The sequence below is a fragment of the Porcipelethomonas ammoniilytica genome, from assembly GCF_025567485.1.
Classification (GTDB): Bacteria; Bacillota; Clostridia; order Oscillospirales; family Ruminococcaceae; genus Porcipelethomonas; species Porcipelethomonas ammoniilytica.
Genome location: NZ_JAOQKH010000010.1, coordinates 1 through 57,671, shown reverse-complemented (window position 1 = coordinate 57,671; position 57,671 = coordinate 1). Strand labels below are relative to the sequence as shown.

The 57,671-nt window shown below is 37.1% G+C and carries 56 protein-coding genes (1 of these 56 running past the window's edge); 39 read left to right on the top strand and 17 right to left on the bottom strand.

Going from position 1 to position 57,671, the window contains the following annotated elements; translation table 11 throughout:
* From OCV67_RS09005 to metF, 4 genes are all read left to right on the top strand, one after another.
* Positions 1-147: the final stretch of an acetylglutamate kinase gene (locus OCV67_RS09005; protein WP_262644466.1), read on the top strand. Its footprint begins 402 nt before the window's first position; only the last 147 of its 549 coding nucleotides appear in the window; its start codon lies off the left edge, out of view; the stop codon is at positions 145-147.
* A 107-nt stretch (positions 148-254) separates the two neighbouring features.
* Positions 255-1,166: a LysR family transcriptional regulator gene (locus tag OCV67_RS09000; protein ID WP_147643657.1), complete on the top strand. Its 912-nt coding sequence runs from the start codon at positions 255-257 to the stop codon at positions 1,164-1,166.
* Positions 1,167-1,300: 134 nt separating this feature from the next.
* The gene (gene metE / locus OCV67_RS08995) at positions 1,301-3,571 is read left to right on the top strand and encodes a 5-methyltetrahydropteroyltriglutamate--homocysteine S-methyltransferase (RefSeq protein WP_147643656.1); all 2,271 of its coding nucleotides are present in this window, start codon (positions 1,301-1,303) and stop codon (positions 3,569-3,571) included.
* A complete protein-coding gene (gene metF / locus OCV67_RS08990; RefSeq protein WP_147643655.1) occupies positions 3,558-4,433 on the top strand; it encodes a methylenetetrahydrofolate reductase [NAD(P)H] in 876 nt (291 codons plus the stop codon). Before metE ends, metF begins: the two co-directional genes overlap by 14 nt.
* A 330-nt stretch (positions 4,434-4,763) precedes the next feature.
* On the opposite strand, the gene abc-f is transcribed toward metF, so the two are convergent.
* Positions 4,764-6,251, bottom strand: coding sequence for a ribosomal protection-like ABC-F family protein (gene abc-f, locus OCV67_RS08985; RefSeq protein WP_147643654.1), 1,488 nt, complete (start codon positions 6,249-6,251; stop codon positions 4,764-4,766).
* Positions 6,252-6,534: 283 nt separating this feature from the next.
* Positions 6,535-7,629: a DUF3048 domain-containing protein gene (locus OCV67_RS08980; RefSeq protein ID WP_147643653.1), complete on the bottom strand. Its 1,095-nt coding sequence runs from the start codon at positions 7,627-7,629 to the stop codon at positions 6,535-6,537.
* 314 nt (positions 7,630-7,943) lie between these two features.
* Here OCV67_RS08980 and OCV67_RS08975 point away from each other — a divergent pair, with 314 nt between their 5' ends.
* The 34 genes from OCV67_RS08975 (at position 7,944) to OCV67_RS08810 (ending at position 43,917) form a co-directional block, all read left to right on the top strand.
* Complete coding sequence (locus OCV67_RS08975; RefSeq protein ID WP_147643652.1) at positions 7,944-8,831, top strand: leucine-rich repeat domain-containing protein; 888 nt, start codon at positions 7,944-7,946, stop codon at positions 8,829-8,831.
* Between the two features lie 61 nt (positions 8,832-8,892).
* Complete coding sequence (gene spoIIR, locus OCV67_RS08970; RefSeq protein WP_178085069.1) at positions 8,893-9,507, top strand: stage II sporulation protein R; 615 nt, start codon at positions 8,893-8,895, stop codon at positions 9,505-9,507.
* Between the two features lie 226 nt (positions 9,508-9,733).
* A complete protein-coding gene (gene infC, locus OCV67_RS08965) occupies positions 9,734-10,261 on the top strand; it encodes a translation initiation factor IF-3 (RefSeq protein WP_147643693.1) in 528 nt (175 codons plus the stop codon).
* A 14-nt stretch (positions 10,262-10,275) separates the two neighbouring features.
* Complete coding sequence (gene rpmI, locus OCV67_RS08960; RefSeq protein WP_147643649.1) at positions 10,276-10,479, top strand: 50S ribosomal protein L35; 204 nt, start codon at positions 10,276-10,278, stop codon at positions 10,477-10,479.
* A gap of 31 nt (positions 10,480-10,510) precedes the next feature.
* Positions 10,511-10,864 (top strand): 50S ribosomal protein L20, encoded by a 354-nt coding sequence (gene rplT, locus OCV67_RS08955; RefSeq protein WP_147643647.1) that lies wholly within the window; start codon positions 10,511-10,513, stop codon positions 10,862-10,864.
* A gap of 91 nt (positions 10,865-10,955) precedes the next feature.
* Positions 10,956-11,768 carry a TrmH family RNA methyltransferase gene (locus tag OCV67_RS08950; protein WP_178085068.1) on the top strand — a complete coding sequence of 271 codons (813 nt, stop codon included), beginning with the start codon at positions 10,956-10,958 and terminating at the stop codon, positions 11,766-11,768.
* Positions 11,761-12,984, top strand: a complete 1,224-nt coding sequence (gene dprA / locus OCV67_RS08945; protein WP_147643644.1) for a DNA-processing protein DprA — start codon at positions 11,761-11,763, stop codon at positions 12,982-12,984. Before OCV67_RS08950 ends, dprA begins: the two co-directional genes overlap by 8 nt.
* A gap of 68 nt (positions 12,985-13,052) precedes the next feature.
* The gene (gene topA, locus OCV67_RS08940; RefSeq protein ID WP_147643643.1) at positions 13,053-15,128 is read left to right on the top strand and encodes a type I DNA topoisomerase; all 2,076 of its coding nucleotides are present in this window, start codon (positions 13,053-13,055) and stop codon (positions 15,126-15,128) included.
* Complete coding sequence (gene trmFO, locus OCV67_RS08935; RefSeq protein ID WP_147643642.1) at positions 15,128-16,432, top strand: methylenetetrahydrofolate--tRNA-(uracil(54)-C(5))-methyltransferase (FADH(2)-oxidizing) TrmFO; 1,305 nt, start codon at positions 15,128-15,130, stop codon at positions 16,430-16,432. Before topA ends, trmFO begins: the two co-directional genes overlap by 1 nt.
* 5 nt (positions 16,433-16,437) lie before the next feature.
* Positions 16,438-17,424, top strand: coding sequence for a phosphate acyltransferase PlsX (gene plsX, locus OCV67_RS08930; protein ID WP_147643641.1), 987 nt, complete (start codon positions 16,438-16,440; stop codon positions 17,422-17,424).
* A gap of 16 nt (positions 17,425-17,440) precedes the next feature.
* A complete protein-coding gene (gene rnc / locus OCV67_RS08925) occupies positions 17,441-18,145 on the top strand; it encodes a ribonuclease III (protein WP_147643640.1) in 705 nt (234 codons plus the stop codon).
* Complete coding sequence (locus OCV67_RS08920; RefSeq protein WP_147643638.1) at positions 18,132-19,160, top strand: elongator complex protein 3; 1,029 nt, start codon at positions 18,132-18,134, stop codon at positions 19,158-19,160. The genes rnc and OCV67_RS08920 overlap by 14 nt, the downstream gene beginning before the upstream one ends.
* Positions 19,161-19,163: 3 nt before the next feature.
* On the top strand, positions 19,164-22,727 hold the full coding sequence (gene smc, locus OCV67_RS08915; RefSeq protein ID WP_147643637.1) for a chromosome segregation protein SMC: 3,564 nt from the start codon (positions 19,164-19,166) through the stop codon (positions 22,725-22,727).
* A 17-nt stretch (positions 22,728-22,744) separates the two neighbouring features.
* The gene (gene ftsY, locus OCV67_RS08910; RefSeq protein ID WP_147643635.1) at positions 22,745-23,698 is read left to right on the top strand and encodes a signal recognition particle-docking protein FtsY; all 954 of its coding nucleotides are present in this window, start codon (positions 22,745-22,747) and stop codon (positions 23,696-23,698) included.
* Positions 23,682-24,272: an XTP/dITP diphosphatase gene (locus OCV67_RS08905; RefSeq protein WP_394802691.1), complete on the top strand. Its 591-nt coding sequence runs from the start codon at positions 23,682-23,684 to the stop codon at positions 24,270-24,272. Before ftsY ends, OCV67_RS08905 begins: the two co-directional genes overlap by 17 nt.
* A 15-nt stretch (positions 24,273-24,287) precedes the next feature.
* A complete protein-coding gene (locus OCV67_RS08900) occupies positions 24,288-24,581 on the top strand; it encodes a YhbY family RNA-binding protein (protein WP_147643633.1) in 294 nt (97 codons plus the stop codon).
* A gap of 1 nt (position 24,582) precedes the next feature.
* Positions 24,583-25,179 (top strand): nicotinate (nicotinamide) nucleotide adenylyltransferase, encoded by a 597-nt coding sequence (nadD, locus tag OCV67_RS08895; RefSeq protein WP_262644464.1) that lies wholly within the window; start codon positions 24,583-24,585, stop codon positions 25,177-25,179.
* 58 nt (positions 25,180-25,237) lie between these two features.
* On the top strand, positions 25,238-25,846 hold the full coding sequence (yqeK, locus tag OCV67_RS08890) for a bis(5'-nucleosyl)-tetraphosphatase (symmetrical) YqeK (protein WP_262644463.1): 609 nt from the start codon (positions 25,238-25,240) through the stop codon (positions 25,844-25,846).
* Positions 25,833-27,155 carry an LCP family protein gene (locus OCV67_RS08885; protein ID WP_178085067.1) on the top strand — a complete coding sequence of 441 codons (1,323 nt, stop codon included), beginning with the start codon at positions 25,833-25,835 and terminating at the stop codon, positions 27,153-27,155. The genes yqeK and OCV67_RS08885 overlap by 14 nt, the downstream gene beginning before the upstream one ends.
* Positions 27,156-27,177: 22 nt before the next feature.
* The gene (gene rsfS, locus OCV67_RS08880) at positions 27,178-27,537 is read left to right on the top strand and encodes a ribosome silencing factor (protein ID WP_147643630.1); all 360 of its coding nucleotides are present in this window, start codon (positions 27,178-27,180) and stop codon (positions 27,535-27,537) included.
* A 5-nt stretch (positions 27,538-27,542) separates the two neighbouring features.
* Entirely contained in the window at positions 27,543-27,896 is a 354-nt protein-coding gene (locus OCV67_RS08875) for a hypothetical protein (protein WP_147643629.1), read from the top strand.
* A 47-nt stretch (positions 27,897-27,943) separates the two neighbouring features.
* Positions 27,944-30,352, top strand: coding sequence for a leucine--tRNA ligase (gene leuS, locus OCV67_RS08870; protein WP_147643628.1), 2,409 nt, complete (start codon positions 27,944-27,946; stop codon positions 30,350-30,352).
* A gap of 199 nt (positions 30,353-30,551) precedes the next feature.
* Positions 30,552-30,725 (top strand): 30S ribosomal protein S21, encoded by a 174-nt coding sequence (rpsU, locus tag OCV67_RS08865; RefSeq protein ID WP_009984057.1) that lies wholly within the window; start codon positions 30,552-30,554, stop codon positions 30,723-30,725.
* 172 nt (positions 30,726-30,897) lie between these two features.
* Positions 30,898-31,380: a YqeG family HAD IIIA-type phosphatase gene (locus OCV67_RS08860; RefSeq protein ID WP_147643627.1), complete on the top strand. Its 483-nt coding sequence runs from the start codon at positions 30,898-30,900 to the stop codon at positions 31,378-31,380.
* A gap of 47 nt (positions 31,381-31,427) precedes the next feature.
* Positions 31,428-32,279, top strand: a complete 852-nt coding sequence (locus tag OCV67_RS08855) for a TIM barrel protein (RefSeq protein WP_147643625.1) — start codon at positions 31,428-31,430, stop codon at positions 32,277-32,279.
* 14 nt (positions 32,280-32,293) lie between these two features.
* Positions 32,294-32,728 carry a type II 3-dehydroquinate dehydratase gene (gene aroQ / locus OCV67_RS08850; RefSeq protein WP_147643624.1) on the top strand — a complete coding sequence of 145 codons (435 nt, stop codon included), beginning with the start codon at positions 32,294-32,296 and terminating at the stop codon, positions 32,726-32,728.
* Positions 32,721-33,782, top strand: a complete 1,062-nt coding sequence (locus OCV67_RS08845; RefSeq protein ID WP_147643623.1) for a M24 family metallopeptidase — start codon at positions 32,721-32,723, stop codon at positions 33,780-33,782. Before aroQ ends, OCV67_RS08845 begins: the two co-directional genes overlap by 8 nt.
* A gap of 89 nt (positions 33,783-33,871) precedes the next feature.
* Entirely contained in the window at positions 33,872-34,429 is a 558-nt protein-coding gene (gene efp, locus OCV67_RS08840) for an elongation factor P (RefSeq protein WP_147643622.1), read from the top strand.
* Positions 34,430-34,462: 33 nt separating this feature from the next.
* The gene (locus OCV67_RS08835; RefSeq protein WP_147643621.1) at positions 34,463-34,909 is read left to right on the top strand and encodes a CD1247 N-terminal domain-containing protein; all 447 of its coding nucleotides are present in this window, start codon (positions 34,463-34,465) and stop codon (positions 34,907-34,909) included.
* A gap of 503 nt (positions 34,910-35,412) precedes the next feature.
* Positions 35,413-36,540: a zinc ribbon domain-containing protein gene (locus OCV67_RS08830; RefSeq protein ID WP_178085066.1), complete on the top strand. Its 1,128-nt coding sequence runs from the start codon at positions 35,413-35,415 to the stop codon at positions 36,538-36,540.
* 126 nt (positions 36,541-36,666) lie between these two features.
* The gene (locus OCV67_RS08825; RefSeq protein WP_394802690.1) at positions 36,667-37,506 is read left to right on the top strand and encodes an AraC family transcriptional regulator; all 840 of its coding nucleotides are present in this window, start codon (positions 36,667-36,669) and stop codon (positions 37,504-37,506) included.
* A gap of 160 nt (positions 37,507-37,666) precedes the next feature.
* A complete protein-coding gene (locus OCV67_RS08820) occupies positions 37,667-39,649 on the top strand; it encodes a DNA gyrase/topoisomerase IV subunit B (protein WP_147643618.1) in 1,983 nt (660 codons plus the stop codon).
* Between the two features lie 51 nt (positions 39,650-39,700).
* Positions 39,701-41,938, top strand: coding sequence for a DNA gyrase/topoisomerase IV subunit A (locus OCV67_RS08815; RefSeq protein ID WP_147643617.1), 2,238 nt, complete (start codon positions 39,701-39,703; stop codon positions 41,936-41,938).
* A 179-nt stretch (positions 41,939-42,117) separates the two neighbouring features.
* Positions 42,118-43,917, top strand: a complete 1,800-nt coding sequence (locus tag OCV67_RS08810; RefSeq protein ID WP_147643616.1) for a Na/Pi cotransporter family protein — start codon at positions 42,118-42,120, stop codon at positions 43,915-43,917.
* A 110-nt stretch (positions 43,918-44,027) separates the two neighbouring features.
* Here OCV67_RS08810 and OCV67_RS08805 read toward each other — a convergent pair whose 3' ends face one another.
* From OCV67_RS08805 to OCV67_RS08790, 4 genes are all read right to left on the bottom strand, one after another.
* Entirely contained in the window at positions 44,028-44,273 is a 246-nt protein-coding gene (locus OCV67_RS08805) for a TIGR03905 family TSCPD domain-containing protein (protein ID WP_147643615.1), read from the bottom strand.
* Positions 44,273-45,460 carry an NAD(P)-dependent malic enzyme gene (locus OCV67_RS08800; protein ID WP_147643614.1) on the bottom strand — a complete coding sequence of 396 codons (1,188 nt, stop codon included), beginning with the start codon at positions 45,458-45,460 and terminating at the stop codon, positions 44,273-44,275. Before OCV67_RS08800 ends, OCV67_RS08805 begins: the two co-directional genes overlap by 1 nt.
* 18 nt (positions 45,461-45,478) lie before the next feature.
* Positions 45,479-46,312, bottom strand: a complete 834-nt coding sequence (locus OCV67_RS08795) for a PHP domain-containing protein (RefSeq protein WP_147643613.1) — start codon at positions 46,310-46,312, stop codon at positions 45,479-45,481.
* Between the two features lie 162 nt (positions 46,313-46,474).
* A complete protein-coding gene (locus tag OCV67_RS08790; RefSeq protein WP_147643612.1) occupies positions 46,475-47,434 on the bottom strand; it encodes an AEC family transporter in 960 nt (319 codons plus the stop codon).
* A gap of 148 nt (positions 47,435-47,582) precedes the next feature.
* Here OCV67_RS08790 and OCV67_RS08785 point away from each other — a divergent pair, with 148 nt between their 5' ends.
* On the top strand, positions 47,583-47,759 hold the full coding sequence (locus OCV67_RS08785; protein WP_178085065.1) for a hypothetical protein: 177 nt from the start codon (positions 47,583-47,585) through the stop codon (positions 47,757-47,759).
* A gap of 24 nt (positions 47,760-47,783) precedes the next feature.
* On the opposite strand, the gene OCV67_RS08780 is transcribed toward OCV67_RS08785, so the two are convergent.
* The 11 genes from OCV67_RS08780 to OCV67_RS08730 form a co-directional block, all read right to left on the bottom strand.
* On the bottom strand, positions 47,784-48,200 hold the full coding sequence (locus OCV67_RS08780; protein WP_147643611.1) for a Fur family transcriptional regulator: 417 nt from the start codon (positions 48,198-48,200) through the stop codon (positions 47,784-47,786).
* Between the two features lie 253 nt (positions 48,201-48,453).
* Entirely contained in the window at positions 48,454-49,518 is a 1,065-nt protein-coding gene (locus tag OCV67_RS08775; protein WP_147643610.1) for an FkbM family methyltransferase, read from the bottom strand.
* Between the two features lie 25 nt (positions 49,519-49,543).
* The gene (locus OCV67_RS08770) at positions 49,544-49,954 is read right to left on the bottom strand and encodes a PH domain-containing protein (RefSeq protein WP_147643609.1); all 411 of its coding nucleotides are present in this window, start codon (positions 49,952-49,954) and stop codon (positions 49,544-49,546) included.
* Between the two features lie 220 nt (positions 49,955-50,174).
* The gene (locus OCV67_RS08765) at positions 50,175-51,830 is read right to left on the bottom strand and encodes an ATP-binding protein (RefSeq protein ID WP_147643608.1); all 1,656 of its coding nucleotides are present in this window, start codon (positions 51,828-51,830) and stop codon (positions 50,175-50,177) included.
* Positions 51,827-52,501: a response regulator transcription factor gene (locus OCV67_RS08760; RefSeq protein WP_147643607.1), complete on the bottom strand. Its 675-nt coding sequence runs from the start codon at positions 52,499-52,501 to the stop codon at positions 51,827-51,829. Before OCV67_RS08760 ends, OCV67_RS08765 begins: the two co-directional genes overlap by 4 nt.
* Positions 52,498-53,148 (bottom strand): phosphate signaling complex protein PhoU, encoded by a 651-nt coding sequence (gene phoU / locus OCV67_RS08755; RefSeq protein WP_147643606.1) that lies wholly within the window; start codon positions 53,146-53,148, stop codon positions 52,498-52,500. The genes OCV67_RS08760 and phoU overlap by 4 nt, the downstream gene beginning before the upstream one ends.
* Positions 53,149-53,898 carry a phosphate ABC transporter ATP-binding protein PstB gene (gene pstB / locus OCV67_RS08750; protein WP_147643605.1) on the bottom strand — a complete coding sequence of 250 codons (750 nt, stop codon included), beginning with the start codon at positions 53,896-53,898 and terminating at the stop codon, positions 53,149-53,151. It lies immediately after the preceding gene.
* Positions 53,899-53,901: 3 nt separating this feature from the next.
* A complete protein-coding gene (gene pstA / locus OCV67_RS08745) occupies positions 53,902-54,768 on the bottom strand; it encodes a phosphate ABC transporter permease PstA (RefSeq protein WP_337402977.1) in 867 nt (288 codons plus the stop codon).
* A complete protein-coding gene (gene pstC, locus OCV67_RS08740) occupies positions 54,765-55,595 on the bottom strand; it encodes a phosphate ABC transporter permease subunit PstC (protein ID WP_147643604.1) in 831 nt (276 codons plus the stop codon). Before pstC ends, pstA begins: the two co-directional genes overlap by 4 nt.
* A 17-nt stretch (positions 55,596-55,612) precedes the next feature.
* Complete coding sequence (locus OCV67_RS08735; protein WP_147643603.1) at positions 55,613-56,482, bottom strand: substrate-binding domain-containing protein; 870 nt, start codon at positions 56,480-56,482, stop codon at positions 55,613-55,615.
* Positions 56,483-56,648: 166 nt separating this feature from the next.
* On the bottom strand, positions 56,649-57,437 hold the full coding sequence (locus tag OCV67_RS08730) for a putative ABC transporter permease (protein WP_147643602.1): 789 nt from the start codon (positions 57,435-57,437) through the stop codon (positions 56,649-56,651).
* Positions 57,438-57,671: the final 234 nt, after the last annotated feature.

Here is a 57,671-nt window from a genome sequence, read left to right as displayed (position 1 = left end):
TTAAGTATGACAGAAAAAGAAGCAGGGTTAAGACTGAAAAAAGAATATCCGAAGGACATAGAAATTTTTGAATCTATAGAAAAGGAAGCACTTAAAATGGGTGATTATATGGCTTGCGGTATAGTGAAGCAATTTTGTCATAATTAATAATTCGTTGAGCCGCAGTGCGGCTCTTTAATTGTGGGTGTTACTTGATTATAAAGGCTTTCTGTGGTATACTTAACTTAATAAATGGATATGGGAATGAAAATGGTATGACATTACAGCAATTAAAATATATTATAACGATAGCAGAGTGCGGTTCGATTACTTCTGCGGCAGGAAAGCTTCTTGTGGCACAGCCCAGTCTATCCAAATCAGTGTCAGAACTTGAAAAGGAAATGGGCATTACGATATTTTATCGTAATAATAGAGGAGTGTATTTATCCGAGGACGGCTCAAAATTTCTGTCATATGCAAGACAGGTTATGGAACAGGCGGAGCTTTTAGAACAGCAGTATAAGCAGAAAGATACTGTCCGCCGTGTTTTTGCAGTATCATCTCAGCATTATGCATTTGTAGTAAATGCCTTTGTAGCACTGGTAAAGGAATATGGCAAAAACAAATATGAATTTACATTGCGTGAGTCAAGAACGCATGATATTATTGAAGATGTAAGAACATCACGAAGTGAACTCGGCATATTGTTTTTAAGCAACTTTAACCGAGAAGTGATTTTACGGATTTTGCAGAATGCCGATTTAAAATATACATCATTGTTTATGGCAAGGCCTCATGTTTTTGTAAGCAGTGAAAATCCTCTGGCAGAAAAAAATACTGTTACCCTTGATGATCTGAAGGCATTTCCGAGACTGACTTATGAACAGGGTATAAATAATTCTTTTTACTATTCCGAAGAACTTCACAGTACTGAAGAAAGTCCTCAAAGTATTATTGTTACTGACCGTGCAACTCTTTTCAATCTTTTGATTGGATTAAACGGCTATACGATATCTTCAGGGATTCTGAGCAGTGATTTGAATGGTACAAATATTGTATCTATTCCGCTTGAGAGTAATGAAACTATGGAAGTAGGATATATTTCTCCTATGGACAGACCGTTGAATGCTGTCAGTAAGCGATATCTGGAACATCTGAAAAACTATATTTCAGAATATCAGTCATAGATTTATTCTATGACTGACTATTGAAAAGAAGTATTAACGCATAACAGCCTTTCTATGCTATACTGTAATCAGTAAGTAACGGAAAGGCTTTTTGCTGTTCCTGGAAAATAAATTGAATGTCAGGAGATAAAAATATGCGTACTTCAATAATAGGTTATCCGAGAGTAGGTTCTTTAAGAGAACTGAAATTTGCCACTGAAAAATATTTCAGAAAAGAGATTTCTGCTGAAGAACTTAAAAATACGGCAAAGGAAATCAGAAAATTACAGTGGTTGCTTCAAAAGAATTCAGGACTGGATTTTATTCCGTCAAATGATTTTTCATTCTACGACAATATGCTGGATACGGCGGTTTTATTTAATATAGTACCCAGCCGCTACTCCTCTTTGGGATTGTCAGCTCTTGATACATATTTTGCTATGGCAAGAGGATATCAGGGAGAGGCAGGAGATGTAAAAGCACTGGCAATGAAAAAATGGTTTAATACTAATTATCATTATATGGTTCCTGAAATTGATGACAGTATCGAAATCAAACTTGCCGGTACAAAGCCGTTTGACGAATTTGAAGAAGCGAAAGCGCTGGGTGTGCAGACAAAACCGGTTATAATCGGTGCGTTCACCTTTTTAAAGCTTCTTAGATATACAGGAAACAAAACGGCTGAGGATTATTCGGATTCTGTTATCAAAGTATATTCTGAACTGCTTGCAGAATTCAATAAGCTTGACGCTGAATGGATACAGTTTGACGAACCGTATTTGGTACATGATCTAACGGAATCAGACATTGTATTGTTTGAAAAGCTTTATAAAGAGATTCTAACTGCAAAGCAAGGTGTTAAGATACTTGTGCAGACTTATTTCGGAGATGTTCGTGACTGTTATAATAATATTCTTGCACTTGATTTTGACGGAATAGGACTTGATTTTACCGAGGGAAAGAAAACTGTTGAAATTATAGAGAAAAACGGTTTTGCAAATGATAAGATTCTTTTTGCGGGAGTTGTAAACGGTAAGAACATTTGGAAGAATAATTATAAAAAGACGCTTGCAGTGCTTGACAGTCTCAAAGAAAAAGGCATTGAAACAGTAATCGGAACTTCATGCTCATTGCTTCATGTACCGTATACACTGAAAAATGAATCTAAACTGCCGAAGAAGTATGCTGAGCATATTGCTTTTGCAGAAGAAAAGCTTATTGAGCTTGCCGAGCTTAAAGCTTTGTCAGAATGTGACTATAATAACGAAGCTGTTTTTCAGTCAAATGCTGCACTTTTTGAAAACAGACCTGATTGCTGCGATCCCGCTGTACAGGAACGAGTTTCAAAAATCGGAGAAAAAGATTTTACAAGGTTTCCTGAATTTACTGTCAGAGAAGAAATACAGAAAAAAGAATTTAATCTCCCTGCCTTCCCGACAACAACAATCGGTTCATTTCCGCAGACTGCCGATGTAAAGGCAAATCGTGCTTCTCTTAGAAAAGGCGAGATCAGTGAGGAAGAATACATTGAATTTAACCGTAATAAGATTGCTGAGTGTGTTAAGGAACAGGAAGAAACAGGACTTGATGTACTTGTTCATGGTGAATTTGAAAGAAACGATATGGTGGAGTATTTCGGAGAGCAGTTAAAGGGATATTTATTTACCGAAAAAGCCTGGGTGCAATCATACGGAACACGATGCGTTAAACCGCCGATAATCTGGGGAGATGTTTCCAGAAGTAAGCCAATGACTGTTGATTGGTCTGTTTATGCTCAAAGTCTTACTGAAAAGCCGATGAAGGGAATGCTGACAGGTCCTGTAACGATACTGAACTGGTCTTTTCCTCGTGAAGATATTTCTTTAAAAGAAAGTACATATCAGATAGCACTTGCAATCCGTGACGAGGTTTTGGACTTAGAAAAGAACGGTATCCGTATTATTCAGGTGGACGAAGCGGCTCTGCGTGAAAAATTGCCGCTTAGAAAAAGCGATTGGTACTGTGAATATCTTGATTGGGCTATTCCCGCATTCCGTCTGGTACACAGCGGAGTAAAGCCGGAAACACAAATACACACACATATGTGCTACAGTGAGTTTACAGATATTATAAAGGCGATCGATGATATGGACGCAGATGTTATTACATTTGAAGCCTCCCGTTCCGATTTGCTGATACTTGATTCCCTGAAAGAAAATAATTTTAAGACAGAAGTTGGTCCCGGCGTATATGATATTCATTCTCCGAGGGTACCGTCTGTCAGCGAAATAAAATCTGCATTATATAAAATGCTTGAAAAGATCAGTCCTGATAAGCTTTGGGTAAACCCTGACTGCGGACTGAAAACGAGAGGAGTATCCGAAACTGCCGCAAGTCTTAAAAATCTTGTGCAGGCAGCGAGAGAAATGAGAAATGAAAATATCTGAGTTATTTAAGAAAAAGATCGTTTTGTCATATGAGGTGTTTCCGCCTAAGCCGACAGCTCCTGTTAAAACGATTTATGATACGCTTAACGAATTAAAAAAGCTGTCGCCGGATTTTATCAGTGTAACATACGGTGCAGGCGGCGGAAAAAACAATAACGAAACCTTTAAGATTGCATCAGCAGTCAAAAGCCTAGGCATTGAGAGTGTTGCTCATCTTCCTTGTATCGGACTGACAAAAGAAGATGTTTCCGATAAGCTTCAAGAATTGAAGGAACGAGGTATAGAAAACATATTGGCTTTGCGAGGCGATATCCCCAATGATAATTATGTACAGGGAGATTTTAAATACGCATCCGACCTTATTTCCTACATTAGATCACAGGGAGATTTTAATATAATTGCCGCCTGTTATCCTGAAGGACATATTGAAGCAAAAGATATAATTGAGGACATTCAGAATCTTAAGATCAAAGTTGAGTCAGGAGCAGACCACTTGATATCACAACTGTTTTTCAATAACGATTATTTTTATTCATTCAGAGAGCGTTGTCAGTTAGCAGGTATTAATGTACCCATAGAAGCAGGCATAATGCCGGTAGTCAATAAAAGGCAAATTGAAAGAATGACTTCTCTTTGCGGTGCTTCAGTTCCGAAAAAATTTGCGGCAATGATGGAACGCTATGAAAATAATCCAATTGCTATGAGGGACGCAGGTATCGCCTATGCGATAGATCAAATAGTTGATTTGATAACACAGGGCGTTGATGGAATACATCTTTATACGATGAATAATCCATATATTGCCCGTAAAATTTATGAGGCAATACATAGTTTAAGGATTAAGACAATAAGTGAAAACTGATTGTTTGAAAATGGTCGGCGGGATAACAATAAAAAACATAGCCTTAATAAAATTAGCGAGTTTTCTTGTTTTTGATAGTGCTTGATCCATTTTGCTACTCTATCTTTCTATACTCAGGTCGTGATGAATTGGAGTCTGAAGAAAGAATCTCAGGGGAAGTCATTTTTTGCTATGGATACATATATGACAATTACTGTCTATGGTGAGACGATTAGTACGAAATGGAAATTTGCAGATAAAAGTGATATAAAAGTTGCAATAATAGGGTTAAATATTCATATAAAAGGGACAAAAGGCAGGCAGTTGTATTTTAATACAACTGCCCTTTTGTTATATTTGAATTATTTTAGTGGCGATATTGTCTTGGAACTGCTTATCATGTTCCACAAAAAGCAATGTTGGTTTAAATGTCAGTAAAAGCTGTTCAATCTGCATTCTTGAGAAAATATCAATATAATTCAAAGGTTCATCCCAGATGTATAAATGCGCCTGTTGACAAAGACTTCCTGAAATAAGTACCTTTTTTCTTTGACCTGCACTTAGATTTTCTATATTTTTTTCAAGTTGTGTTCTTGAAAAGTCAAGCTTGCGTAGAATAGTCTTGAAAAGACTTTCATCTATTTGATGATTTTCAGCGTATTCAGTCAGACTGCCGTACAAAAACGATGTATCCTGCGGAATATAAGAAATTTTCAGTTGATTATTTTTAATGATTTCACCGCTGTATTCGATATTATCGCCCCATAAAAGCTTTAAAATGCTTGACTTTCCGCAGCCGTTCTGACCATTGAGAACGATTCTGTCTCCTTGATTTATTTGAAAATTGACGTTTTCGCAAATAATTTTGTCATCATATTTTATTGATATATTTTTGATGGAAATAAGGCAGTCAGAATGAAATTTCAGCGGAAAAATCTTCAAAGAGTCTATGGTTTCAGTATTTTTAAGAAGCTTTGATTTTTCTTCAATGGCGTTTTGACGTCGTGATTGTATCTGCTTAGAGCGTGACATCATTTTTTTTGCTTTTGCTGCCTGCATGGGACGACGGTTAATGTTTTTTTCAACTTTTTTCGGATCAAATCCTATTTTTCTGCTTTCAGCTTTGTCCGACCAATCTGAAGTTCTTTTAGCAGCATTTGAAAGCCGTTTAATATCCTTTTTTAGCTTTTCATTTTCATTACGTTCAAAATTATCCTGAGCTTCCTTATTTGCAAGCCATGACGAAAAATTACCCTTTTGAATTTCAATATTATTTCTGTTTATTGACAGAATATGGTCGACGCAGCTATCAAGAAAATTTCTGTCATGGGAAACGAGAATAAATCCTTTTTTAGAATTAAGATAGTCCCCGACAATTTTTCTGGCATTAACATCAAGATGATTGGTAGGCTCGTCAATAAGAAGAAAGTTGTTTTCTTTTAAAAACAGTGCGGCAAGAAGAACTTTCGTCTGCTCACCATTGGAAAGTGTGTTAAACGGTCTGTAAAGCACGTCTTCTGACACTTGCAGTAAATTTAGCTCACGCATAAGCTGCCATTGCTGAAAGTCATAGCAAACAGAGGAAATTACATCTGTTGTAAGCTGTTCCTTGTCTGTGACTTCATATGGAAAATATTCAAAAGGGACACTTGATGAAATAGTTCCGCTGTATTCATATTTTTTCAGCAGCAGATTCAGAAATGTTGTTTTTCCTCTGCCGTTTCTGCCGGTGAAGCCAAGTTTCCAGTCAGTATCTATCTGAAAGCTGACATTTTCAAAAATGTTATCATAGCTGCCGTCATAGGCAAAAGTGAGATTTGTAACGTTTATCATCGACATATAAAGTACCTCCTGAAATAAAAATAGCTACAGGAAAGTAATATCCTATAGCTCACAATTACGCCTGCATCAAGACAGATTCAGGTATGGTTTTATATGTGAAGATAAAGATATGCAGCTTTCCTGTAATGGCACAACAAAACTATACTGTTTTTGCAGTATATAAAAAATATTTTGTTATGCAAATCCATTAACAAGAAATTCTGCGCATCTTTTCACCTCAAATCTCTTATACTTCATGTGCATTATATCATATGAAATTTTATTTGTCAATAGTCAGAAATTATTCTATTGAAATATTATTTTCGCTGATAAATCCTATATAGCTTTTTCCGGCATTGATAGAAATTTCATTTCCGGATTCGTCATAAAGCTTTATAGGACTGTCGTCAGAGTCTTTTGACCAGGTTATAGGCTGTGCTTTTCCCATAGAAACATAATAGCCGTTTCCGCTTTCAAGACCGATATCCATAAGCTTTCCGTCGCTTCGAGTTGAGATTGATGTTGCAAGGATTATGACATTTTTGAATTCAAGCTGATTTCCCGTTACACCATCATTATGAGGAGAACCGGAATGATACTTAAAATATGTTTCATTGCTGCTGTCATATTCAAATGTACTGTAGTAGTCACCGGAATAATTAAGCTGTGCTGTCATGCAGACTGCACCGTCAGGTTCTTTCGGAGAGTCAGGACTGTTGAATATAAATGTGCCTGATTCATTGGTTTCATTGATATCCGTTCTGTATCCCATATCTTCAATGGCGTCGGCAAGTCTTGACCCCCTCAGACATCCGGTATGTTCGGTATCGTAGTAGGCAGCTCTTTCTTCATCACGTTCAAAAACTGTACCGTAACCAAGCGAATTGTCATTTCCGTCAAATCTGTCTATATCAAGGTAATTCAAGGTATCAAGGGCGATTGTTTTGTCCGAACCCCAGTGACAGTAAATTGCATCCATACCATAAGCAATAAGAGGGTAGTAGTATCGGCAGCTTCTTACGGAACAAACGTCCGGAACGTTTGTATAGTCCGCATAGATTGCCATAAGCCTTGTTATTCCGCCTTCAACAGGAAGCTCATAAACTATGTCCGCTTCGTCAATGCCATACTGCGGAAGCGCAGCCTTTATATTGCTTACCATAACGGCAACAGGTCTTTTTCCGACGGCGTTTTCATTGAAACCGTATTCGCCTGTAAGGGGATTTTTTTCATCGCTGAGTATATTCGGATTTTTGTCAGACTGTGATGAAGATTCCATTTCTGATACGGACGATGATTGTTCTGATGTTGACTGACTTATATTTTCGTTTTCAGCACAACCGGTCGTTAAAAGACAAATTGCTGTAATTCCAGCAAATAATTTAAATTTATTCATATTTACTCCAATTTTCTTTATTTAAAGATATATACACAAAAACTTTACAATAATATTATTAATTTTTTGTTAATAAATTATGTATAAATTGTAAATAAGTATTTTTTGCAAAAAACATTAAAAAGTAACTGCAAAATGGAAATTAGTATGGATATTTGATCGGTTATAAATATTTCTATAAAGTATCAGTCGAGAAATTACGATGAAAAACTGATTTACAATTAATATTTCCGGATTTAAAATTATGGTAAGGCGACCGTTAAACAACGATGTCTTAAAAAAGTGTTGATCATTTAACTGTAAAGGAGCAGCTTATGAAAAAGAACAGAATGTTTGCCGCTGTCATATCGGCGGTATTATCGGCGGCGTTATGCAATGGTCCGGCAAGTGCGGATACATACTGTGAAACTTTAAATTATATTATATGCAATGATAAGGCGGTTATAACAGGATTTGAAGGAGAACCGGAAATTATTTGCATTCCTGAATTTATTGACGGTAAACCTGTATCGGAAATTCGTGAAAATGCATTTTACAGATGTAAATCGCTTGAAAAGGTTATTATACCTGAAAGCGTGGAAAAAGTGGGACATCATGCTTTTTATGAATGCAGTTCATTAGAAACGGCAATCATTGAAGGCAGTATAAATACTGTTGAGGAGGGCAGTTTTTTCAATTGCAGTTCTATGAAAACCGTAGAGCTTCCGGATACTCTTAAAAGTATAGAAAAATATGCATTTTATAATTGCAGCAGTATCAGAAGCATAGATATTCCGGACAGTACTGCAAGAATCGGAGAGTATGCCTTTGCAGACTGTAAAATGCTGGAGGATATAAAGCTTTCAGAAAATCTTTATGAAATAAATGATTTTGCATTTTTGCGGTGCAGCAGCTTGAGAAGTATAAATATTCCCGACAGTACAATAAGCGTTGGAAACTTTGCTGTAGGTTATGAAGGAGACGGTTCGCTTGTACCGATGGGAAGCTTTGTGATTAATGGCAGCGAAAATTCGCTGGGAAAGGCTTATGCTGATGAAAATGGAATGACGTTTTCCGGTTCCAAAAAAAATCAGGAAAAAACAGAAAGAACATTTTCAGTTGTACCGATGGTGATGGTTATAATTTCAGGCATGGGACTAATGTTTTTTAAATGGACGCATAAAATAATTTCTTTGGAAAGTTCATATGAATATGAGCAATAATTTTACAGTGAGTGAATAAAATTTGTTTTTCATGTCAAACCTCTTCAATGAGGTGACTGACATGAAAAAAACAGACATAATTTTACTTACAGGGCTTATAGGCAGTATTATTTTTTCAAATTTTGCAGGATTTGAAAAAAAGCTTGACAAAATTGAGCATGAGGTTCTCAGAATGCATATACTTGCAAATTCCGATACTGAATATGATCAGAATCTTAAGCTGAAAGTAAGGGACAAGCTTTTAGAAAATTCAGATGAGATTTTCGGCGGATGCGAAAATCTCGAGGAAATGAAAATAAGAGCAAACGAAAAACTTGATGAAATAAATGATATCGTACTTGACGTTATACACGCAAACGGTTATAATTATACTGTCCAGACTCAGCTGGTAAATATGGAATTTGACGCCCGTGAATACGGAGATATAACAATGCCTGCCGGAAAATATGACGCATTGAGGGTTACAATAGGAGAAGCGGAAGGACATAATTGGTGGTGTGTAATGTATCCGCCTCTGTGCATTCCGGCAGCGGAAAAGGTTGAAAGTGATGAACAAGCGGCTGAAGATTATTTTGAAGCCGAAGAACTGGATATAATGAAAAATCCGGATAAATACGAAGTGAGATTTAAGTGTGTTGAATTGTTCAGAGGACTTAAAGAAAAGTTGTCTAAATAAAAAAATATAAAAAAACACTTGACAAATTTATGAAACAGGTATATAATTGATTAGTAAAATAAAGCAGAATATCAGTTCTCACCATGAGATGAAACACTCGGAATGGTTAATAGTGAAATTATACGGGTTAATACCGCTTGATTTTTCATGAGTGCTGATTTTATCTGCACTCATTTTTGTTTTGGCGATTAAATTTTATTTGCGCCATGATTAATGCTTGGAGGTGCTGACTATTAGCAAACAGGAACTGCAGATCAACGAAGAAATCAGAGACAAGGAAGTTCTTCTGATTGACGTTGACGGAACAAAAATCGGCGTTATTTCTGCCAGAGAAGCTCAGAAAATGGCTTATGAAAAGGATCTTGACCTGGTAAAGATTGCTCCGCAGGCTAAGCCGCCTGTATGCCGTATACTTGACTATGGCAAGTATTGCTTTGAACAGGCAAAGAAAGAAAAGGAAGCAAGAAAGAATCAGAAGGTTGTTGAAATTAAAGAAATCAGAATGTTTTCTGCGATTGATACTCACGACTTTAACACAAAGGTCAATCAGGCTCAGAAATTCCTGAAAAACGGAGATAAAATAAAGGTTTCCGTCAGATTTCGTAAGCGTGCTATTGCGCATCCGCAGCTGGGCGAGGAACTGCTTGAAAAATTCAAGGGAGCCTGTGCAGAGGTCGGTGTTGTTGATAAGCCTGCCAAAATGGAAGGTCGCAGTATTGTTATGTTCATGTCGCCGAAAGCATCCAGTAAATAAAGGAGGAACAGGTTATGGCAAAGGTTAAGGTTAAAACACATTCAGGTGCTAAAAAACGTTTTAAGCTGACTAAAAATGGTAAGGTTAAATATCAGCACACAAACAAAAGACATAGACTTACACAGAAGGATACAAAGAGAAAGAGAATTGCTCGCTGCGCAGGTGTTGCAAGCGAAACAAATGCTCCAACAGTAAAGAAGTTAATTCCTTATATGTAATATTGGCAGAAGTTAAACGGAGGTATAAACTATGGCACGTGTTAAGGGTGCGATGATGACTCGCAAGAGAAGAAATAAAACTCTAAAGCTTGCAAAGGGCTACTGGGGCGCTAAGAGCAAGCATTTCAAGATGGCTAAACAGGCTGTTATGAAGTCCGGCAACTATGCATATGCAGGACGCAAGAAGAAGAAAAGAGATTTCAGACAGCTTTGGATAACAAGAATCAGCGCCGCATGCAAAATGAATGGAATCAACTATTCACAGTTCATGAACGGCGTAAAGAAAGCTGGAATCACACTCAACAGAAAGATGCTTTCTGAAATCGCAATCAGCGATCCGGCAGGCTTTACAGCTATTGTTGAAAAGGCTAAAGCCGCTCTTTAATTTATTAAAAAAACACGCTCTTTTTATATCGGAGCGTGTTTTCGTTTAAATTTTGTGACTTTTTAATCGATCTGCCAGAATGGAGATTTTTATGAATATTTCCGGATTTTTATCAGATACCGTTACGTCTAAAGATAATCCGTCTGTTAAACGTTTCAGAAAGCTTATGATCTCAAAAAAGGAACGTTTTCATAACAGGCTTTTTGCTCTTGAGGGAAGCCGTCTTGTTTTTGACGCACTTAAAAATAATGCTCCTGTTAAAAAAATATTTGTCACTGAATCGGCTTTAAAAAAATATGCCGATAAGCTGGAAAGTATTAAGCTTCGGGATATTGATTTAATAGCAATATCCGATGAACTGGGAGTAAAAATTGCAGATACAGGAAAAACTCAGGGTATTTTTGCAGAATGCGCTTTTATTGATAAAACCGATAAGCTCAGCAACCTGAAGAAGCGCGGACGTTATGCGGTGCTTTATCAGCTTCAGGATCCGGGAAATGCGGGTATGATAATAAGAACTGCTGACGCTTTGGGACTGAACGGCGTGATCTTTACAGAAAGCTGTGACATATATAATCCTAAGGTTGTACGTTCAACAATGGGTTCTATTTTCAGAATTCCTGTGTACAGGGATATACCTGCCGACGATGTTTTTGCTGCTATGGACAGTGCTGAAATTAATACATATGCCGCTGTTGTGGACAGAGATGCCGTTGACATTAAAACAGTTGACTTCAGAAACGGAGGAGGTATTGTCATAGGCAATGAGGGGAACGGACTGCCTGAAGAAATAATTTTGAAATGTACGCAGAGAATAACAATAAAAATGAACGGAAATATTGATTCACTTAATGCGGCAATGGCTACGGGAATAATAATGTGGGAGCTGATGAAATTTGGGTAATGCAAGATACTGGCTTTGGTTTGTTATGGCGTTCAGACCCGGAAATGAGCGTATATGGGAAATGGTTATTCCCTTTCAGGACGTTAAAAAAGCGTATGACGCTGTTCACGAAGGAAATCATGCGTCTATGAATGCCAAGGAAAAGAAATCTGCCGTTACTACTCATATAGAACAGTGCGACAGTATAATTAAATACTGTGAGGATAAAGGATACAGAATAATAACCTTTGAAGATGAAAATTATCCTCCTCTGCTCAGGAATATTTATAATCCTCCTGCCGTACTGTTTTGTATGGGTAATATGGAAAATTTTATAAGCCGTCCGGCCGTAGCGTGCGTAGGAACAAGAAAGCCTTCAGTTTACAGCGCAGAAATAACAGAAAAAATCTGCGGTGAACTGGCTAAAAGAGAAATAGCAGTCGTAAGCGGTTTTGCTTTGGGACTTGATTCTGCGGCTCATAAGGGTGTTCTTAAACAAAATGGCTGCACTGCCGCTGTACTTGCATGCGGTCTTGATGTGAATTATCCTAAGGAAAATGAAAAGGCAAAGAAAATGATAGCTGTAAACGGTGTTGTTATAACGGAATATCTTCCGGGTACACGTCCTGACAGATGGTGTTTTCATGTAAGAAACAGAATTATTTCCGGCATGTGTTTCGGAACTCTAGTTACAGAGGCAGATGAAAAAAGCGGTTCTTTGATAACTGCAGCCCATGCGGCGGAGCAGGGAAGAACTGTTTTCTGTATTCCTCCCGGAGATATATTTGACAAAAGGTACTCAGGAGTGATAAAATATCTTCGTGACGGTGCTGTGCCGGTTTTCAGTCATCTTGATATACTTTATGAGTACTATACGTCAGATTACTTCAGAAATAATGATATTTCTATGAAATGGCCGGAGCTTTACGGAGAAAATGATATACCGTATCGGGACAGCAGAACTGTTAAAAGAAAAAATCAAAGCAGTAGGATAAAACCTCAGGAAGAACAGGAAATTACGAAGCAGGGAACGCAAATGGCATATGAACATCTGCTGGATGATATGACAGATGAACAGCGTCTTGTGGCGGCATGTCTTAAAGATGGTGATCTGCATTCTGATGAGATCGCACTGGCAACAGATATTGATTCGTTTCAGGTTCTTGCGATACTTACCGAGCTTGAAATTATGGGAGCCGCAGAGCTCAGACCTGACAATAAGTACAGGCTTTGCTGAAAGCTTTCAGTGAGAATTTTTAAGAAAGGAGATTTTTTTCGTAATTTACGGAAAAATATTATATAGATATGTCAGATTTAGTAATAGTTGAGTCTCCTGCCAAGGCAAAGACAATAAAAAAATATCTTGGCGGAAATTATGAAGTTGTTGCTTCAATGGGACATGTACGGGATTTGCCTAAATCCAAAATGGGTATAGACTTTGAAAATAATTTTGAACCCCAGTATGTGGACATGAAGGGCAAAGAGGACGTTATTAAGGAATTGAAGAAGTACGCTAAAAAAAGCGAACATGTTTACCTTGCAACTGACCCGGACCGAGAAGGAGAGGCTATTTCATGGCATATATCAAATATGCTGGGTCTGGATATTAACGATAATAACAGAGTGGAATTTAATGAGATTACAAAATCCGGTGTAAAGGCAGGAATGAGCAATCCTCATAAAATAGACCTTGACCTTGTTAACGCACAGCAGGCAAGACGTATTCTTGACAGAATAGTGGGATATAAGCTTAGTCCGTTTCTGTGGAAAAAGGTTAAGAGAGGACTTTCTGCCGGACGTGTTCAGTCGGTAGCGGTACGTCTTATAGTAGACAGGGAAAAGGAAGTAAAGGAATTTGTTCCTCAGGAATACTGGAGTATTGACGCTAAATTTACAGCGCCGTCCAGCCGTAAGGTTTTTGCCGCAAAGCTTTCTGCAATTGACGGTAAAAAAGCAGAACTTGCAAATAAAGAGCAAACTGACGAGGTTTTAAAAAGACTGGAAAACGCAGTATATACTGTTACTGATGTTAAAAAGAGAGTTACAAGAAAACAGCCTGCGCCGCCGTTTATTACTTCTACTTTACAGCAGGAAGCGTCTAAGCGAATGGGATTTCAGGCTAAGAGAACTATGAAAGCCGCTCAGGAGCTGTATGAAGGCGTTGAAATTGAGGGAATGGGCGCTGTGGGTCTCATAACCTATATGAGAACAGACAGTCTTAGAATTTCTGATGAAGCAAGAGATGCAGCCGCTAAATGCATAGAAGAAATTTACGGCAAGGAATATCTACCGCCGTCTCCAAGGGTATTTAAATCAAAGAAAAATGCTCAGGACGCACATGAAGCTATACGTCCGTCTCTGCCGGAGCTTACGCCGGACAGAGTCAAGGCAAGTCTTACTACCGACCAATTTAAGATATATAAGCTTATCTGGGAAAGATTTATTGCAAGCCAAATGGCAAATGCTCTTCTTGATACAGTGTCGGTAACGATTGAAGCAGAAGGCTGTACCTTTAAAGCGTCCGGTTATTCCGTTAAATTTGACGGTTTTACAAAGCTGTATGAAGAAAAGAAGGACAGTGAAGAAGAAAACAATAAAATGCTGCCCCCGATAAATAAGGAAGATATCTTGAAATTGAAAGAAATTCTGGGAAATCAACATTTTACACAGCCTCCTTCAAGATTTACAGAAGCTTCTCTAATTAAAACTATGGAAGAAAACGGTATAGGCAGACCTAGTACCTATGCTCCTACTATATCAACAATTATTTCACGTATGTATGTTGAACGTGACGGTAAGCAGCTTAGACCTACGGCATTAGGTGAAGTTACGACTGATCTTATGAAGGATCACTTCAAGCATATTGTGGACGCTAAATTTACTGCTAAAATGGAAAGCGATCTTGACGGGGTTGAAAGAGGAGAAACCAACTGGGTGGATACTCTGGACGTATTTTATAAGGACTTTGACAAGGTGCTTACAAAGGCTGAAAAAGCTATGGAGGGCAAAAGAGTTAAGGTACCTGACGAGGAAACAGACGTTGAATGCGACCTCTGCGGAAGAAAAATGGTAATTAAAATCGGACGTTTCGGTAAGTTTCTTGCATGTCCTGGATTTCCTGAATGTAAAAATACTAAAAAAATCGTTCAGGCAACAAAGGGTACATGTCCTCTATGCGGCAGTAAGATTGTTCTTAAAAAGTCTAAAAAAGGAAGAAATTTTTATGGCTGCGACGGATATCCGGACTGTAATTTTATGACATGGAACGCTCCGGTTGAAGATAAGTGTCCGAAGTGCGGAAGCACACTTTTCAAAAAAGGCGGAAAATCCGGAAAGCTTTTATGTGAAAAGCCTGACTGCGGTTACGAAAGGAATCTTTGATGACAGTTAAAATTATCGGCGGAGGACTTGCCGGTTGTGAAGCGGCATGGCAGCTGGCCAGTGCAGGAATAAAGTCCTATATATATGAAATGAAACCTCATAAATATACGCCTGCGCACCATTATTCCGGTTTGGCAGAGCTTGTATGCTCCAATTCCCTGAAAGCGTCCAGACACGATTCGGCTGCCGGACTTCTCAAAGAAGAAATGGAAATTCTGGGTTCATTGATCGTACCATGCGCAAAGGAAAATGCCGTTGAGGCAGGAGGGGCGCTGGCAGTTGACAGAGAGAAATTCTCCGATGCAGTTACTGAAAAGATAAAACAGAATCCGCTTATAGAAATAATTGATGAGGAAGTAACCGAAATTCCGGACGGACCAGTTATTATAGCTACCGGTCCGCTTACTTTCGGAGAGCTTGCAGAAAGCATACGTGAAAAATGCGGCAATTATCTCAGCTTCTTTGATGCAGCCGCTCCTATCGTGACGTTTGAAAGTCTTGATATGGAAAAGGTATTCTTTGCATCACGCTATGACAGAGGGGACGCAGACTATATAAATTGTCCCATGAACAAGGAAGAATATCTTGCTTTTTATAATGCGTTGATTTCTGCTGAATCCGCACCTTTAAAAGAATTTGACAAAAGAGATTTCAAGGTGTATGAGGGCTGTATGCCTGTGGAGGTACTTGCCAAAAGAGGCGAGGATACCATGCGTTTCGGTCCGTTAAAGCCAGTGGGACTGATCGACAAGCGTACAGGAAAGCGCCCTTATGCCGTGGTTCAGCTGAGAAAAGAAAATGCAGAAGGGACTATGTATAATCTTGTAGGATTTCAGACAAACCTGAAATTCGGTGAGCAGAAGAGAGTGTTTTCAATGATCACAGGTCTGGATAATGCTGAGTTTGTAAGATATGGGGTTATGCATCGTAATTCGTTTATTGACAGTCCAAGACTGTTGAAACCATCATACAGCCTGAAAAGTGACCCGGATATATTTTTTGCCGGACAAATTACCGGTGTTGAAGGATATATTGAATCTGCGGCAAGCGGAATAATGGCGGGGATCAATATGGCAAGGTATTTAAACAGCGAACAGTCGCTGATACTTCCTCCTGAAACTATGATCGGCGCATTGACTGCATATATCAGCGGAGGGTGCAGCGGTGACTTTCAGCCGATGGGTTGTAATATGGGTATTTTGCCTGATCTTCCGGAAAGAATAAAGGATAAAAAATTAAAATATAAAGCTTATGCGGACCGTGCGATAGACGCTCTGGAACGTACAGTAAATAAAAAAGGTTGACGTATATGAATATAATTGTAGACGCTTTCGGGGGAGATAATGCTCCTCTGGAAGTAATTAAAGGCTGCCGTATGGCACAGGAAAAACTTGGAATTGATATAACACTTACAGGAAACAAAAATATAATTGCCAAGACTGCTGCGGATAATGGAATTGATATAAGCGGCATGATAATAGAGCATTCGGATTCAGTAATTGATATTCATGAGGAACCGTCTGAGATTTTAAAAAGCCGTAATGGTTGCTCAATGGCTGTAGGGCTGAAATTGTTAAGCGAGGACAAGGGAGATGCATTTGTGTGTGCAGGAAGTACCGGAGCGCTGGTAGTCGGTTCTACATTTATAGCCAAAAGAATCAAAGGTATAAAAAGAGCTGTGCTTGCGCCTATTCTGCCTACGGCAAGGGGACATGTTATGCTGGTGGACGGAGGAGCGAATATTGACTGCCGACCCGAAATGCTGGTGCAATTTGCTTTAATGGCGTCTGCATATATGGAAAAGGTAAAAGGTATAAAAAAACCCAAGGTAGGTCTTATAAATGTGGGTGCAGAAGATACTAAGGGACGTGAACTGGAGATTGAAGCATACAAGCTTCTTGAAAATGCTCCTGTTAATTTCTGCGGAAACCTTGAAGCCAGAGATCTGCCAAAGGGTGATTTTGACGTTGCAGTATCCGACGGTTTTACTGGTAATGTAGCGCTGAAGTTATATGAGGGAATGGGTTCGTTTTTTTCCGGAGAGCTGAAAAGTATTTTTTCCGGAGGAATTTTGTCAAAGCTTTCTGCTCTTATGGTTATGGGTAAAATAAAAAAATTCAAAAAACGTATGGATTACACCGAAGAGGGCGGAGCAGTTTTAATGGGAATATCAAAACCTGTTATAAAGGCTCACGGAAGCTCTGACGCCAAGGCTTTTTATAATGCTGTCAGACAGGCTAAAAATTGTGTTGACGGCGGTGTTACGGAAACCATCGTTAAATCCATAAAAAAGTAAACAGAGGAAAAGTGATATGGAAAATTTAGACAAAAATTTGGAAGAATTTCAAGGAAAAATCAGATATTATTTTAATGATAAGGAATTGCTTATAGAAGCTTTATCTCATTCTTCTTATGCAAATGAAAAAAGAAAAGGAAGAAATAGCAATGAACGTCTTGAATTTTTGGGGGACAGCGTTTTATCAATTGTTGTTTCACAGTATTTGTTTGAACATTTTACGCATCTTCCGGAAGGAGAGCTTACAAAAATAAGAGCGTCGCTGGTATGTGAAAAATCACTTTATGAATTTGCTAAGCAGATAGATCTAGGAGAGCATATTCTTCTGGGAAAAGGCGAGGAAAATACCGGCGGACGTGAAAGAGTTTCTATTCTTGCGGACGCTTTTGAAGCGGTAATAGCGGCGGTTTTTCTTGACGGGGGTCTTGAAGCGGCAAGAAGACATATTTTAAAGTTTATTCCTAAGGATATTGATGACCGTAAACCAGTATCTTTCAGTGATCATAAAACTATTTTACAGGAAATTATACAGAAAAATCCTGAGGAAAAGGTTGAATATAAGCTTGTAGGACAGTCCGGACCGGATCATAATAAGGCGTTTAAAGTTCAGGTACGCCTTAATTCAAACGTTATAGGAACGGGCATTGGAAGAAGCAAAAAGGAAGCTGAGCAGATGGCTGCAAAGGAAGCTCTGGAGCTTATGGGTTATGAGTCATTGTAATATTTCTATTTTTGTACCCCATGCAGGCTGTCCTCATCAGTGCAGCTTCTGTAATCAAAAAACAATAAGCGGTCAGTCATATGCTCCGAAAGCAAATGATGTACATCGGATATGCCGTCAGGCTGTAACAGAGGTAAAGGATAAGGAAAACAGTGAGATTGCTTTTTTCGGCGGCAGCTTTACTGCAATTGACAGAGATTATATGGTTTCTCTACTTGACGCTGCAAAATGCTATTTGGGTGAATACGGTTTTAAGGGAATAAGAATCTCCACACGTCCTGATTTTATAGATAGGGAAATTCTTGATATTTTAAAATCATACGGTGTGACATCAATAGAACTTGGTGCTCAGAGTATGGCAAATCATGTTCTTAAGGCAAATGAAAGAGGTCACACGGCTGAGGACGTTTATAGAGCGTCGGTTCTTATTCGTGAATACGGCTTTGAGCTGGGACTTCAGATGATGGTTGGTCTTTATAAAAGCAGTGTTAATGACGAACTTAAAACTATGGAAAGTATTATTGAAATCTGTCCCGATACAGTCAGAATTTATCCGGTCGTTGTACTGAAGGGAACTAAGCTTGCAGAACTTTATGAAAGCGGAAAGTATAAATTAATGTCTTTTGATACGGTTGTTGAGCTTTGCAGTAATATGCTTGAGGAATTTCATATGCAGGGCATTGATGTTATAAAGTGCGGACTTCATGCGTCTGACGGGGTAGAGGGTGATATGATTTCAGGATTTTATCATCCGGCGTTTAAAGAACTTAGTGAGAGCAGGATTTATCGGAGAAAAATGGAAAAAATCATTGCTGAAGGTTATAATAACAGTATAGTAAAAGTAATGAAATGCCGATTCAGTCAAGTGACCTTTGCAGTGAATCCGTCATGTATAAGCAAAGCGCTGGGGCATAAAAAGTCAAATATAGAATATTTCAGAAAACAAAATAATGTAGATATAAAAGTAGTGGGAGATGAAGATATCCCGAAATATCAGTGTGAAATCAGAGGTTGACATATGTATTTAAAATCATTGGAATTACAGGGCTTTAAGTCCTTTCCGGATAAAATAAAGCTTACCTTTGACAAGGGTCTTACAGCAGTTGTAGGACCCAACGGCAGCGGAAAAAGTAATATCGGCGATTCTGTAAGATGGGTTCTGGGGGAGCAATCCACTAAAACACTTCGGGGAAACAAAATGGAAGATGTTATTTTTTCCGGTACTGTTGCCAGAAAACCTGTAGGTTTTGCTATGGTAACGCTGAATATAGATAATTCCGACAGGGAGCTTAACAGTGATGATGACGAAGTAAGCGTTACAAGAAAGCTTTACAGAAGCGGTGAAAGCGAATATAAAATAAACGGCAAAAACGTACGTCTTAAGGATATAAACGAGTTGTTTATGGATACTGGTCTGGGGCGTGACGGTTACTCGATTATAGGACAGGGAAGAATTGCTGAAATTGTCAGTGCAAAGAGTAATGAACGGCGTGATATATTTGAAGAAGCGGCAGGTATTTCCAAGTTCAGATATAAGAAAGTCGAGGCGGAAAGAAAGCTTGCTGCCGCACAGGATAATCTGTTAAGGCTTAACGATATAGTAGCAGAACTTGAAGGACGTGTAGTGCCTCTTAAAATTCAGTCTGAAAAGGCAAAAAAGTTTGTTGTGCTTGCCCAGCAGAAAAAGACGCTGGAAATTTCTGTTTGGGTCAATCGTCTGGAGGAACTTATATCAAAGCTTGACGAGCTTGAAAACGCACTGCTTATCAATAAAACAGAATATGAAAATATACAGAATGATATTGAGCGTGAAGAACTCAAAATTCAGGACGGTTACAGAAAAATTCAGGAGAGTACCGTAAACATTGAAGATTTGAGAGAAAAAATCCTTCAGACCGAACAATTTTCATCGGAGTATAAATCTGATATAGCGGTATGTGAAAATGATATTGCCCATAGTGAAGGCTCTTTGGCTTCTGTGAGGGAACAGCAGAAGAATCAGTCGGCTTATAAGGAAAAGATTAGTAAACAAATTGAAGAAAAAATAACACAGATTGAAGAAATAAAAAAACAGTCTGAGAGTATTGAAACGCAGCTTGAACAAGTTAAGAAAAGTTTTGAAGAAGCTCAGCGTGAAGCGGACAGTATCGGTAAAAGCTCTGATATGACTGGTAATGAAATAAATAATCTGTATATAAAGCTCAGTGAATTTCGTTCGGAAATTGGCAATTCTGATTCATCGGCACAGGACGCTGACGAACAGCTGGAAATGCTGCAAAATCAAAGGAAACAGCTGAGTGAACTTGCAGAGCAGTACGGTAAAGAGAAAGATGAGATTTCCGACGGTATAAGAGTATTGAAAGAAAAGTCCGAGGAATTGAGAAACAAATTTGTCGGACTGACAAAGCTTTATAATGACAAGCAGAAAAAGCTTTCCGATTACAAAAAAGAAAGTGAAAACATACTTTTTGATATAAGATCAAAAGAACAGAGAAAAAAACTTCTGATCGACCTTGAAAATAATATGGAGGGGTTTGCCAAAAGCGTCAGGGAGATAATAAAAGCATCCTCCGGAGGAAGAATAAGCGGAATCAGAGGAACGGTAGCTCAGCTTATTAATGTAAAGCAGGAATATGCGACCGCTATTGAAACTGCTTTGGGCGGAGCTATGCAGAACATAATTGTTGAGGATGATACTGCTGCAAAACGCTGTATAAGAATGCTTAAGGAACAGAGAATGGGACGTGCCACATTTTTGCCTATGACTTCGGTTAGAGGAAATGTGCTTAATGAACAGCGTCTTTATTCGGAAAACGGTTTTGTTTCAATGGCAAACGAACTGGTTGAATTTGACGAGCAGTACAGAGGAATTGTCAATTCTCTGCTGGGACGTACTGCAGTAGCGGACGATATTGACAGTGCGGCAATGATCGCTAAAAAATTCGGCTATAAATTCAGAATAGTAACTCTGGACGGTCAGGTCGTCAATGCCGGAGGTTCGTTTACAGGCGGTTCTGCCGTGCATTCAGCCGGTGTGTTTTCACGTAAAAATGAGCTTGAAAGTATTGAAAAGGATATAGAAAGTTTGAATGTAAAGCGTTCGGAAGCAGAATTGAAAACTCAGAGGCTTGCCGATGAAACAGCAAAGCTGGCAAGGCAGTCTGAGGAAATAAAGGAAGAGTTGGCTGTACTGACTCAGGATAAAATCAGATTTGATTCTGAGCTTGCCCGTGTATGCGCACTGGAAAAACAAACTGTTTCTCAGGCTGAGGATTTTGAAAACAGATTTAATAGTCTTCAGGAGAAAAAGAAAAATGCTTTGGAAAACGCTAAGAATGCACAGGAGAAATTTGAAGAAATAAGAAACCGTATTCGTATTGCAGAGGAAAATCTTGTTAAGGAACAGGGCAGAAAGGAATCTGTGAGAAACCGCAGAGAGTCTCTTTCTGCTGAAATGTCAGAACTGAAAATAAAATCTGCTGAGCTTGCTAAGGATTATGAATCTTCGCAGAGAGAGCTTGAGACCTTGAAATCCGGTATGACTGATACGGCTGAAAATCTGGGTAGACTGTCTGAAGAAGAAAAAAGCCTGGAACAGACTATTAAAGAAAAGAAAGAACTTATAGAAGAACGCAAACAGCAACTGGAAAATGTTAAAACTACTATTGAAACCTGCAATACCGATATAAAAAAATGGCAGAATATTCATCGTGAACAGGATATGTATGTTACAAATTTAAGAAACGGAATGAAGGCGCTTAATGACGCTAAAGAAAAGTATTCCGGTGAGATTTCTAAAATTGATGAACGTAAAATATCTGCGCAGCGTGATTATGACAGTATAATCAATCAGCTTTACGAGGTGTATGAGATGACTCGTTCTGAAGCGGAAAATGCGGCTGAAAAAATTAATGACCGTATGGCGGCTCAGAAAGAGCTTAATGAAATCAAAATGAAAATACGTGCTCTTGGAAATGTAAACGTAGGCGCTATTGAAGAATACAAGGAAGTTTCTGAAAGATTTAAGTTTTTGTCCGAACAGCTTACAGATGTCAGAACCTCCAAGCGTGACCTTGAAAAGCTTATTGAAGATTTGACTGGAGATATGTGCCGTATATTTGCGGAAAGCTTTGTGATTATAAATAATAACTTCAAGTCTATTTTTACGGAGTTGTTCGGAGGCGGAAAGGCAGAGCTTGTACTTACCGATCCTGAAAATGTTCTGGAATCGGGGATCGAAATCAGAGTAGCGCCGCCGGGAAAGGTGATAAAAAATCTTATTTCACTGTCCGGGGGAGAGCAGTCGTTTGTTGCGATATGTATTTATTTTGCTATACTTAAACTTAAGCCTGCGCCTTTTTGTATTCTTGATGAAATTGACGCCGCACTTGACGAAGTCAATGTTAAGAAATACGCACAGTATCTGAAAAAGTTTACAGATAAAACTCAATTTGTACTGGTAACTCACAGGCGAAGCGCCATGGAGGAAGCTAATGTTCTTTACGGCGTTACAATGCAGGAAGACGGTATTTCAAAGCTTCTGAAAATGGAACAGGTTGATATTGAAAATACAGCTCAATAGTCGGGAGGATTTAGATTATGGGATTTTTCAGTAAGATTAAAGACGGTCTTAAAAAAACCAAGGAATCAATGGTAAAGAAGATGCAGAAGGTTGTAAATTCCTTTACCAAAATTGATGAGGAATTATTTGAACAGCTGGAAGAAACAATGATAATGAGTGATATGGGTGTCGAAACTTCTGTTCAGATATGTGAAGAGCTCAGAAAAAGAATCAAGGAAAGAGGAATTACAGATCCGTCAGTTATAATGGAACTTATTCAGGAAATTGTTGCTGAAATGATGGGAGACGATATTGAACTTGATTTGTCATCAAAACCATCTGTTATAATGGTTATAGGCGTTAACGGTGCAGGAAAGACTACTACGATCGGTAAGATGTGTCATCAGTTTATAAATGACGGTAAAAAGGTCGTTGTTGCCGCTGCCGATACCTTCCGTGCCGCAGCTATTGATCAGCTTCAGGTATGGACTGACCGTGCCGGTGCAGATATTGTAAAGCATGCGGAGGGTTCTGATCCGGCGTCTGTTGTCTTTGACGCTATTGCTGCCGCTAAGGCAAGAAACTGTGATGTACTCATATGTGATACCGCAGGCAGACTTCACAATAAGAAAAATCTCATGGACGAACTTGCCAAAATGAACAGAATTATTGAAAGGGAAGCCCCGGACAGTTCAAAGGAAGTTCTTCTGGTGCTGGACGCTACGACCGGTCAGAACGCTGTTAATCAGGCAAGACTGTTTAAAGAGGTTGCACCTATTTCAGGTATCGTACTTACCAAGCTTGACGGTACAGCAAAGGGCGGTATTGTAATTTCTATTAAAAATGAATTGGGGATACCTGTTAAACTGATCGGTGTCGGAGAAAAGATTGATGATCTTCAGCCTTTTAACAGCAGAGATTTTGTAAGGGCATTATTTGAAAGTACTTCACAGACGGTACAGACAGAAGAGGAAAATGAAAATGAGCAATAAAAAAATAATTCTTGCAAGCAACAATAAGGGAAAAATCAGGGAAATTCAAGAAATACTGAGCCTCTTGGGATATGAAATTATTTCCATGAGGGATTCAGGAATTGATATTAATATTGAAGAAAACGGAAAGACTTTTAAGGAAAATGCAGGAATAAAAGCAAAAGCAATTTATGAGATCAGTCATACTGCCGTTATTGCCGACGATAGCGGTCTGGAAGTGGATTATTTAAACGGCGCTCCGGGAGTGTATTCTCACAGATATGCCGGAGAAAACGCTACAGATGAAGACAGAAACAACAAGTTACTATCAGAGCTTTCTGGTATTCCTGAGGAAAAAAGAGGAGCGGCATTTGTCTGCGAGATCTGCTATATTGACGAGGTTGGCACAGAGCAGTATGTAAGAGGAGAATGCAGAGGTAAGATAGGGTATGAACCTATAGGCGAAAACGGTTTTGGATACGATCCGCTTTTTATGTACGGTGAAAAATCATTTGCGGAAATTTCAGCAGAAGAAAAAAATAAAATCAGTCATAGGGCAGACGCTTTAAGAAAGCTTTGCAGTATTTTGAAATGATGAAAGGAAAAATAAATGCTAAACAGTAAACAGAGAGCAGCGCTGCGTGGAATCGCGAGCAATTACGAAACAATATTTCAAATCGGTAAGGGCGGTATTTCCGAAACCTTGATTTCACAGGTGAACGACGCACTGAGAAAAAGAGAACTTATAAAGCTTCGTGTACTGGACAACAGTATGTATACAGCCAGAGAAGCAGCAGAAGAAATCGCATCAAAAACAGGCTCGGAAGTAGTGCAGGTGATCGGCAGCAGATTTGTTCTTTTTAAGAGAAATCCTAAAGAGCCGGTTATAGAAATTAAACTGTAATATGGCGAAAATCGGACTTTTCGGAGGAAGCTTTAATCCGATTCATAACGGACATATAAATCTTGCAGTAAGCGTCAGAAATGAATTGAAGCTTGATAAGGTAATATTTATTCCGTCGGGAACTGCACCGCATAAATCCAGCAATGAATATGTATTGGCTGAGGATAGATTAGAAATGTGCCGTCTGGCACTTGAAAATTATGATGACTTTGAAATAAGTGATTACGAGTTATGCAGACAGGGAAAAAGTTATACTGTATATACAGTAAGACATTTCAAACAGCTTTATCCGTATGATGAATTGGTTTTGATGGTCGGAAGCGATATGCTTTTGACTTTTGATCAATGGTATGAATATCGTGAAATACTTGGGAAAGTAACTTTAGCAGCAATTTCACGTTGTGGTACAGATTTAAACCAATTGTATAAAATGTCTGAAAAGTTGAACTTGTTTGGCAAGACAATTGTTGTAAATGCCAGTGCCGTTACAATATCCTCCACAAAAATACGAAAAATGATAAAAAATAATGAAGATATATCTTGCTATTTAAACGGAAAAGTAGTAAAATATATTATGCTGAAAAATCTGTATTCATAACAGCAGGATTTAGTATTAAATATTAAATTGGTATTTTTTAAACCGGAGGAATATAATTATGTATTCTTTGGAAGAATTAAAATCTTTTCTTAAAAAAAGACTTTCCAAAAAACGCTTTATTCATTCGCTGAATGTGGCAGACGAAGCTTATAAGCTTGCGGGAATGTATGGGGAAGATCCCGACAAAGCTTATCTTGCAGGACTTCTTCATGATATCTGTAAAGAAAGTCCGGCGGCAGAACAGGAAGAACTGATGCTTAAAGGGAATATGAATATTTCCGGAACTGAATTGGCGTCAAAAGCTTTGTGGCATGGTCCGGCAGGAGCTTATTTTATTAAATCTGAATTAGGGATTAATGACAGTGATATATTGAATGCTGTAAGGTATCATACAATAGGAAGATCAGGTATGTCAAAGATTGAGGAAATTATTTATATGGCTGATCTTATTTCCGATGACAGGGACTATAAAGATGTTGATAAGATGCGTAAGCTTGCATATTCGGATTTTGAGAGGGCTATGTATGAAGCAGTCAGTTATTCAATAGAAAGCGTTTTAAAAAAGCAGGGTTATATTCCTGAATGTACTGTTAATTTATATAATCAATATTCATATATCTATTCAGTGCACAAGAAGAATAAGGAGAAAAATGATGGCAAAAAATAATAAGAATACAAGTAAAAACCGCATGTCCGATACGGTTAATAAAAAACCTAAGATGAAAAAGAAAAAATCTTCCCTTAAGGAAAAGATCATAATTGCAGTATCGATTATTGCTGCTGTAATAATAATTGCTGTCATGGTTCTTAATATTCCGATAATTCCTGTTGAAAGAACAAAGGACGGTCTTACATATACAGAGCATATCTCTATAATAAGATGGATAAAGGAACTTCAGCCTATGGCAGGTACAGAAGGGCTTTTATCCGCCGACCCGAACAGTTATGAATTAAACAGCGGTGCGGAATCAGTTGACGATAAGCGTGATTTTACGAACGATCAGATAATTGAAGGACAGTTTACGGTTCTGCTTCTGGGATTTGATGAGGATCGTTCAAATTCGGATGTTATGATGCTGTTCCATTTTGATATTATCAATGATAAGATAAATATTCTTCAAATACCAAGAGACAGTTTTGTACCGGATTATACGTACAGTGAAAATGGCAAGATTAACAGCGTGTATACGTTAGGTGATGAAAATCTGATACCGATCCAGCGAGTTGTTGATGCCGTAAGAGATACTTTCGGCATTCCAATTGACAGATATATAACTACAGGATGCGCTGATATTGTAGATATGGTTGATTTGGTCGGAGGCATTCCGATAGATCTTCCTGAAGATGTATTCTATTCATATGATAAAATTCTTTATGCCGGTGAACAGGTGCTTAACGGTGAACAGGCAGAATTGTTTGTTCGTGCAAGAAAAGGATACATGGAAGGCGATATCGGACGTGTAAAAGCACAGAGAATATTTATGGCTGCCTGTATGGAAAAAGCTCTTAATATGGGAACAGTTGAATTGACTAAATTCCTTACAGAAGTGTATAATAAAGGATATATAGGCACTGATCTGACTTTGCAGGAAATGAGTATTCTTGCAGACTTCGGAAGCAATATGAATCTTGACGATGTTACGGTTCAGATGGTTCCGGGTGAAGCGACCGAGTATAACGGATATTCAGTGTGGTCTATCCATAAAAATGCAACTATTGATGTTATAAACGAATATTTCAGACCGTATCAGCCTGATTTAAGCTATGATTCCCTGCCTATTACAGAGCTTATTGAAAGCGATTATTATACTACCGATGTTTATGATGAGAATCAGGATACTTTACAAGATATTGCAGACGGAGCTACCCCGGGAGAGAGCAAAAAGAAAACTACGGAAACTTCATCTTCTGAGGAAAGCAGTTATGACGGCTATGATGATTATGATTATAATCAGGAGGAAAACTACGGATACTAATTAAACGTAAAGGAGATAATATATGACTCAAAAGGAAATGCTGAAAACTATAATCAGTACTCTTGATAAAAAGAAAGCGGAAAGTATTCAGGCTATAAAAATTTCAGATCTGACTATACTTGCAGATTATTTTATTATTGCAAGCGGAAATAGTTCGACTCAGACAAGAACTTTGGCAGAGGAAGTTGAGTACCAAATGTCTCAGGCAGGTGTTGAGCCAAACAGAAAGGAAGGCTATAACGGTTCAAACTGGGTAATACTTGATTACGGCGATATAGTTGTTCACATTTTTTATAAAGAAACAAGGGATTATTATCAGCTTGAAAGACTGTGGGCTGACGGTGAAAAAATAGACATTGAGGAATATGTAATTGAGGAGTGAATTACATGAATACAAACAATCAGACGGGACGAAATATTTCATTGATAGTCGGCGCTTATTTTATTTTAAAATCAGTGATTAATCTGATTCTCGGCGGAGGTGTATCCGATATAGTAATTGCAGTTGCTGAAGCGGCTGCACTCTATACCGGTCTTATGTACTTGAATTATGTTGTTGCAGCAGTTGCGGCGCTTATAGTAATTATACACCTTCCTGCAAACATAAGTCATTTTACAGATAATTGGATATATCTTCTTGAGGGTGTAATTGATATTATATTTGCAGTAATAATCTGTATAAATCCAAATGTTAAAGAACATTTTACAAACAAGTGGTCAAGTAACTCCGGCAGTAAGTAAAATAAGTTGGAATTGATATAAATTAATTGTTAAAGAGGAATGATATAATGAGTGAGAAGTATAATTTTACTGCCATTGAAAAAAAATGGCAGAGGTACTGGGATGAACACAATACTTTCAGAGCGGGTACTGACTATTCAAAGCCAAAATTTTATGCTCTGGTAGAGTTTCCTTATCCATCGGGACAGGGGTTGCATATCGGTCACCCGCGTCCTTATACTGCTATGGACATAGTTTCCAGAAAAAGACGCCTGGAGGGATATAATGTACTGTTCCCCATGGGCTGGGACGCTTTTGGTCTCCCTACAGAAAATTACGCTATTAAAAATAAAATTCACCCTGCCATAGTGACGGAAAAGAATATTGCACATTTTAAGGAACAGCTGAAAATGCTCGGACTTTCCTTTGACTGGGAAAGAGAGGTAAATACAACTTCACCGGAATATTATAAATGGACTCAGTGGATTTTCCTTCAGATGTTCAAAAAAGGACTTGCCTATAAAAAGGAAATGGCAGTAAACTGGTGTACTTCATGCAAGGTGGTACTTGCTAATGAAGAAGTTGTGGGCGGCTGCTGTGAACGCTGCGGCGGAGAGGTAATAAGAAAGGTTAAATCACAGTGGATGTTGAAAATTACCGAGTATGCCCAGAGACTTCTTGACGATCTTTCAGAAGTAAATTATCTTGATAAAATTAAATCTACACAAACAAACTGGATCGGACGTTCTACAGGTGCGGAGGTTAATTTTGAATCTACTGCCGGAGATATTCTGACCGTTTATACTACAAGACCGGATACTCTTTTCGGTGCTACATACATGGTAATTGCACCGGAGCATCCGTACATAGAAAAATGGGCTGACAAGCTTGAAAATATGGATGAAATCAAGGCTTATCAGGATATGGCTGCCAAAAAGTCTGATTTTGACAGGACGGAAATGAACAAGGATAAAACAGGTGTCGAACTGAAAGGCGTTAAGGGTATAAATCCTGTGAACGGCAGGGAGATTCCTATATTTATTTCAGACTATGTTCTTATGTCTTATGGTACGGGCGCTATTATGGCTGTACCGGCTCATGATACCCGTGACTATGATTTTGCAAAGGTTTTCGGTCTGCCGATCATTGAAGTGGTAAAGGGCGGAGACGTTGAAAAAGAAGCGTTTACTGACTGCGCTACAGGTACAATGACAAACAGCGGATTTTTAGACGGATTGTCTGTTGAGGACGCAAAGGTGAAGATTAAGGAATGGCTTGAAGAAAACGGCAAGGGTACTTCAAAGGTAAACTACAAGCTCAGAGACTGGGTATTCTCACGTCAGCGATACTGGGGCGAGCCGATTCCGGTGGTTTACTGTGAAAAGTGCGGCTATGTAGGACTTCCTGAAAGCGAGCTTCCTCTGACGCTTCCTGATGTCGATAGCTATATGCCTACAGATAACGGTGAAAGTCCGTTGGCAACACTTGACAGCTTTATTAATACAACATGCCCGCACTGCGGCGGTCCGGCAAAGAGAGAAACTGATACAATGCCTCAGTGGGCTGGATCTTCGTGGTATTTCCTGAGATACTGCGATCCGGACAATAAAAATGAACTTGCTTCAAAGGAAGCTCTTGATTACTGGATGCCGGTCGACTGGTATAACGGCGGCATGGAGCATACAACTCTTCACTTGCTGTATTCACGTTTCTGGCATAAGTTCCTTTATGATATCGGTGTTACAACAACTAAAGAGCCTTACATGAAGCGTACTTCACATGGCATGATTCTAGGTGAGGACGGACAGAAAATGTCTAAATCCAGAGGAAATGTTATCAATCCTGATGATGTTGTAAAGGAATACGGAGCTGATACGCTTCGTCTTTACGAGATGTTTATCGGTGACTTTGAAAAAACCGCTCCGTGGAGTCCTTCAAGTATTAAGGGCTGCAAGAGATTTCTTGACAGAGTATGGTCATTGCAGGATTGCATTATTGACGGTGATGATTACAGAGAATCCCTTATTGCGTCATTCCATAAGACGATAAAAAAGGTAAGCGAAGATATAGAAAACCTGAAATTCAATACGGCAATTGCAGCTATGATGGCATTGCTGAATGAAATTACCGCAACAGGTAAAATTAACCGTGCAGAACTGAAAACACTGCTGATACTTCTCAATCCTTTTGCACCTCATATGACAGAGGAAATGTATGAAAATAATTTTGACGGAGTACTCAATGAACAGCAATGGGTTAAATACAATGAGTCTCTGTGCATTGAAAACACGGTTGAGATTGTAGCGCAGGTGAACGGTAAAATCAAGGCAAAGCTTGTGGTTCCTGTTGACGGTGACAAGGAAGAAATTCTTGCAGCTGCACTGAAAGATGATAAAGTAAATGAAGCAATTGATGGAAAAAGTATTATAAAACAGATATATGTACCAAATAAATTGGTTAATTTTGTTGTAAAGTAACAAAATTTTAAAACTGAACTTGACATATATAAATGTTTATGATAAAATAAAATGTATATTAAATGTAACATATTTCTGCTGTTGCAGTAAGAACAAGGTTTGATAACTGACATTCGCATTTTATGTGAAATGATTAGTATAAAATTCAGATTTTAAAATCTGAAAAACCTCTGTCTTTGGGGCAAAGGGAGGGAAAATAGTGGCAGAAGTTCGCGTTGGAAAGAACGAATCATTAGATACAGCTCTTAAACGTTTTAAGAGATCCTGTGCTAAGGACGGTGTTATCGCTGAAGTTCGTAAGAGAGAACACTACGAAAAGCCTTCAGTAAAGCGTAAGAAAAAGTCTGAGGCAGCTCGTAAACGCAAATATTAATTTGCATAAAGGCAATTGTAATTGCCTGATGATTAAAAGACAAAAAAGCGGGCGTAAGCTCGCTTTTTCGTTTATACGTTTTAGTTTCTTGTGAAATCGACATAAAAATAGTGTATAATATTATGGCGGAATTGATTAAGGAAGTTCTGCTTTAACGGAAAGGATTACCAATATGCTGTTCAGAGCTGATTTTGCGTTTAAAAGCGTACTGGAAATATCACCTGAGTTTCTTCAGAAACAGAATATAAGAGGACTGCTGCTGGATCTTGACAATACTCTTACAACTCATGACAATCCCAAACCGGCTGACGGTGTTCTTGACTGGATTGCAGAAATTAAGGACAGAGGAGTTAAAATGGTCATAGTTTCAAATAATCATCCACCCAGAGTGAAGCCTTTTGCGGACATGCTGGGACTTGATTTTATTTGTGAGGGTAAAAAACCGCTTTCAAGCGGATTCAACCGTGGGCAGAAAATGATGAATATTCCGTTTTCTCAGCTTGCGGTGGTCGGCGACCAGATTTTTACCGATATACTTGGTGCGAATCTGAAAAGAGTAAGAGGAATTTTTGTTTACCCTATAGAACATGAAAAAACTGCCTTTTTTAAACTTAAGAGGTGGGCGGAAAAACCATTCCTGCCGAAGATAATATAAAGTAATTAAAAATAATAGCTATTTTGAATAAAAAATGGAGGATAAGCATGTCAGCTAAATTCGGACCTGCGGGAAACTCAGACAGTTTTTCTGCAAAATATAAATCATCGTCTGACGCACCTGTGTTCCTGAAAGAAATGGGACTGGACTGTTATGAATATCAGTGCGGAAGGGGAGTCAGAGTAAGCGATAAGGCAGCAGAGGCAATACGTTCAAAGGCTGAAGAAAATGGTATAGGATTGTCATTGCATGCACCGTATTTTATATCTCTTTCGTCCGTTGAACCGGAAAAGCGTGATAACAGCATAAATTACATACTGCAAAGCTGTGACGCCGCTATGAGAATAGGTGCGGACAGAATTGTCATTCACAGCGGTTCGTGTTCAAAAATGACCCGTGAGGAAGCGTTGGAGCTTGCTAAGGACACCTTGACTCGTGCAAGACAGCAGGCGGTTGAACAGGGATTTGAAAAAATTCATTTTTGTCCTGAAACAATGGGAAAAACTAATCAGCTGGGTAATCTTACCGAAGTACTCGAAATGTGCAGACTGGACGATACTTTTATTCCCTGCATAGATTTCGGTCATCTTAATGCCAGAACATTCGGAGGTATAAAATGCGGCGATGACTATGAAAAAATGCTGGACGAGGTTGAAAATGCTTTAGGAGCTGACAGACTTAAAGTGTTTCACAGTCATTTTTCTAAAATTATGTATACAAATCCAGGCGGAGAAAAAAAGCATCTGACGTTTGAAGATAATGAGTATGGTCCGGATTTTGAACCCCTTATGGAAATCATTGCAAAGAAAAATCTTTCACCCGTATTTATATGCGAAAGCTCGGGTACTCAGGCGGAGGACGCATTGAAAATGAAAGAAAATTATTTAAGCTATAAATAAGAGAGGCGGTATTTATGAAAAAAATACTTGTGATAAACGGTCCTAATCTGAATCTTCTCGGAGAACGTGAACCGGGAATTTACGGTGACGATACATATGAATCCCTTTGTGAAATGATTATGGATAAGGCTGATGAAATGAATATTAAATGCGAGATTTTTCAGTCCAATCATGAGGGAGCAATAATTGATAAGCTTCATTCGGCAAGAATGAATTTTAATGGTGTTATACTCAATGCAGGAGCTTACACCCATTACAGTTATGCAATTCGTGATGCAATTTCTGCAATAAGTATTCCGGTTGTTGAAGTGCATATAAGTAATGTTTTTGCAAGAGATGAATTCAGAAAAAATTCTGTTATCGCTCCTGTGTGCAAGGGAAGTATTTCTGGCTTTGGATTTTCTTCTTATTTTCTGGCAATGGACGCATTGGTGAAGTACTATGGATAGAATTAATCGTATTGTACTCCCCGAAAATGCTGACGGTGCGCTGATAACTTCAGACATTAACAGAAGGTATTTTACCGGAATGAAATCGTCGGCAGGCATGTTACTGATATTCAAAGAGTGCGCTTATCTTATCATTGATTTTAGATATATTGAAAAAGCAAGAAATACTGTTAAAAACTGTACTGTAATGGAACAAGAAAACCTTACGGAACAGATCAACAGTCTTATGAAAAAACACAATGCAAAATCTCTTGCAGTGGAATCAATGGATATGACACTTAGCAGAATGAGTTTTCTTGAAAAAAAATTTCCGGATATTGAATTCATAAAATCCGATGAACTCAGCAATAATATTTATGATATGAGGACTATTAAATCTGCTGAGGAAATTGAAAAAATTCACAAAGCACAGGAAATTGCTGAAAAAGCATTCGATGAAATACTTGGATTTATTAGTCCGGGAGTTACAGAGCGTGAAATTGCTCTGAAATTGGACAGCTGCATGCTTGAAAACGGTGCCGAGGGACTGTCATTTGAGACAATTGCTCTTGCCGGAGCAAATACGTCTATGCCTCATGGAGTACCGGGAAATTATAAGGTGAAAAACGGTGATTTTGTACTTATGGATTTCGGTGCAGTCTATGATGGGTACCACAGCGATATGACAAGAACAGTCTGCGTGGGACAGCCTTCGGAGAAAATGGGAAAGATTTATGATATAGTACTTAAAGCACAGCTGGAAGCTCTGAAAAAAGTTAAATCCGGTATAACCGGCAGTGAGCTGGACGGTTATGCTAGGGATATTATTGATGAATCGGGTTATGGAGATTTCTTCGGACATTCTCTGGGTCACGGAGTCGGAATGGAAATACATGAGTTTCCGACTGCTTCGTCAAAATCCGAAACAATTTTAAAAGAAAATATGGTAGTCACTGTTGAACCGGGTATTTATCTGCCCGGAGAATTTGGAGTTAGAATTGAAGATTTCGTTGTTGTGACTGAAAATTCACATCAAAATTTAACAAATTGCCCTAAAAAATTGATAATTTTATAAAAAGGTATTGAAAAAAAGTCAAAGTTGTAGTATAATAATAACAAATTTATTATTAAATTCCAGTAAGTTTTTAATTTTGGAGGTATTTTATGATTTCAGCAGGCGATTTCAGAAACGGCGTTACATTTGAACTTGACGGTAACGTTGTTCAGGTTATCGAATTTCAGCACGTTAAACCGGGTAAGGGTGCTGCTTTTGTAAGAACTAAATTTAAGAATGTTATCACAGGCGCTGTGGTTGAACGTTCGTTTAACCCGACAGATAAATATCCTACTGCTTTCATCGAAAGAAAGGACATGCAGTATTCTTATAATGACGGACAGCTTTATTATTTTATGGATACTGAAACATATGAACAGGTTCCGATCGGTGAAGATGTTTTAGGTGATAATTTTAAGTTTGTAAAAGAGGAAATGATTTGTAAGATCTGCTCATATAAGGGTAATGTTTTTGCTGTTGAGCCTCCTACTTTTGTGGAACTTGAAATTACAGACACAGAACCGGGCGTAAAGGGCGATACGGCAACTAACGCTACAAAGCCGGCTACAGTTGAGACCGGTGCGGAAATCAGAGTTCCTCTGTTCATTAATCAGGGCGACAGAGTTCGTATTGACACAAGAACAGGCGAATACATGGAAAGAGCTTAATATTTATTTAATAACATAAAGGAGGGCTATCTCATGAAGCTTACTGAAAAAATGTCATATTTACAGGGAATGCTTGACGGGCTGGATATTGATACTTCTACTAAGGAAGGCAAGCTGTTAGTGCAGATGACTGAGGTTATGCATGAAATGGTAATGTGCGTTGACGATCTTCAGACCCAGGTTGACGAGCTTACAGAGCTTTGCGATATCCTTGATTCTGATTTGGGAGAAATGGAAGAGGATTTTTACGACACAGATGATTGTGATTGCTGCAATGAAGATGATTACGATGATTTTGATTTCGACAGCGACGAGCTTTATGAAGTATGCTGTCCTAATTGCGGTGAAACAGTTATTCTTGATGAAAGTATGATTGAAGAAGGTTCAATTGACTGTCCTGAATGCGGTCTGAATCTCGAATTTGATTATTTTGACGATACTGAAGTATCTGACCTTTCAGATGACAGTAACGAAGAATAAAAAGAAAAACCTGCGGTAATACAGTAAAAGTTTATTACGCTTTTCAGGTAACGATATCATGAAATGCTTAGCGTTTTGAAAGAACTGTCAGCAGATAAGCAAAAGCTGATTGAAATGTGTTATTGGAATAATCAATAAATGCAGGAAATGGAAAAAGCATTTGCAATAACAATGAAAGTATCTATAGAAATTGATACTTTCGCTATGATATAATCCCCTTAGAGTAGACACACGGAAAGAATACACTAAGGGGATTATTCTATGTCCAGAAAAAGCAAAGTAACAAATAAAGAACGAATAGCAGCTGTATAAGAATAGCTAGAAAGTTATCACGGAATTGCAGGCCGTTATGCGAGGATACAATAAATTTTAACACCAACTTAAAGCTATGACTGATAAGGCAATAGAAACACAGAAGAATTTACAATGCAATCTGATTTTTATTGACATTTATAATTCTTAATGATATAATTAAAATAATATATGATTGGAGGATGGATTTAATGGTCTGTAAAAATTGCGGTGAAAAATGTTTCTCCGGAGAAGTGTGTAAATGCGGAGAAAAAATGCCGAAAGTAAATAGCGCCGGAGTATTAATAAATTCAATTATTTGTTCAATTTTATTGGTTATTTCTATTATTTCTATTGTTTTAACTATGTCATTTAGAAATATTGTGAATAATAATATTCTTGTCGATACAATTAAAGATGTTGATTTATGCAGTCTTGAGGTTCAGGATGAATCCGGAAAGACAGTGCAGCTTGATGAATATATTTATAATAATTATATTGATGATGACAGAATATCAGTACAGAATGTAGATAATGTTTTAAATGATCCGTTTATTAAAGATTTTATTATTGAAAAACTTGAAGGTTATCAGGATTTTTGTATGGACAAAGGAGAAATGGTTTATATCACTTCAGATGATATTGTAAATCTTATTGATGAAAACAGTGATTTACTTTTCAATGAAGCGGGATTGCAATTTCTTGAACCTGATAAGCAACAGCTCAGAAACGATTTAAGCGTATTGGATGATTTTAAAGATTTTTCCGACAATTATCTGACCGGTTGGTTTAGCAGCGGACTTATACATACATTCTTCTCATTAGCAAATGTTATTTTTCTTGCAGTGCTAATGGCTGTAATTTTAATACAATGGATTGTTATTTATAAATTAAATTCAAGAAGGATCGGAAAAGCGCTGAGAAAATACAGTATTGTTCTTATAATACCGTCATTTATTATATTTGCTTCAACATTTTCATTTTTATTTTTTGAAGAAAACAGTATTGTGAATGCTATAACTTCTGATATAAAGTGGTCGTTTACAATATCCTCCGGTATTATTCTTGCTGTAGGAATTGTTTTGCTTCTGATATCAATACCTATGAATATTAAAAAGAAAAACATAGTTGAAATTCCGTCAGATGCAGCTGAAAATTCTGCTGAAGAACAGCCTGTTTACGCAGCTGTTTCTCAAAATGCTCCTATAACAGAAAATGTTCAGGAAAATAAAGCTTTTACTGAAAATTCAGATTCTGCCGACGGTTTATGTCCTCAGTGCGGACATAAGAATAAAACCGGTTCATCTTTTTGCAGTCAATGTGGTTTAAAATTGAAATAATATCTGTGACCGGCTTTGAAAGCCGGTCAGTTTTTAGTAAACTGCATTGCAAAGCAAAAAAAGTCGGGAAAATAAAAGAATGTTATGCTATAATGTAAATACAGTCAGGGTAGGGAGATGAAAGCTGTGAACGGATGGAGTCAAGGTATACAAAATGCAATTGAATATATTGAAGAAAATATTACTGATAGGCTTGAGATCAATGATATCGCTTCTAAGGCGTATGTTTCTGCATTTCATTTTCAGCGAATTTTCAGTATTTTATGCGGTTATACCATAGCTGAATATATTCGAAACCGAAGGCTTACTCTTGCCGGACAAAGACTTTCAGTGTCTGATGAAAGGATAATTGACATTGCTTTGGAATTTGGATACGATTCTCCTGACAGTTTTGCAAGAGCCTTTACGAGGTTTCACGGTATTTCTCCTTCGGCTGCAAAAGAAAAGGGTGCAAAACTCAAATCATTTGCACCTTTAAGAATTAAACTTACATTGGAGGGCGGTACTATGTTAGAGTACTCAATAGTGTCAAAAGCGGCTTTTACAGTTATGGGTAAAGTAAAAAAATTCAGTTTCAGTAATTCTTATGAGGAAATTCCAAAGTTCTGGGACGAACATATGAAAAGCGATGATAGTAAAATAGTTTGCGGTATGTTCGGCGTTTGTTATGATGGAGATAAAAACGGTTTTGAATACCTTATTGCTGATAATTATATTCCTCAGAATGAAGTTCCTGATGGGTATACTACAAGAACAATCCCTGAGGGAATGTGGGCGGTATTTCCATGCAGAGGACCACTTCCGGAAGCCTTACAGACCGTTAACACTAAAATCTGGAATGAATGGCTTCCTAACTGTAAGGAATATAAGCTTGCGGGGAATTATAACATTGAAATGTATACTCCTATTTGTGAAAATCCGGCAGATAATTATTGTGAAATCTGGATTCCGGTAGAAAAGATCTGATAATTTAATAGTTATAAAAGACAGGATTAATCCTGTCTTTTTTATTTTTATTTATTAATGAGAAAAATACATAAATTAAAATTACTTGCAAATAATTTCAGATTATGGTATGATAAAAGAGTTTGAAAGAAATTTAAAAGAAAAAGGAAGGAGCGTCAGTATGGCAAAAAAACAACAGGATTACGGTAACGAAAGTATTACTATGCTGAAAGGACCTGATAAAGTAAGAAAGCGTCCGGGAGTAATTTTTGGTTCGGATGGTCTGGATGGCTGTGAACATTCTGTTTTTGAAGTTATATCAAATTCTATTGACGAGGCACGTTCCGGCTATGGAAATAAAATAGTTGTTACAAAGTATAATGATAATACAATAGAAGTTGAGGATTTTGGCAGAGGCTGCCCTGTTGACTATAATAAATCAGAGGAACGCTTTAACTGGGAGCTTGTTTACTGCGAATTGTATGCCGGAGGCAAGTATGATGACAGCTCAGATATGTATGAGTATTCTCTGGGACTTAACGGTCTGGGACTTTGTGCTACTCAGTTTTCATCTGAATTTATGGACGTTGAAATAATCAGAGACGGTTATAAGTATAATCTTCATTTTGAGAAAGGTGAAAATGTCGGCGGACTGAAAAAAGAAAAGACTTCTAAAAAGCAGACAGGCACTAAAACTAAATGGAAACCGGATCTTGATGTGTTTACAGATATAAATGTCAGGGACGAATATTTTCAGGACGTATTGAAAAGGCAGGCAGTTGTAAATCCGAATCTTCTTTTTGTTTATCGTTTTCAAAAAGAAGACGGAAGCTTTGAAGAAAAAGAGTTTATCTATGAAAACGGAATAACGGATTATGTTAACGAAATTGCCGCTGGAGAAAATTTAACTTCTGTTCAGAATTGGAGTGCGGACAGGGTTGGACGTGACCGTGAAGACAAGAGCGAATATAAAGTAAAAATGGAATTTGCTCTTACTTTTTCAAATAAAATAAAAAAAATCGAGTATTATCATAATTCTAGCTTTCTTGAGCATGGCGGTTCTCCGGAGCGTGCCGTAAAGCAGGCTTTTGTGTCTCAGATAGACGCCTATTTGAAACAGAATAACAAATACTTGAAAAATGAAAAGAAAATTACATTTGACGATGTTGAGGATTGTTTGATACTTGTTTCTTCGTCTTTTTCAACACAGACTTCATATGAAAATCAGACTAAAAAAGCAATTACTAATAAATTTATTTATGAAACTATGACGGAATTTTTAAAGCATCAGCTTGAAATTTACTTTATTGAAAATCCAGACGAGGCTTTAAAAATTGCCGAACAGGTTATGGTAAACAAGAGAAGTCGTGAAAATGCTGAAAAAACACGTCTGAATTTAAAGAAAAAGCTTGCAGGCACTATTGACTTATCCAATATGGTCAAAAAGTTTGTGGATTGCCGTACGAAAGATGTCAGCAGACGAGAGCTTTATATAGTGGAGGGTGATTCGGCTCTGGGCGCTGTAAAACTTGCAAGAGAAGCAGAATTTCAAGCGGTTATTCCTATAAGAGGTAAAATACTTAACTGTCTTAAAGCTGATTATGTAAAGATTTTTAAAAATGATATTATTACTGATCTTATTAAAGTACTTGGCTGTGGTGTTGAAGTATCTTCAAAGGCTAACAAAGACATTTCTTCATTTAATCTTGAAAATTTCAGATGGAGTAAAGTTGTCATATGTACCGATGCCGACGTTGACGGATTTCAGATAAGAACGCTGATTCTTACAATGCTTTACAGACTTACTCCTACTTTGATTGAAAAAGGTTATGTTTATATTGCAGAATCACCGCTTTTTGAAATAACAACGAAAGATAAAACGTATTTTGCATACAATGAAAAAGAAAAATCCGATATTTTAAATATGATAGGAAATAAAAAATATACCTTGCAGCGTTCAAAAGGTCTTGGTGAAAACGAACCGGAAATGATGTCGTTAACTACAATGAATCCTGAAACAAGAAGGCTTATTAAGGTTTCTCCTGCTGATGTAGAAGCAACAACCGCTATGTTCGATATGCTTCTGGGAGATAATCTTCAGGGCAGAAAAGACTATATTGCAGAATTTGGCAGTGATTATCTGGAAATGGCAGATATTTCGTAATTAATGTCTACTGGATCTTTTAGCAGATAAAACAAGGAGAGTGAAAAATAAATGGCAAGAAAGTCCGATAAAGAAAAAACACCTAAAAGGAAAAATACACCGGACGCTTTTATTGAAAATGCCGGTGTTGTAATAGATGAAAAAATTACTGATACTCTTGAAAAGAATTATATGCCCTATGCCATGAGTGTTATAGTTTCAAGAGCACTGCCGGAAATCGACGGTTTTAAACCGTCTCACAGAAAGCTTTTGTATACAATGTACAAGCAGGGATTGTTAACCGGAAAGCGTACTAAATCTGCAAACGTGGTAGGAGAGACAATGAAACTCAATCCTCACGGAGACGGTGCTATATACGAAACAATGGTACGTATGTCAAGAGGTAATGAAACGCTGCTGCATCCGTTTGTGGATTCAAAAGGAAATTTCGGTAAGGCGTATTCCAGAGATATGGCGTATGCAGCGTCAAGATATACGGAAGTAAAGCTTGATCCTATATGTAACGAGCTTTTCAGGGACATTGATAAAAATACGGTGGATTTCGTACCTAACTATGATAATTCAACAACCGAACCAACGCTTCTTCCGGCTTCTTTTCCGACAGTGCTGGTAAACTCTAATATGGGTATTGCAGTATCTATGGCAAGCAGTGTTTGTCCGTTTAATTTGGCTGAAGTGTGTGAGACTTGTATAGCACTGATAAAAAATCCGGAACATGATATTATCAGTACATTGAAAGGCCCTGATTTTCCCGGCGGCGGGTTTATGCTTTACGATGAAGATGAAATGAAAAAAATCTATGCTACCGGTAGAGGTTCGGTAAAACTGCGTTCTAAGTATAATTATGATAAGTCTGCAAATTGTATTGAAATAACGCAGATTCCTTATAGTACTACTATTGAAGCTATTATTGAAAAGATAATAGAACTGATAAAGGCTGGAAAAATACGTGAAATTTCCTATATTCGTGATGAAACTGATTTAAGCGGTCTGAAAATTGCAATTGATCTGAAAAGAGGTACTGATCCTGAAAAACTTATGAACAAGCTTTTCAAGCTTACTCCATTACAGGATAATTTTGCGTGTAATTTTAATATACTTATCGGCGGAACTCCGAAAGTTATGGGAGTCCGTGAAATACTTGAAGAGTGGATAGCGTTCAGGGAAGAGTGCGTAAAACGCCGTGTTTACTTTGATTTGAACAAAAAGAAAGATAAGCTTCATTTATTAAAAGGACTTGGAAAAATTCTTCTTGATATTGACAAGGCTATTAAAATTGTAAGAGAAACGGAAGAAGAAAATGAAGTTGTGTCAAATCTTATGGTGGGGTTCGGTATAGATGAGATTCAGGCGGAATATGTTGCTGAAATAAAACTGAGACATTTAAACCGTGAGTATATTCTCAATAGATTGAATGAAATTGAGTCTTTGGAAAAAGAAATTTCAGAAATGGAAGATATACTTTCCAGCAAAAATAAGATAAGAAGCATTATAGTTTCTGAGCTTAAGGAAGTAATCAAAAAATACAGTAAGCCGAGAAATACAATGTTTTTCTATAAAAATGATATTGAAGATGTTGATATTGTAGAAGAAATACCTGACTATCCTGTGAATCTGTTTCTGTCAGGCAGCGGATATTTTAAGAAAATTACTCCCCAGTCCCTTCGCATGAGCAGTGAACAGAAGCTTAAAGAAGGAGATAGTATAATAATTCACAAAGAGGCTACCAATCTTACTGAACTTCTGTTCTTTACTGATAAATGTCAGGTTTATAAATCAAGGGCTTCTGCATTTGACGATACCAAGGCAAGCGTACTTGGTGATTATGTTCCGGCTAAGCTTGGTTTTGACGAGGGAGAAGAGCTTCTTTATATGGCTGATACTATTGATTATGAAGGATATATGCTTTTCTTTTTTGAAAACGGAAAAGCTGCGAAAGTACCATTAAAAGCTTATGAAACCAAAACCAACAGAAAAAAACTTGCAAATGCTTATTCCGGTAAATCGAAACTTTGTGGAATGCTTTATATAAGTGAAGATATTGATATTATGCTGAGATCCTCTAACGGTAAAGTTATTATTTTTAATACTTCATTGTTAAATCCAAAGTCTACAAGAGATACAATAGGAGTACAGACAATGACCTTAAAAGGTAATTATGTTTTGGAGCAAGTTCAAATTGCTGATGAAAAAATGCTTGAGGCGTTAAAAAAATATCGTGTTAAAAATATTCCGGCTGCTGGTATGGGAGGAAAGGATCTCATGGAGTATAATCAATTAAAATTGTAGAAAATTGCATTATTTTTATAAATTACAACCTATTAATTTGGTTGAAGCGACAAAATTAAACTGAATCTAATTATTCTCTATACTTTTTTTATTTCCTATGATATAATGAATACAGTTGTGTAAAATATAGATAAAACTTTTGTAAAGTAAATTGAGGGGAAAATTCTCAGGAGGAATTTATGTCTACAACTGAAATCATTCAAATTGCGATAACTACATTGGGCGGTATTGCCTTGCTGCTTTACGGAATGAATGTTTTAGGCTCCGGTCTGGAAAAAATTTCCGGAGGAAAAATGGAGAAAATTCTGGAAAAGCTTACAAATAATATTTTTAAGGCTGTTATTTTGGGCGCTTTGGTAACGGCAGTAATTCAAAGTTCAAGCGCTACGACTGTAATTGTAGTCGGACTGGTTAATTCAGGCATTCTTACGCTGTCCGCAGCAGTTGGCATTATAATGGGCGCTAATATCGGTACTACTATTACAGGACAAATTCTGCGTCTGGGGGATTTGGAAAATAATCAATCGCTTGGAACTGCAATGGAATTTATAACTCCGACTTATCTTGCACCAATGTTGGCGATTATTGGAATAATTATAATTTTAATTGCCAAAAAAGACAGTATAAGAGCAGTAGGCGATATTGGAATGGGTCTAGGCATATTGTTTACCGGTATGCTGTCGTTGACTGATGCTGTTAAACCACTTTCAGAGCTGGAAGCTTTTAGAAACTTATTTGCAAGTCTTGAAAATCCAATTCTTGGAATTTTAGCAGGAACTGTTGTAACGGCATTAATTCAGAGTTCGTCTGCTTCAATTGGAATTCTTCAGGCTGTTTCTGCTACCGGAGTATTAAAGTTTGCAGCAGCGTTCCCAATTATTATGGGACAAAATATAGGCACTTGTTCTACATCAATTTTGTCAAGTGTTGGTGCAAGTAAAAATGCTAAAAGAACAGCAATGGTTCACTTTTACTTTAATTTTATAGGTACAGTTTTATTTCTGATTTGCGTGTATATTTTAAAAGCCTTCGATTTGATTCCTATGTGGAACGATACTATGGATATGGGATCTATAGCGAATTTTCATACTTTATTTAATATTATTGTAACCGTGGTATTTATTCCCTTTCATAAAGTACTGGAAAAGCTTGCTATTATGACCATAAGATCCAAGCCGGAGGATGAAGACGAAATTGCAGTTGATTCAGCAGAAAATATGTTGGATTCACGATTCCTTAAATCACCGTCCCTGGCGATTCAATATGCAAGTAATGCTGTATCATATATGGGTAAGCTTGCCAGAGAAAATTATAAAATGAGCTGTGAGCTTCATTTTTCATATGATACAAAGCATGCGGAGAGAATCAGAGAATATGAAGAGATCATTGACAGAACAGAGGACAGGCTGAATTCATATCTTGTTTCAATTACTGATTGTGAATTAAGTGTTGCTGAAAGCAGATCGGTAACATCACTTCTGCATATAATTACTGATTTTGAAAGAATAGGGGATTATGCTTTTAATATTATGGAAGCAGCGGAATATATGCATGAAAAAAATCAGAAACTTTCAGATAATGCAAAAGCAGAATTAGCGGTTATTTCAAAAGCAATAACAGAAATTATTGATATGGCTGTGACAGCAGTTGAATATGATGATCTGGAAACTGCTAAAAAAATAGAACCTCTTGAAGAAACAATTGATCAGCTTGAATATCAGCTAAAAAACAGGCATATTGAACGTCTCAAAACAGGGGATTGTGCTATTGACCGAGGTATACATTTCCTTGATATGCTTTCGGATATGGAACGTGTTGCTGACCATTGTTCTAATGTTGCCGTCCATGTACTCAGCCGTAACTACGGTAAAGAGGAGATTAAGCATCATGAATATATTGATACAATTCATAAAGGCGATTCCAGTGAATATATTAATGCAATGAATGAATACAGTAATAAATATAGGCTTGCCGATTAATAAATTATAAAAATAAGATGCCCACAGGCTTGAGCCTGTGGGCATTACAATTAAATTGTTATTATTCATTAGTGGGGGGTATAACACGGTCTTTTTTGGTTTGCTTTTCATTATTGGAAATTTTCCTTAAGTGCTTTAGCTAATTGATCTGGGCACGATGTGTTTTTATATCCGCATTTAATATTTTCGAGCTTTTCAATTACATCTTCTACTTTCATTCCCTTTACCAGAGAACCAATACCCTTAAGATTACCATTGCAGCCGCCTATATATTCTACGTTCTGTACTATACCGTCCTCAACCTCTATGTTGATTTGTCTTGAGCAAACTCCCTTTGGTGTGTATGAAATTTTCATTATATATCAAACTCCTTTTTTCTGGCTGTTCCTGATTTTATTGCCGCTTCAGCTACTGCTTTTGCCACAGCTTTAGGTATATTTCTGTCAAAAGGATCAGGCAGAATATTGTCTGCATTTAATTTTGACTCATCCACGCTATCGGCAATTGCATAAGCAGCGGCAAGCTTCATTTCTTCATTAATATCTTTTGCTCGTACTGCCAGGGCACCTTTAAATACACCAGGAAAAGCAACGACATTATTGATTTGATTAGGATAATCACTTCTTCCGGTTCCAACTACAAAAGCGCCCGCACTTTTAGCCGCTTCCGGCATAATTTCCGGAGTAGGATTTGCCATTGCAAAAATAATTGGTTTATCTGCCATGCTTTTAACCATTTCTTCTGAAACAAGTCCCGGTTTGGAGACGCCTATAAATGCGTCTGCATTTTTCATGGCTTCTGCCAGTCCGCCTTTAATTTTATTTTTATTTGTTACCTTTGCAATTTCATAATGTGAAGGATTGTCAAATTCATCTCCGTCACAAATAATTCCTTTGATATCTACCATTATAATATTTCCGATGCCCAACGTTATAAACTGCTTTGCAATTGCTATTCCTGCAGCTCCCGCACCGTTAATTACAAGAGTCATGTCATGTATTTTTTTTCCTGCAACCTTTGCAGCATTTAACATAGCGGCGCTTGCCACTATTGCAGTACCGTGCTGATCATCATGAAAAACAGGAATGTCCACTTTTTCCTTAAGCTGTCGTTCAATTTCAAAGCATCTGGGTGCGGAAATATCTTCAAGATTTATACCTCCGAAGCTTTTGGAAATAAGCTCAATTGTTTTTACTATTTCATCAGTATTTTTTGAATCAATGCAAATCGGAAAAGCATCTACATCGGCAAATTCCTTAAACAGTGCACATTTTCCTTCCATCACCGGCATTGAAGCTTCGGGTCCTATATCTCCCAGTCCCAAAACGGCAGTACCGTCGGTTATAACGGCAACAAGATTGTGTCTGCGTGTAAGTTCATACGATAATTCAGGATTTTTTTCTATTTCAAGACATGGTCTTGCAACTCCCGGAGTATATGCATGTGACAATTCGTCACGGTTGTTTACAGATGTTCGGGAAACTATTTCTATTTTCCCTTTCCATTCTTTGTGCTTATTTAAAGCAGACTCCATAATATCCATTTAAAAATTCACATTCCTTTATTTTTTATTTGACAGCTTTATAATTCTGTCAAGATTTTCCTTAGATGTTGTGTTACTGCCAAGGTGAGTAGGAAAAGCATTGTATAAACCGTGAAAGTCCGATCCGCCAGTAACGATAAGATCATATTTTTCAGCGATATCAAGAAGTTCTTTTTGCTGTGCATTATCTGCAGAATAATGAAAAACTTCTACACCATCCAGTTTTTTGTTAGCTGCAAGCTCTTCGAGTAATTCAATATTGTCATAAAGTACAGGATGCGCCATAACTGCTACACCTCTTGCAGAATGAATAAGATCTAAAACAAAATTTACATCCGGATATTCTCTTTCTACCAGACATGTTCCTGTTTTAAGATTAAATAGTTTATGGTCTAACTCTCCGTAAAATTCAAGTGCATAACCATATTCAATTAAAGCTCTCATTATATGAGATTTATATATACTTTTGCTGCCCGTACAATGTTTCAATACGCTTTCAGGAGTGATAGGATAAAGCTTCATTACGTTTTCTATCATTTCCTTAGAACAGGCTTTTCTGATTTCGCATGATTTAAGACACAGTCCCTCTAACCTGTCAGGTTTTTTAGGCGCATAGCAGAGAATATGAACTTTTTTTCCTCGTTCCTTATCCCATGCTGACATTTCGACTCCCTGAAGTATTTTAACCCCATATCTTTCTCCTAATATATTTGCTCTGGAAAAAGATGACAATGTATCATGATCGGTAATAGATAAAAAATCTATATTCATACGTTTTGCCTGAACTATTATATCTTCAATTCCAAGAGAACCGTCAGACAACGTTGTGTGACAATGTAGATCACAGATCATAAAAGCCTCCGTATCCGCATTATTTTAACTGCGGTTGCCGTATTTTAGCATACGGCATGCTGAATTTATCATGTATAATTCTATATACATTTTAATTATATCATACGAATACTATAAAATCAATAGCTTTTTTAGCGGGTTTTTGTTAAATCTGCAAAAAAACTATATGTAATTGAGACTTTTTAAAATAAACAGCCACATAGTAAGAGTAAAGGCGCTGCATAAGGTCGTAAGCATTACGGCGTATGCGGTAATTGTTCCCTTATGTCCCATATTTCTGGACATTACAAAACAGCTTCCGGTTGTAGCACTTCCGAGCATAACAAGTATGGCTATGAGTTTTTCTCCTCGGAAGCCCATATATATTGCGATCGGAAGAAATATAATACAGAATAAAATTAATTTAATACCGGTAATAGAAACAGTTATAGGCAGTTTTCCTTTGGCGTCATGAATTTTAAACGATGCTCCTAATGCGATCAGTGACAGGGGAGTTGCCATGTTTCCAAGATAGGAAATTGATTTGGTAAGGATTACAGGCTGAGGAATTTCAAGAACAGACCAAATTAATCCTATAGCAATACCAATTATAATTGGATTTTTAATTACGTCTTTTAAAGTTTTTAATAATATTTTTTTTGGAGAACTTTCTTTTTTTTCCGGTGAGGTAACAGAAAGTACTATTACTGCAATAATATTATAAAGCGGTACAGTTCCGACAATCATTAGAGCAGCCATAGTTGCATCGCCGTAAATATTGTTTACAAATGCAATTCCCAGAATAGCAGCGCTGCTTCTGTAAGAAGCCTGAATAATTTCTCCTCTTTCAGATTTATTGCTGTAAAGAAGTGAAAACGCTGACGCAATTAAAATACTGCAAATAGTTGCTGAAAAACAGAATAATACGAATTTAGTGTCCCAGACCGATTTAAAATCAGCTGTAGAAAGATCCATAAAAAGCAATGCGGGAAGTAAAATTTTAAAAACAAACTGATTGATCTTTTGGGTTGTATGATCATCAAGTATTTTTATTTTTTGTAAAAACCAGCCAAATACCATCATTACAAATACTGGTATTGTTGCATTAAGACTGAAGTTCAGATTTTTAACAAAATCATTCATAATATATAGTTCCTTATTAATTTTTTTATTTAAAAGATAAATTATTTTTCAGCATAAAATCTATAAAATTTTCATTTTTTACATGAAATAAAACGTGTCATTGAATCCATACTATTAATGTAATAAAAATTAAAGGAGAAATATATTTATGGTAAAGCGTGTATACTGCGGTAAAAAAACAAAAATTTACATTCCAAAAACTGTAAATCCAAAAATTATCACATATAGAACTGACGATATCAGCGGCACTGCTGTTCAGAACAGTGTTTCTGCAGTCAATACTGATAATATTGCCCGTGAGGATTATTTGGAAAAACGGCGATAATATTTCGCCGTTTACATATTTATATTATTCATTTTTTTCGCAGCAATATTTGCATATTCCGTATAAAACTGTTCGGGAATTATCAATTTTAAATCCATGATGTTCCATTATATGCTCGTCTAGCGACTGCATGTATGAACAGTCGATATGAAAAAGAGCACCGCATTGAATACATTTTAAGTGAAAATGTTCATGACATTTGCTGTTATCATCTATGTACTGATAGCAGGCGCCGGATTTATCGTCTAAAAAGTATTTGCGTATAATACCAGCGCTTACAAGCTTATCCAGATATCTGTAAACAGTTGTCATTCCTACTGTTTCTTCGTTTGAGTTTATATATTTTACAATATCTGACGCAGTTAAATGTTTATTTTTATTTTCTATAAAAAAATTTAATATAATTTCTTTTTGCTTAGTTTTATAGTCAGATGGTCTCATAATATCTCCCTAATAAAATAATAATTTAAAGTGGTATTTCACAATGAACACATGATGCTTTTTTTAATTCTAGCATTATTTTAATTGCTTGTCAAGACGTATAAAAAACAGGTTCTTTCCAATCCGGAAAAACCTGTTTTTTTATTATAACCGCAGATGGATTTTAGGTTTACTGTCTGCCTATTGAAGATAATTTATTATATCATATATTTAACTAATGTTCAAAAATTTCCCGTTCTTTTAATTATTTTTATTAAATAATTGCATATAGATTTGTTTCCCATGCCGGTATGTAAAGCTGATGACGAATGTAAAGCTTATATTTTGGATTTAACTTATGTACAAGCAAAGGAAGTTCAAAAATATCCTCATTTCTATGGTATAAAGCAACCATGAGTCTGGGACTGTATTTTGAAATTGTCTGGCATGCTCCCCATAAGGCTTCACGTTCGGCACCTTCTACATCCATTTTAATAAGCGTTGCTTCTTTTCCGTCGAGCATATTATCAACGGATTTGCTTTCTATATATTTAGTACCCATACTTGCCAATGACGACTGTCTTCCGGATTTAGATGAAAAAGGCAGTTGTGTATCAATGCACCATGCCGCATTATTGTATGCGTAAATATGATCTTTTTCACTTATGTATTTTGTTAGCTTTTTGAAATTTTTTCTGTCAGGTTCCATAGCATAGATCCTGACGTACTTATTTCTTGTAATTTCCAGAAGTTCTTTTATAGTGTCTCCGTTGTATGCGCCCAGATCAACGTAATGTTCATTTAAATTAGGTTTAATGATATTACGGTAAATTTCTAATTTTGTAGAAGTAATATTTTCAAGGTGTTTAATATCGCCGCTTATTTTAAAATCCAGTATTGATGAAAATACTTTTTTTGATAAATCATCAGCGAGAAGATGATAAACCTCTTCAAGTTCCGCTGCATGTTCAGTGCAGTAATCATAATCAAACAATCCTGTTCCTATTACGGGCACGTCAGGAACATAAAGAGTATGTTTGCGTCCGATATCCTTAATACGGTTTACAAGCTCTTCATATCCTGCCGCAAATGCCAGCACTACAGCAAAATCTTTTTCTTTTTCTTCGACTTCCGATAATTTCTGTACCTTAAATCCTTCAAAATAATGGCCTCTTACAAAATCATCACTTGCAAAAATGCCGGAAGTTTTAATACCGTATTTTTTAAATACAGACATTATTTTCATAGCTCCGTCGCCCATGCCATATATATAAATTGGTTTAGTTTCCTGTTGAAGTTTTTCCCAGCACGTAACCTTTTCTGTTATAAATTCAAGCATTTTTTTCACTTCTCTTTAATACAATTTATTCGCTTTCCATGTCAATCGAACTGTCGCAGTCACAATGACCGTAACTGCCGCCTATCATATCACGTCCTCTTGTACGGTAACGGTCTCTTTGAATATTAATATGTTTATCCAGTAGTTCAAGTACTTTTCTTGGCGCCTTTATGGATTTTATTTCTTTAACCGGAGTATCGGTATCAACAACATACATTATAATAGTACCGCATTTAAAAATTCTGTTGCCCAAAGATAAAACCAGTTTTTTGTCTTTAACAGTATATAAGTCCAATTCGTCCTCAACCAGATTAAATAAACCGACTCTTGTAATAAATTTGGTTTCTGTCAGAAAATATCTGGTAAATGATAACGGCAAGCCGAAAATTGTACGTTTTTTATCAGTCCACACATAATCAAAATCTTTTTTTGACATTTTTATATCTCCCTTAGGTTAATATATAAATTCATTTATTCTTACTCTTAATTTTAACATAATACGTCAATTCTGTCAATTATTATTATATAATTTCAGAACCTGCAATAATAGAATTTATTTCCACCGTTTGAATGAAAGATTTTTTTGTCAAGTAAACGGCTGATTTCTATTATTGCAGGTTCTTATTTGTCAATTAATATAAAAAATTTATTTAAATTTATTTTTTAAAAACAATTTCTATTGAGGTTCCGATTCCAAGAGTACTGTCAATATTAATTTTGGCTTTATGAAATATTGCGCCGTGCTTTACTATTGATAGTCCCAGACCGGTTCCGCCGCTTTCTTTTGAATGACTTTTATTAACACAGTAAAAGCGTTCAAAAACTCTGTCGAGATCTTCAGCGGGGATTCCTATACCGTTATCCTTAACGGTCACAGAAACATTTGAAATGTAATCCTTTACAATGACTTCGACTTTGCCGTTCTTTTTATTGTATTTAATGGCGTTGTCGCATAAATTATATATCATTTCATCAAGTATCTGTCTGACTCCGGTTATATTTCCGTGATCTCCGTTTACAGTTACGGAAATGTTTTTGTCTTTGGCTTTTGATGAAAGTCTTGCAGCTGCGTCTTTGGCAAGAACAAGCATATCTACAGATTCTTTGGTTATTTCAATTTTATTTTCGTCAAGTCTGGAAAGTTTGATGATGTCTTCAATAAGATTTATCAGACGCTGTGTCTCATTATATATTTTTAGTGCAAACATCTGATAATCTTCCGGTTTGGCCCAGCCGTCCTTCATAATTTCCGCAAATCCTGAAATTGCCGTGAGAGGAGTTTTTAATTCATGAGAAACGTTTGCGGAAAATTCTCTGCGGAGTTCCTCACGGGATTCCTTTTCTGTTACGTCAATTATGATGATAACAGCGCCGCTGATTTTATCAAAATGCTTAACCGGATTTGTTATTACCATATATGAACGGTTATTAATAGTAAGAGCTGTTTCATCATGCTTTCCGACAACCGCATTTTCAACGGCATCAACAAAATTTTTGCTGTGATTTAAATCAAAAACGCTTTTGCTGATATAATTGTACTCACCGCCGCCCAATATTGCAACAGCGCTTTTATTACATGAAAGTATAGTTGATTTTTGATTTATAATAATCAAACCTTCACTCATATTCTCAGTAACGGTTTCAAATTCTACCTGTTTTGCTTTGAGTTCTGAAATATATTTTTCAATATCCGAATTTTGCTTTTCAATTCGGCGTAAAAGCGGAGCAAGTTCATCATATTTAAGATTGTTTGACGGATTATCAAGATCAAGTTCATTTATAGGCTTTATGATCTTTTCAGTTTCATTATTGGAAACAATAATTGCCAATATAATTATAATGGCAATGACGATAACAGTATAGGGGAGGGCACTGAAAATATCGTGGTAAATACTGCTTGTTGTATCCGACATTCGCAATATTGTACCGTTTGTTAATTTTACAGCATAGTAATAGGTTTGTTCACTGAATGTTTCTGAAAGTCTTGAACTTTCTCCGGAACCGTTTTTTACTGCGTCAATTATTTCAGGTCTGTCTGAGTGATTTGAAAGATTTTCACCCGCACTGTCGTATATGACATTTCCGTTACTGTCAATCCATGTTATACGGCTTGGTGTGACGTTCTTTACCGATTCAAGATAATTTATATCTTCTGTATCTATAGCTTGAGAAATATATTCCGCTTCTGCTCTTATCATTGATTTCATTTCATTGTAGTTTTTCCTGTAAATTACCAGAGATATCATTACGGCTGTTATAATTACTGAAACAGCAGTCATAAGACACATAGTAATAGAAATTTTCTTTTTCATGAACCTTCTCCTATTCTATATCCGATACCCCGAACCGTTTCAATAATGTTTCCGCTGTTACCCAGCTTCTGGCGCAGAGAACGGACATGAACGTCAATAGTTCTGGTTTCACCGTCAAAATCATATCCCCAGATACTTTCCAGAAGTTTATTCCTTGAAAGTACAAGTCCTTTGCTTTCTATGAGCATGCAGAGCATTTCAAATTCTTTGAATGTAAGGGAGATTTCATTTCCGTTCACATAAACTTTATGTTTTCCGACGTCAACAATAATATTTCCCGCCTGAAGTTCTTTTTTTTCTGTATTGTCCGAGTATCTTCTCAGAACAGCTTTAATTCTGGAAACAAGTTCCATCATACCAAAGGGCTTTGTAACATAATCATCGGCACCGCAGTCAAGACCTGTAACCTTATCATATTCCGAGCCTTTGGCAGTAAGCATTATTACGGGGATTTTATGAGTCTGAAAGGTTTTGCGGATTTTTTTCAGAATAATAATTCCGTCCTCACCGGGAAGCATGATATCAAGTAATATAAGCTCCGGAATATTATTTTCCAGCTGTTTAAACAATTCCGTACCGCATGTAAAGCTTTGAGCGTCAAAGCCTGCCATTTTTAACGTATAGACCACCAATTCGCTGATATTACTGTCGTCCTCGACAATATAGATCATAATTTTCCCCCTTTATATTTTCCGGTAATTGAAAATTCAACCCATTCGGCAATATTTGCAGCATGATCTCCGATACGTTCAAAGTATTTGGCAATCATCAGAAGATCCAGACATTGTTCGCTGCTTTCCGGATTATTATGAATATATTTAACCAACTTGGTTTTGATATCATTAAACATATTGTCAATTGTATCGTCTGATTTTATAACATTTTGTGCGCGTTCAAGGTCGCTTTTTACAAATGAGGTTATGCTTTCGGTGACCATTTTTACTGTCGCAGATGCCATATCGCTTAGATGGATACCGTCAAAGACCAAATTAGAGTTTATATATTTAGTGATTTCAGCAATATCTGACGCCTGATCGCCTATACGTTCCATATCGGAAACCATTTTCATTGCGGCTGAAACTATCCTTAGATCTGTTGCTACAGGCTGCTGCTGAAGAAGAAGCTTCATGCAAAGACCTTCAATATCACGTTCCTTTTGGTCAATATCGTTTTCGATTTCTGCAATATTATTTAAAATATCTTCATTGGCATTTTGCAGGGATTTTGACGCATTGGCAATTGCCGTTTCGCAAAGGCAGCCCATTTTTATAAGTTCTATATGCAGAGCTTCAAGCTGTTCATCAAATTTATTACGCATTTAACCAAACCTCCCTGTAATATAATCTTCAGTTTTCTTATTTGACGGCATAGAAAATAATTTTTCTGTTTTATCGTATTCAATAACTTCTCCAAGCAGAAAAAATGCTGTTTTATCAGAAATTCTTACCGCCTGCTGCATATTGTGAGTTACCATAACTATAGTATACTTCTTTTTAAGTTCCATTGCAAGGTCTTCTATTTTTGAAGTGGAAATCGGGTCGAGAGCAGATGTGGGTTCGTCCATTAACAAAACCTCCGGTTCAACGGCGAGCGCACGTGCTATGCAAAGCCGCTGCTGCTGTCCTCCGGACATGGCAAGTGCACTTTTTTTAAGCTTATCCTTTACCTCGTCCCATATTGCAGCTCCCCGCAGTGATTTTTCAACGATTTCATCTAGCCTTACTCTTGAGCGAATACCATGAGTTCTCGGACCGTATGCTATGTTATCATATATACTCATCGGAAAAGGGTTCGGTTTCTGAAAAACCATTCCTACACGTTTTCTGAGAAGGTTCGTATCCATATCACCGTAAATATCCTCATTATCCAGAAGCATTTTTCCGGTGATCTTACAGCCTTCCACAAGGTCGTTCATACGGTTCATTGATTTGAGTAGCGTGGATTTTCCGCAGCCTGAAGGTCCTATAAAAGCTGTGATTTCGTTAGGCGCAATATTAAGATTAATATTTTTCAGCGCTTTGAAATCGCCGTAGTACAAATCAAGATTTTCAACTGTAAACTTATTCATATTTTATCCTTTCGTAATTTTTTTGGCAAGAAATGATGAAAGAGCATTGAGTCCGGCAACGATAATTATCAGTACTACTGCTGTTGCGTACGACTGATCGACGTGTAATCCTTCACTTGATAAAAGATACATGTGTTCTGATAGAGTACGTCCTGATTTAAGAATGTTCCATGCGGCTTTTGTGCCTGTTCCGGCTGTATACAGCAGCGCCGCCGTTTCGCCTACAATACGTCCTGTGGCAAGGATTACGCCTGAAAGTATGCCCGGTACTGCCGGAGGAAGAACTATTTTAAATACTGTTCTGAGCTTGCCGGCGCCGAGTCCGAAGCTTCCTTCACGATATGAGTCCGGTACAGATTTGAGAGCTTCCTCAGTAGTTCTTATTATCAGCGGAAGGATCATTATAGCAAGAGTTAAAGTGCCGGATAATACTGAATATTTGAGTTTCAGCTGAACAACAAAGAACAGATAGCCGAATAAGCCGTATATAATAGAAGGAATTCCTGAAAGCGTTTCAGTTGTCATTCTGATTATTCCAACGATTTTATTTCCGCGCTTAGCATATTCGACAAGGTATATTGCTGAAAAAATTCCGAGTGGAACGGATATAAGGAGCGCTAAAGCAGTAGTTATAAAAGTATTTATAAGAGCCGGAGTAAGAGAACAGTTTTCAGAATTATAGTTAAATTCAAAAAGACTTGGAGATATATGAGGTATACCCTTTATTAATATGTATATGATTATAAAAAAGAGTGTAATCACTGTTAATGCCGAGCACAATATTACCAGAGTCAGCAATAAAATTGAAAGAGGCTTGTTTTTGTATTGCTTTAATTTCTGCTTTACTGTCTGAGTATTTATACTGTTCAATTCCGGTTCCTCCTTTTAAGCAGTGAGCATGAAATGTTTATTATAAGAATAAATACAAACAGTACGACTCCGGTTGCAATTAGAGCTTCTCTGTGAAGATCCTGAGCATATCCCATTTCAATTGCGATATTTGTTGTAAGAGTTCTTACTCCTTTGAAAATACTGCTCGGAATTCCGGTACTGTTTCCGGCAACCATCATTACTGCCATGGTTTCTCCTATGGCTCTTCCTATTCCAAGTACTACTCCGGCAAAAATACCGGATTTTGCGGCGGGTATGACAGTAAAAAATACGCTGCGTTCATGTGTTGCCCCCAATGCAAGCGCTCCCTCGTAGTAGCTTGCAGGTACCGCTTTGATGGCAGTTTCCGATACTCCTATTACTGACGGAAGAATCATAACGGCAAGAATTAATGACGCAGTAAGCATACTGTTTCCGGTAAACGGAACTACAACTACAAGTCCGAAGAAACCGTATATGACCGATGGTATCCCTGCAAGAAGATTTACTGCCGGTTTAAGCACCCTATAGATTTTTTTCGGACAGAAATACGCCATAAATGCAGCGGTAAATATACCTATCGGAACTCCTATTAAAATTGCACCCGCAGTTACATATATACTTCCCAGAATCATCGGCAGTATTCCATAGATGTCATTGGACGGCCTCCAGACAGTACCGGTGATAAACTTAAAGATACCTATTTCTTTTATTGCCGGTATTCCGTTTGCAAAAAGAAACAGACAAATTATAATGACTGCGATAATGGAGGTACAAGCGGCGAGAAGAAACACGCCGCTCATTATTTTTTCCTTATATTTATGCATAAATGCCTCCGTATATTTTACTGGATTATATCCTGCCAGCTTGTTGTTTCTCCTGTATATATTGATTTTACCTGATCGCTGGACAGTTCGTCGGCTGGATTGTCATTATTGACTATTACTGCAATTCCGTCCATAGCAATTGTTTGAGATGTAAGACCGCTTTCAATTTCGCTGTCTTTAAGTTCTCTTGATGCCATGCCTATATCGCATACTCCTTCAATCGCAGATGTCATTCCTGTTGTCGAATCGCTTGTCTGAATTTCAATTTCCGCTTTTGTATTTACTTTAAGATAAGCCTCCTGAAGCTTTTCCATTACAGGGGATACGGATGACGAACCGGCAATTACAATTTTTCCTGACGGAGTATTTCCGCTGTAAGGAGCGGCGTCGTCCGAACCTATATATCCGTTGTCGGTAATGATCTGCTGTCCATCTGAGCTCATGATGTAATTAATGAAATCCTGTGTAACTTCACTGACGTTATCCTTAGTTGCGATATTGAAGGGACGGGCAATTTTATAGGAATTGTTTTTTACATTTTCCACTGAAACTTCCGCTCCGTCAATTTTAACCGCCTTAACAGTGTCGTTTAACGAACCCAGTGAAATATAACCGATTGAATACATATTACCCGATACGGTCGTCATCATAACGGAAGTATTATTTGTTATCATAGCATCCGTTGTTGTTCTGTCGATTTTATCACCGTTTTCGTCTTTTTCTTCAATTCTGAAAAGCTCTACGAATGCTCCTCTTGTTCCTGAGCCGTCTTCACGGGATACTATTGTAATATCCTTTGAAGCGTTAAAGCTCTTGTCTGAACCGCAGCCTGTAAATAACGATGCGGACATTGTTACCGTCATAAGAATTGAAATAATTTTTTTCATAGTAATTAACTCCTTTACTGATTATGTCTTAATTATAAAATGTTATTGTAAAATCGAAAAGTTATATTATGTAAAATCTATGTTAAATAATTTTGTAAAAAAGCTGAATGTAAAGTAAAATTTAACAAAGCCCTCTCATCATTTTAATGAGAGGGCTACATTAGCGTTATTTTTTCTTTTTTTCATTAATTTTGATTTTAAGTTCGGTTAAGGCATTATTAAACTTAAGAGAACGTGAGTTTGGATGCGCATTCAAATAATTTTTCTTGAAAAAATTTATTTTACTTGAATTTTTTATATTTTCAGATTTTAATTGCTCTAATTTTTGCTTTAATGATGTTAGCTTTGCGTCGGATTCTGAATTGTTGCGTATTTGTTCTTTGATTTTAAGGTTAATATCTGAAATTTCATTTTTTATTTCAGTAAGACGTTTGAGTATATTATTAACATCTATAGCTGCTTTGGCCGAAGCAATAAAGTCAATTATAAAAATAATAAGAAGGATAATATCTAATATCATGATAATCTGCGAATCTAATTTTAATATTATAGGCTCTATATGTACATGTACTTTATAATTGACAAGCAATGTCATAAATCCCCACATTAAAGTTGCCTCAGCGCATATGCGTCCTTTAAAATTATAATGCGTATCGCTGTAGTCCCAATAACGTGTTTTAAAAATAACTTCAAGAAGCCATCCGGTTACAAATTCAAGTATAGTTGCTGAAACGGCGCCGAATATAAAAACTAAAACAGGGTCTTTGATAACCGGAGTACCGGCAACAATCATTGTAATTGCTCCAAATCCGTATAAAGGCAAAAACGGCGAACGTATAAAGCCTCTGTTAACAAAACGCTTTTCTTCTATTGATACCAAGGCGGTCTCAAAGCACCATCCTAAAAATGAATAAATGAAGAAAATGAAAATCCAATTTTGTATAGCATAAATCATTTTAAAAACCTCCGATTATATGTAGATTATTCTGTTAATTATAATATAATTTTAGATTTATGTCAATATATTGTATAATTTGTATGTAATTATAATTAAAAAAGTATTTAAAACTATAAACTCCTACAAAGCTGCAAAAAGCGGTTGACAAAAGAGGGAAGAGGTGATATAATAATAAAGCTGTCGAACGAGAGAGAGCGAGTACGGAATGGAAAAAATTTTTTTGAAAGAAGT

Coding starts and splice junctions, on each gene's coding strand:
- OCV67_RS09000 (WP_147643657.1), top strand. CDS start 255: ATGACATTACAGCAATTAAAATATATTATAACGATAGCAGAGTGCGGT.
- metE (WP_147643656.1), top strand. CDS start 1,301: ATGCGTACTTCAATAATAGGTTATCCGAGAGTAGGTTCTTTAAGAGAA.
- metF (WP_147643655.1), top strand. CDS start 3,558: ATGAAAATATCTGAGTTATTTAAGAAAAAGATCGTTTTGTCATATGAG.
- abc-f (WP_147643654.1), bottom strand. CDS start 6,251: ATGTCGATGATAAACGTTACAAATCTCACTTTTGCCTATGACGGCAGC.
- OCV67_RS08980 (WP_147643653.1), bottom strand. CDS start 7,629: ATGAATAAATTTAAATTATTTGCTGGAATTACAGCAATTTGTCTTTTA.
- OCV67_RS08975 (WP_147643652.1), top strand. CDS start 7,944: ATGAAAAAGAACAGAATGTTTGCCGCTGTCATATCGGCGGTATTATCG.
- spoIIR (WP_178085069.1), top strand. CDS start 8,893: ATGAAAAAAACAGACATAATTTTACTTACAGGGCTTATAGGCAGTATT.
- rpmI (WP_147643649.1), top strand. CDS start 10,276: ATGGCAAAGGTTAAGGTTAAAACACATTCAGGTGCTAAAAAACGTTTT.
- rplT (WP_147643647.1), top strand. CDS start 10,511: ATGGCACGTGTTAAGGGTGCGATGATGACTCGCAAGAGAAGAAATAAA.
- OCV67_RS08950 (WP_178085068.1), top strand. CDS start 10,956: ATGAATATTTCCGGATTTTTATCAGATACCGTTACGTCTAAAGATAAT.
- topA (WP_147643643.1), top strand. CDS start 13,053: ATGTCAGATTTAGTAATAGTTGAGTCTCCTGCCAAGGCAAAGACAATA.
- trmFO (WP_147643642.1), top strand. CDS start 15,128: ATGACAGTTAAAATTATCGGCGGAGGACTTGCCGGTTGTGAAGCGGCA.
- plsX (WP_147643641.1), top strand. CDS start 16,438: ATGAATATAATTGTAGACGCTTTCGGGGGAGATAATGCTCCTCTGGAA.
- rnc (WP_147643640.1), top strand. CDS start 17,441: ATGGAAAATTTAGACAAAAATTTGGAAGAATTTCAAGGAAAAATCAGA.
- OCV67_RS08920 (WP_147643638.1), top strand. CDS start 18,132: ATGAGTCATTGTAATATTTCTATTTTTGTACCCCATGCAGGCTGTCCT.
- smc (WP_147643637.1), top strand. CDS start 19,164: ATGTATTTAAAATCATTGGAATTACAGGGCTTTAAGTCCTTTCCGGAT.
- ftsY (WP_147643635.1), top strand. CDS start 22,745: ATGGGATTTTTCAGTAAGATTAAAGACGGTCTTAAAAAAACCAAGGAA.
- OCV67_RS08905 (WP_394802691.1), top strand. CDS start 23,682: ATGAAAATGAGCAATAAAAAAATAATTCTTGCAAGCAACAATAAGGGA.
- OCV67_RS08900 (WP_147643633.1), top strand. CDS start 24,288: ATGCTAAACAGTAAACAGAGAGCAGCGCTGCGTGGAATCGCGAGCAAT.
- nadD (WP_262644464.1), top strand. CDS start 24,583: ATGGCGAAAATCGGACTTTTCGGAGGAAGCTTTAATCCGATTCATAAC.
- yqeK (WP_262644463.1), top strand. CDS start 25,238: ATGTATTCTTTGGAAGAATTAAAATCTTTTCTTAAAAAAAGACTTTCC.
- OCV67_RS08885 (WP_178085067.1), top strand. CDS start 25,833: ATGGCAAAAAATAATAAGAATACAAGTAAAAACCGCATGTCCGATACG.
- rsfS (WP_147643630.1), top strand. CDS start 27,178: ATGACTCAAAAGGAAATGCTGAAAACTATAATCAGTACTCTTGATAAA.
- OCV67_RS08875 (WP_147643629.1), top strand. CDS start 27,543: ATGAATACAAACAATCAGACGGGACGAAATATTTCATTGATAGTCGGC.
- leuS (WP_147643628.1), top strand. CDS start 27,944: ATGAGTGAGAAGTATAATTTTACTGCCATTGAAAAAAAATGGCAGAGG.
- OCV67_RS08860 (WP_147643627.1), top strand. CDS start 30,898: ATGCTGTTCAGAGCTGATTTTGCGTTTAAAAGCGTACTGGAAATATCA.
- OCV67_RS08855 (WP_147643625.1), top strand. CDS start 31,428: ATGTCAGCTAAATTCGGACCTGCGGGAAACTCAGACAGTTTTTCTGCA.
- aroQ (WP_147643624.1), top strand. CDS start 32,294: ATGAAAAAAATACTTGTGATAAACGGTCCTAATCTGAATCTTCTCGGA.
- OCV67_RS08845 (WP_147643623.1), top strand. CDS start 32,721: ATGGATAGAATTAATCGTATTGTACTCCCCGAAAATGCTGACGGTGCG.
- efp (WP_147643622.1), top strand. CDS start 33,872: ATGATTTCAGCAGGCGATTTCAGAAACGGCGTTACATTTGAACTTGAC.
- OCV67_RS08835 (WP_147643621.1), top strand. CDS start 34,463: ATGAAGCTTACTGAAAAAATGTCATATTTACAGGGAATGCTTGACGGG.
- OCV67_RS08830 (WP_178085066.1), top strand. CDS start 35,413: ATGGTCTGTAAAAATTGCGGTGAAAAATGTTTCTCCGGAGAAGTGTGT.
- OCV67_RS08820 (WP_147643618.1), top strand. CDS start 37,667: ATGGCAAAAAAACAACAGGATTACGGTAACGAAAGTATTACTATGCTG.
- OCV67_RS08815 (WP_147643617.1), top strand. CDS start 39,701: ATGGCAAGAAAGTCCGATAAAGAAAAAACACCTAAAAGGAAAAATACA.
- OCV67_RS08810 (WP_147643616.1), top strand. CDS start 42,118: ATGTCTACAACTGAAATCATTCAAATTGCGATAACTACATTGGGCGGT.
- OCV67_RS08805 (WP_147643615.1), bottom strand. CDS start 44,273: ATGAAAATTTCATACACACCAAAGGGAGTTTGCTCAAGACAAATCAAC.
- OCV67_RS08800 (WP_147643614.1), bottom strand. CDS start 45,460: ATGGATATTATGGAGTCTGCTTTAAATAAGCACAAAGAATGGAAAGGG.
- OCV67_RS08795 (WP_147643613.1), bottom strand. CDS start 46,312: ATGATCTGTGATCTACATTGTCACACAACGTTGTCTGACGGTTCTCTT.
- OCV67_RS08790 (WP_147643612.1), bottom strand. CDS start 47,434: ATGAATGATTTTGTTAAAAATCTGAACTTCAGTCTTAATGCAACAATA.
- OCV67_RS08785 (WP_178085065.1), top strand. CDS start 47,583: ATGGTAAAGCGTGTATACTGCGGTAAAAAAACAAAAATTTACATTCCA.
- OCV67_RS08780 (WP_147643611.1), bottom strand. CDS start 48,200: ATGAGACCATCTGACTATAAAACTAAGCAAAAAGAAATTATATTAAAT.
- OCV67_RS08775 (WP_147643610.1), bottom strand. CDS start 49,518: ATGCTTGAATTTATAACAGAAAAGGTTACGTGCTGGGAAAAACTTCAA.
- OCV67_RS08770 (WP_147643609.1), bottom strand. CDS start 49,954: ATGTCAAAAAAAGATTTTGATTATGTGTGGACTGATAAAAAACGTACA.
- OCV67_RS08765 (WP_147643608.1), bottom strand. CDS start 51,830: ATGAAAAAGAAAATTTCTATTACTATGTGTCTTATGACTGCTGTTTCA.
- OCV67_RS08760 (WP_147643607.1), bottom strand. CDS start 52,501: ATGATCTATATTGTCGAGGACGACAGTAATATCAGCGAATTGGTGGTC.
- phoU (WP_147643606.1), bottom strand. CDS start 53,148: ATGCGTAATAAATTTGATGAACAGCTTGAAGCTCTGCATATAGAACTT.
- pstB (WP_147643605.1), bottom strand. CDS start 53,898: ATGAATAAGTTTACAGTTGAAAATCTTGATTTGTACTACGGCGATTTC.
- pstC (WP_147643604.1), bottom strand. CDS start 55,595: ATGCATAAATATAAGGAAAAAATAATGAGCGGCGTGTTTCTTCTCGCC.
- OCV67_RS08735 (WP_147643603.1), bottom strand. CDS start 56,482: ATGAAAAAAATTATTTCAATTCTTATGACGGTAACAATGTCCGCATCG.
- OCV67_RS08730 (WP_147643602.1), bottom strand. CDS start 57,437: ATGATTTATGCTATACAAAATTGGATTTTCATTTTCTTCATTTATTCA.